A 57,328-nucleotide genomic window follows, 5' to 3' on the forward strand; every position below is an offset into this window, starting at 1 on the left:
CTCGGGCAAGTCGACGCTGCTGTCGATCGCCGGCGGCCTGCAGCGCCCGACGACGGGCGAGGTGATCGTCGAGGGCACCTACCTGTCCACGGCATCCGCACGCGAACTCGCGCGGCTGCGACGGCAGTCGCTCGGCTTCGTCTTCCAGGACTTCAATCTGATCCCGACCCTCACCGCCATGGAGAACGTCACGCTGCCGCTCGAGCTTGATGGCTTCCGGGCCCGGGTGGCACGCCGGGCCGGCAAGGATGCGCTGCAGTCGGTGGGCCTGGACGACAAGCTCGATGCCTACCCCGACGACCTCTCCGGTGGGCAGCAGCAGCGCGTCGCCATCGCCCGCGCCGTGGTCGGCGGACGCCGGCTGATCCTCGCCGACGAGCCCACCGGCGCCCTGGATTCGGTGACGGGCGAGGCGGTGATGCGGATGCTGCGCACACGAGTGGATGCCGGTGCCGTCGGCATCCTCGTCACGCACGAGCCCCGCCACGCGGCGTGGGCCGACCGCATCGTGTTCCTGCGCGATGGCCGGGTCGTCGACGAATCGCGCCGCACCGGCGCCGAGTCGCTGCTGAGTGACGCGCGATGACCGTCACCGCCCCGGCCCCCGATCTCGCGGGGCCGCCGTCCGACGATCCCACCGATCGTCCGCCCGCCGAGCGCCGCTCGATCTGGCCCCGCCTGCGCGCCGACCTGCGACTCGCCTCGCGCCAGGTGCGTCGCGGCTGGGCGTCGAGCCTGCTCGTGGTGACCCTTGTCGCCCTGCCGATGACGCTCGTGGCCGGCGGCATCGTGTTCGCCGTGAGCCATGTGCCCACGACCGAGGAGACGCTCACCGCGGAGCTGGGCCAGGCCGACAGCTGGGTCGCCGTCGTGTATGGTCCCGACCCATCGCTGCGGCAGTACCTCGACGACCCGTCGTGGTGGGAGATCGACCGCGACGACATGACCGGCATCCCGGCGAACGCGGAGCAGCCGATGCCGGAGAGCGCCGCGCCGCTGCTGCCGGCGGGGCTCGACCTGATGGAGATCGGCTTCGCCGCCGTCACCGCTGAGACCGCGGGCGGCACCGGCTCGCTCGCCGCCGTCATCGGCGAGGCCTGGGACCCCGCGCTCGACGGGCGCTTCGAACTGCACGACGGCCGCGCGCCGCGGGGCTCTGGCGAGGCGATGGTCTCGCCCGGTGCCCTCGAACGCCTCGGCGCGACGATCGGCGACGACCTGGTGCTCACCGAGCCCGCGGCATCTTTCACGATCACGGGAGTCATGACGCAGGCCGAGGACCCGGATGCCGCCGAGGTCGTCTTCCTGCCGGCGACCGCGTCACTCCGGGCCCTGCAGGTGGACGTGACGTCCACGCGCTGGTTCCTCCCGGAGTGGAGTCCCACCGCCGACGACATGGCAGAGCTCAACAGCGAAGGCCTCGTCGTGCTCGACCGGCAGCTGTACGCCAACCCGGGGGCCGGTGCGGCGCCGGGCTCGTCCGCCGCCTCGGTCTGGTCGATCGTGGCGATCGTGGCTGCTGCCGCAGCGTTCAGCGGCTACCTCGTGGTGCTGCTGGCGGGTGCCGCGTTCTCCGTCAGCGCCCGGCGACAGCAGCGCGCGCTCGCTGTCGCCGCGAGCGTCGGCGCCGGTCGCGGAGACGTGTTCCGTATCGTGCTGCTGCAGGGCACCGTGCTGGGTCTGGTCGGCGGCGTCATCGGCTCCGGACTCGGCATCGGGCTCGGCATCCTGTTCCTGCACCTGCTCGACGACGGTTCGGCTGCCGCGTTCTGGGGGCTGCACGTCCCGTGGCCGGCGCTCGTCGGTGTCGTCGCGTTCGCCGCGATCGTCGGCACGCTCGCCGCGCTGATGCCGGCGCGCGCCGCCACCCGCGGCGAGGTCATCGCTGCGCTGCGCGGCGCGCGGCGCCCGGTGCGCGTGCGCACCGACCGGCCGCTGTGGGGCTCGCTGCTGCTGGCGATCGGCATCGGCGTCACCGCGGCATCGGGGACCGTGCTCGCCACGGTCGAACCGATCGAAGGGGGCTCCCCGCATCCGCTGTGGGTCGCCGGCATCATCGGGATCATCGCCGGCCCGCTGCTGCTGCAGGTGGGCGTCATCCTCGCCGGTCACTGGCTGCTGACATTGCTTGCCCTCGTGTTGTCGCGGCTGGGCCTGGCCCCGCGCATTGCGGCCCGCGACGCCGCGGCCAATCCGGGCCGCATCGTTCCGGCCTTCGCCGCCATCGCCGCCGTTGCGTTCCTGTCGTCGGCTGCGCTCGGTGGGGTCGCTGTGGGCTTCGGTGCCGCGGAGCGTGGCTGGTTCTACCAGGCGCCGCTGGGCAGCGTCGCCCTCATGGCATCGCTCGGGGAGGCGGACGACCGGGGAGCGCAGCTCACGGCCGGCGAGGAGCGAGCGCGGGCGTTGCTCGCCCGCACCGACCCCGCCGCGGTGGCGCTCGTGCGTACCCAAGGCTGGCCCGGAACCTACGACGAGTCCGGGCTGCTGCGCAATCCCGACGTCACCGTGATCTCCCCGGCGCTGCAGGACTACGTCGACTGCGCGGATGCAGCGGTGGGAAACGCGAACTGCGTCCCCGCCGGCGCTGCGGCCGCCGGATACCACCACGCCCTTGCCGTGGTCGACGACGCCGACCTCGCTGCCGCGCTCGGGGTCGCCGTGCCCAGCTCCGCCCGCGCCGCCTTCCGCGACGGGGCGGCCATCGTCACCGACACCCGGTTCCTCACCGACGACGGGCTCGTGGAGGTGGCCACCGTGACCGCCGAGCAGGTAGACGGGTCTTGGGACGCGGCCACGGTACAGACGCGCGGCGACCGTTCGCTCGAGGTCGTCGATCTGCAGACGCCCGTGGCCTTGCCCTGGGGCGTGATCGTCTCGCCGCAGACAGCAGAGCGCCTCGGCGTAGGCTACGGCGGCTTCACCCTCGTCGCCGCCTACGACCAGCCGCTGTCCGTCACCGCACTGGACCGGCTGCGCGCCGAGGCCGAGGCCGCGTCGCGAATGAACCCCGACGTCTACATATGGCCCCAGCTCGAGAGCGGCCCGTCGGCCCCGGCCGGCTGGCTGTGGCTCATCCTCGGCGCGACGAGTGTCCTCGTGGTCGCCGCCAGCGCCGTCGCGCTCGGCCTGGCGCGGGTCGAGCGCCGTCCCGACGACGCGACGCTCGCCGCCGTGGGTGGCAGCAGGCGCCTGCGCCGCGGCATCGCGCTGTGGCAGGCGCTGGTGATCACCGGGCTGGGCACCGTGACGGGCGCCGTCGCCGGCATCCTGCCGGTGTGGGGCGTCGTGCTCGCCAGCGGGAACAGCTACAACCCGCCGCAGCTCACCGACCTGCCGTGGGCCTGGCTCGCACTGCTGGCCGTCGGCCTGCCGCTGGCGATCGCGATCGTGTCGTGGCTCGTGCCCCCGCGGCATCCGGATCTCACGCGCCGCACCGCCATCGCCTGATCAGTCGCGTCGCCGGGTCGACTCCCGCACGACCAGATGGGTCGGCAGCGGGGTCGACTCGGTGACGGCGTCGGGCTCCTCGACCGCCAGCAGCACCTTCTGCGCGCGGAGGGGCTTGCGGCCCTCGCTGTTAACGGTAACACTGTGCGCAAGGTCGCGACCGGCGGCCGATGAGAGATACGAAGGGGTATCTGATCATGGATCAATCGCGACCTTCCGCCGTGCCTCACCGACGGCGCCTGGCCGGTCTGCTCACCGTCGCCGCCCTGTGTCTCGGCGGCGCCGTGGCGACGCCCGCGCTCGCGGCAGCGCCCGAGGGCGACATCACCGACGGGCTCGTGCACCGCTTCGTGCTGGATGAGACGTCGGGCACCGTGCTCGCCAACACCGGGTCGGCGGGAGCGGCCGCGAACGCCACGCTCGTGAACCCCGAACGCGTGGCGCTCACCGGCTCGGGCGTGCGGTTCAACCCCGACGACTACGCCTACTCCCTCGAGGGCGGCTACGCGCAGCTGCCGGCTGATCTCACCGCCGGCATGTCCTCGGTCACCGTCGACTACGACATCTGGATCGACCCTGCCAACGTGGGCGAGCATCAGATCTGGGGCATCGGCGCGAAGGCGTCGTGCGACGACGCCGCGGGCCAGCAGGGCCAGCTCTTGTCCTCCAACACCCAGCGGCTGCGGGTGGCTGTCGGCACGGTCAACGTGCAGCAGAACCGCGTGCGCCTGGCCGAAGGAGTCTGGAAGCACGTCACCTACACGCAGGCACAGAATCCCGACGGCACCACGTGGACGGGCACGCTCTACGTCGACGGAGTGCAGCACGCGCAGGCCGCCGACATCACCACCTCCCCGGCGGTGAACGCTGCGGGGACGAACTGCAACTACCTCGCCCGGTCGCAGAACCCGGGTCACTACGCATTCCGCGGAACCCTGTCGGACTTCCGTGTCTACGATCGGGCGCTCAGCGCCGACGAGGCCGCCACGCGGGCGCACGCCGGAAACGAGGACGGCGTCGCGGCCGATGCCGACGCGATCGATCTCGGCCTGACGTCCGCGGTCGTGACCGACCTCGAGCTCCCGCACCTCGGCGACGTCGCGGGGTCGACGATCTCCTGGGAATCCTCCGACGACACCGTCATCGACGTCGTCACCCCGCCCGCGGTCAACAGCGCGCGCAAGGTCCCGATCCGCGGGGTGATCACCCGTCCGCCGCTCGGCGCTTCCGACGCGCAGGCGGTGCTCACGGCGACTGTGCGCAAGGGGCCCGACTCCGTCACGCAGCGGGAGATCCCCATCACGGTCAAGGCCGAGTTCGACAGCGCCCAGTCCGTCGAGCGGGACACCCTCGAGCTCGAGCTGTACGCGACCGATGACGTCCGTGGCCACATCGATCTGCCTGCCGAGGGCGACTGGGGTTCCGTCATCACCTGGGAGTCCAGCGACGCGGCGATCTCCCCCACCGGCGAGGTGACGCGGCCCGCCTACGGTCAACCGGAGCATCGGGCGACCCTGATCGCCACCGTCTCGGGGGACGGTGTCTCCCAGCAGAAGAGCTTCGACGTCGTCGTGAAGCCCCTGCCCCGAGACGAGGAGTACGAGCGGTACTTCCTCGGGTACTTCAAGGGCGAAGGTCAGGCCGACGGGGAGCAGATCATGTTCGCCACCTCGAACGGCAACACCGCCCTCGACTGGACGGGGCTGACCGGGGGGATGCCGTCGCTCGTGTCCCAGCTGGGCGATCAGGGACTGCGCGACCCGCACATCGTGCGCTCGCCCGACGGCGACACGTTCTACATGATCGCGACCGACCTAAACTGGTACGACCAGGGCGGCTATGCGATCAACGACACGCAGTACATCGAGGTGTTCGAGTCGAACGACCTCGTCAACTGGACGCCGCAGCGCCACGTGAAGGTCGCCCCGGACGATGCGGGCAATGCCTTCGCACCGGAGTCGCTGTGGGTGGACGAGATCGGCGCCTACGCGGTCTTCTGGGCCCAGTCCCTGTGGAGCGACCCCGTCAACCGCACCGGACAGGGGAACGCGCAGATGTGGTACAACACCACCCGCGACTTCCAGACCTTCTCGGAGCCGCAGGTCTGGCAGAACCCCGCTCCCCAGTCGCGTATCGACACGACCGCCATCAAGGTCGATGACACCTACTATCGGGTGACCAAGAACGAGGCGGGCAACGCCGGGTCGGACATCTTCTCGGAGAAGAACGCGGACTTCCTCGACAGCGACATCTCCGCGTGGGAGCTGGTGGCCCCCGCGCTGGGACGCACGACCTGGCAGCCGGACGCCGGCTACGAGGGTCCGGTGATCTTCGAGGCGAACCCCGGTGACACGGCGTGCCCCGGCCAGTTCTACCTGTGGGGTGACCGCTACACCAACGGCGGCGGATACCAGGCGGCGTGCGAGGCGGACATCGAGGCGCAGACCTGGAACCCCAAGACCATCACGATGACCAACGCGGGCGTGCCGCGGCCGCGGCACGGGACGGTCATCCCGCTGACGCTGCGCGAGTGGAACAACATCCGAGGCATCGCGAACGAAGACGTCGACACGACGACGGAACTGGTCGTGGCGGATGCCGTCGAGGGGGAGGCCGCGGTCGCCACCGCGACGGTCACCGCGTCGGACGGCTTCCAGACCGGAGGTCAGGTGCGGTTCTCGGTGGGCGACTGGTCCGCAGAGGCGTACCTCGAGGACGGCAGCGCGTCGGTGACGCTCCCGGCCGACCTCGCCGCCGGCGCCTCCGAGGTGACGGCGCAGTTCCTCGGCCATGAGATCCTGCGTGCGTCACAGGCGCAGGTGGACTTCGAGGTCACTCCGGCGGTGCCGGCGGCGGTGACCGTCAGCGAGCGCTGCGCGGCGGGGAAGCTGCTGCTCACCGTTCGCGTCGAGAACGCCGGGGAGCAGGAGATGTCGGCGCGTGTCGAATCCGACTTCGGCGCGAAGACCTTCGCGTCGGTGGCGGCAGGCGCGGGCGCGACGCACGCCTTCACCACGCGGCAGGCTGCGGTGCCGGCGGGCGCGGTCACGGTGACCGTCACCGCGGAGACCTCGGGCGGGCCGCGGGAGTCGGTGTACGAGACCGAATACGGGGCACTGTCCTGCGGGCGGTGATGCCCACGGGTGGGGGCTGTCCTCCGGCCCCCACCCGCTCGGCCCGTCCGACCGGACGAGCCCCCCGAACGTCTCGCGGTGATCGACCGCTCGACACGGCGAAGGAGCCGACATGTCCCACGACGCAGCCGCCGATGCGCGCGGCGCAGCCTCCCGGCGCACGGGGGTCCGCAACGGGAGGACCGCTCTCACGGCGCTGCTCACGGTGTGCGCCGTGATCGGCGTGGTCCTCGCTCCGTCGGGGGAGAAGGCCCAGGCCGCCCCCGAGTGGGAGCCGGATCCCTCCTACACCTCCACGGACGACGGCGACGGCACCTACCGCGTGCCCCTGCTCAACTCCGACGTCCCCGACGTGTCGGTCGAGCGCCTCCCCGCCGATCAGAACGCGGAGGGGCGTGACATCTACTACATGATCAGCACCACGATGCACCTGAGCCCCGGCGCACCCATCATGAAGTCGTACGACCTGGTGAACTGGGAGATCGTCAACTACGTCTTCGACCGCGCCGACATCAGCGACTCCTTCTCGCTGCGCAACGGCGAGACCTCGTACGGCCAGGGTCAGTGGGCGTCGTCGCTGCGCCACCACGACGGCAAATGGTACGTCGCGTTCAACACGAACAACCTCGGCGGGTCGTATCTCTACGTCACCGAGGACATCGACGCGGGGCGGTGGGAGCGCATTCCGCTCGGCCGCTCGTACCACGACCCGTCGCTGTTCTTCGATGTGGACGGCACGCCGTACATCTTCTACGGCTCGGGGTCGACCAGCGCGGTCAAGCTCAGCGCGGACTTCTCCGAGGTGCTCGGCGAGTATCCGCAGATCATCCGGCCCGGCGACTACCCCGGTGCCCCCGTCGGCGGGCTGTTCGAAGGGGCGCAGGTCACCTTCATCGACGGGCAGTACTACATCGTGATCATCACCTGGCCGCCCGGGCAGGGCCGGCAGGTGGTGCTGTTCCGCTCCGACGAGCTGCTGGGCCGCTACGCGACCGAGGACGGCAGCAACCCGTACGAGGCGCGCGGCGTCCTCAACTCCAACGGCTTCGCGCAGGGCAGCCTCGTCCCCATCGAGCAGGACGGCGACCTGACCTACTGGGGCATGTTCTTCCGTGACACCTTCCCCATCGGCCGCATCCCGGCGCTCATCCCGGCCACCTGGGGTGCGGACGGATGGCCGACCTTCGGCAACGCCGGCAGCGTCCCGGTGAACGGGTCGTTCGCCAAGCCCATCCGGTTGAGCGAGGCGGAGGAGCGGCTGGAGCGGCAGAAGAGCATCGTGGCATCCGACGACTTCGCCAACGACGCCCCGCACCGCGCATACATGGACGAGGAATGGGCCATCCCGCCCGAGGCGGACTCCGCGCCCGATCGCGAGTATCCGCACCCGGACGAGGTCGCACCGAACGGGTCGCGACTGGCGATGCAGTGGCAGTGGAACCACGCCCCCGACAACCGGTACTGGTCGCTCACCGAACGCGAGGGCTGGCTCACGCTCACCAACGGCCGAGTCGTCACGGGGGAGTTCCGGCACACCAAGCTCGCCGCAGACGACGAGCTGGCCTGGCTCGAGGAGGCGCGCAACACCCTGACCCAGCGCACGTTCGGACCGAGCCAGTCGGCCGAGACGAAGCTCGACATCTCCGGGATGAAGGACGGCGACGTGGCGGGTCTCGCCGCCTTCGGCCGCAACTTCTCCTACGTGGGCGTCAAGCGTGAAAGCGGCGCGACCACGGTCGGAGTGGTCAACCGCGTCGCCCCTTTCACCGCCGACATCGACCAGCGCGCGGTGGAGGAGTTCCTGCCCGGTACCACGGTGGACCTCGGCGACGCCACGGAGATCCACCTCAAGGCGGACCTCGACTTCGCCGCCCCCGCCGGTCAGCTCTGGACGAGCTTCCTCTACAGCTTCGACGGCGTGGAGTGGAACGAGCTCGGCGGTCGCGTCGGCCCCCAGACGCTCGACGGAACGCTCACGCACTTCATGGGTCACCGGATCGGCCTGTTCACCTACGCGACGCAGCAAGCGGGCGGCCGGGTCGACGTCGACCACTTCCTGCTCAGCGACGTGCGGACCGCCCAGAACCTCCCCCTCGACACCGGCCAGCTCGACGCGGCGATCAGCCACGCGCGCACGCTCTCCGAGGCGGCCTACCCCGCGGATGCCTGGACTGCCATGCAGGCGGCGCTGGCATCGGCCGAAGCCGCTCGAGCTGGGAGCCTCGGCACCCAGAACCAGATCGACGCCCCCGCTCGCGCACTCGGTCTCGAGCTTGCGCGGCTGGGTGTGATCGAGGCCGGGCAGCCGCAACTCGCCGTCACGGTCTCGGCGTCGTGGCGGTGCCTGGCAGGAAAGGCCCTGCTGACGGTGCGCGTCGACAACCGCGAGGACGTCCCCGTGACCGTCGCGCTGTCGTCGGACTACGCGGACAAGACGCTCACCGTGGCACCCGGCGGCTCCGCCGCGCACGCCTTCTCGACGCGTGAGGCATCGCCCCCGGCGGGCTCCCTCATCGCGAACACGACCGCGATCGTCGACGGAGAGGAGGTGTCGACGCGGGCCGTCACACCCTACGCCGGCCATTCGTGCCGGTGAGCAGCCCGCCGCGCGGGCATCGGATCAACACGACAGACAAAGGAGAGGTCTTTGCGTACACGCAGTGACAGGCGATCACCGATGAGGGTGATCGCGATGACAGCGGCCGGAGTGCTGCTGGCAGCCGGACTCGCCGTCGGCAGCCCGGTGCACGCCGCCGACGAGGAGCTCATCGTCAACGGTGGCTTCGAGGACGGTCTGCAGGGGTGGTTCGCGAACAACGGCAATGCCGCCGACGGGGCCACGCTCACCCTCACCGACGATGCATCCACCGGCGCACAGGCCGTTCGGGTCACCGACAGGACGACGACGGGCTCGGGTCCCATGCAGGATCTGTCCGGCAAGCTGCAGGCCGGGGAGACCTACACCGTCACGGCGCGGGTGAAGTACGACGATCCCGCCAGCCCCGCGACGAAGCAGTTCTTCATCACGATGCACTACGGCGGCGGCAGCTACACCAACCTCGGCACCACCACCCCCGCACGGGGCGAGTGGGGCTCGATCAACGCCACCTTCACGATCCCCGCAGATCAGAACGCCTCGACGGCACGGATCTTCGTGGAGACCCCCTGGACGCAGGACCCGCAGTCGGCGCCCGATGTGCACCTCATGGACTTCACCGTCGACGACGTCTCGCTGGTCGGCAGCGCGCCGCCCCCGCCGGCATCCAAGACGATCGAGGTCGTCGGCAAGCTTCCCGGCGACCACAACCCGCTGATCGGCCACAAGTTCGGCGCCGACGGCTACGGGTTCGCCCACGACGGGCGTGTGTACATGTACATGACCAACGACACGCAGGGGTACGCCCCCGACCCCGTGACGGGGGTGTCGCGTCAGATCAACTACGGCGACATCAACCAGATCACGCTGATCTCGACCACCGACATGGTCAACTGGGTCGACCACGGTGAGATCCCCGTCGCCGGCCCCAACGGCGTGGCGCCCTATACGGGCAACTCCTGGGCTCCCGGCATGGCGAGCAACGTCGTCGACGGCGAGGAGAAGTTCTTCCTTTACTACGCCAACGGCGGCGGGTCGAGCAACGTGATCGTGGGCGACTCGCCTTTCGGCCCGTGGTCCAACGAGCGCACGAGCCCGCTGATCACCTCGGCGACGCCGGGTGCGGCCGGCGTGAGCTGGCTCTTCGACCCGGCTCCGCTGGTGGACGACGACGGGCGATCGTATCTGTACTTCGGCGGCGGCCCGGCTTCGACGGCCTTCCCGCCCGCAGAGCGGTACAACAACCCGAAGAACCTGCGCGTCATCGAGCTGGGCGACGACATGGTCTCCACCCAGGGCACCGCCGCAGTGGTGGATGCCCCGGTGGCGTTCGAGGCTGCCCAGGTGTTCAAGCGCGGGGACACCTACTACCTGTCCTACTCGTCGCACTTCGGCGGCAACGACTTCGGCGGCAACCAGACGCCGCTCCCGGGCTACCCGGGTGGCGGACAGATCGGCTACATGATGTCGGACGACCCGATGTCGTGGCCGAAGGAGACGTACGCCGGGGTCATGTTCCCGAACCAGTCCCAGTTCTTCGGCGCCGGCACCGGTGGCAACAACCACCAGTCGGTCTTCGAATACGAGGGCAAGTTCTACTTCACCTATCACGCGCCGACCCTCAACAAGCGGATCACCGGCGACACCACCCAGGGCTACCGCAGCCCTCACATCCAGGAGCTCACCTTCCGTGAGGACGGCACCGTGAACCAGGTCGTCGGCACCTATGCCGGCGCCGAGCAGGTGCGCGACTTCGATCCGTACCGCACGTTCGAGGCCGAGACGCTGGGGTGGAGCAAGGGCATCGCCACCGCGAAGATCGCGGACGGATCGAGCGAGTTCGGCGAGACGGCCCCCAACCTGGCCGTCACCGACATCGACGACGGTGACTGGACGGCGCTGTCTTCGGTGGCGTTCGGTGACGAGGGAGCCCGGTCGGTCACGGTCGGCGTCAAGCCGCTGCAGGACGGCGGCCGGATCGACGTGCGCGCCGGCGGTGCGGACGGCGAGATCCTCGGCACCATCCCGGTCGACGGGCCTCTGGGCGAGTGGACGCAGCTGACCGCGGAGCTCGACGCGGCGGTGGGAACGCATGACGTGTTCTTCACGTATGCCGGCCCCGAGGGTGACCTGTTCGAACTGGACTCCTGGTCGTTCGAACAGGCAGGGGCTGCCCCCGCGCTCGACGTGACGGCCGTCGCCTCGGTCCGCTGCGTCGCCGGCAAGGCCGCGGTGACGGTGCAGGTGGTGAACGAAGACGAGGTCCCGGTGGCCGTGCGTCTGGACTCGGACTTCGCGTCGAAGTCCTTCGCTGCGGTCGCCCCGGGCGCCTCGGTGGCCCACACGTTCACCACCCGCCAGGGTTCGGTGCCCGACGGGGAGGTGACCGCCGCCGCCACGGCGACGGTCGATGGGGAGGCGGTGGCCGCCGACCTCCGCGTGCCTTACTCCGCTCGCTCCTGCCAGTGAGCACGTGGCCCCCGGGGAGCGCTTCCCCGGGGGCCCGCCGACTCCGGAATCTTCCTTGTCAGCGATCTGCGTCATCGGTAACGTCGCAACGCATCCACCGCGAGGATTCCGAAGTCTCTGAGAACGACAACCGGAACGCCCGGGTGTTTTTGGGGCCGGCCGACGTGGACGTCGACCGGAGAATGGAGAAAGCAATGAAGTTTTCCACAGGAATGACCGCGCGGCTCGCGGTCGCCGCCGTCGGTGGCCTCGTGCTCGCCGGCACCGCCGGCGCCGCGTTCGCGGTCGACGCGTACGGTGATGAAGAGGTCGAGGTCAGTGTCTCGATCGCGCCCGCGACGGGATCGGGCTCACTCAGCCTGTCGGTGGCCGGCACGTCGTCCTCCCTCACCGAAGTGGCCTCGGGTGAGCCGGAGGTGCGTCGGTTCGACGGCGGGCTGCCAGAAGTCACCGTCACGGACACGCGCGAGGCGGCGGAGATCGGAGCCGATCGCTGGTGGTACGTCGTCGGTCAAGCCACCGACTTCGCCGGCGACAGCGGCCAGCCCGCCATCAGCGCCGGCAACCTCGGCTGGGCACCCGACGTCATCGACGAGGGAGACGGCCTGGTCATGGAGGGCGACCAGGTGGACACGATCGTCGATGACGGGCCGGATGCGGTGGGGCTGGTCGGCCAGGAGCTGCTGTACGCAGCCTTCGATTCGGCCACCCTGGCCGAGTCGGGGGAGACGTCGTGGTCCGCCACGGCCGCGCTCTTCCTGAAGACCGGCGCGGACGTCGCCCCGGGCGACTACTCGTCCACGGTGACGCTGTCGCTGTTCGAGGACGTGCTCTGACGAGGAGGGTCCGCCGTCGCCTCGGATGAGGCGTATCCGGATCGAAGGCGCCATCGGGGGAATCGGGGCTGTCCTGGCCACGATTCCCCCGATGATCGCGCGAAGGGGGAGGGTCATGAGCACCAGTGTGAAGACCGGCGCCGGGTTGCTGGGACGGGCGGCGCTTGTCCTCGGCGTCGTCGCGGCGCTGTGCGTGGCGGCTCCCGTCGCGCATGCCGACGACGGGACGATCACGTGGGCGGTGACCCCGGCCACCGAGTCCGGCCCCGACGGCCGCGGCATCATCGAGCAGGAACTCGATCCGGGCGCTTCTACCCAGGATCACTTCGCGGTGCGAAACCTCAGCACCGTCACCGTCACGTTCCGACTGACCGCGGCGGACGGCTACTACACCGCGAACGGTCGCTTCGACATGCTGCCCTCCTCGGAGGAGTCGGTGGATGCCGGCACCTGGATCGACCTGCCCCCGAGCGTGACGGTCGAACCGAACGCGACGGCAGTTGTGCCGTTCACCACGACCGTTCCCGATGACGCGATGCCGGGAGATCACGCCGCGGGCATCGCGGCCTCGGTGCTCTCCGCCGGCACGGATGCCGCGGGATCCGAGGTCGGCGTGGAGAGCCGCATCGGGTTCCGGCTCATGACCCGCGTCACGGGAGAGATCACGCCGGCCGTCGAGATCACCGAAGCCGGGGGCGCGTACGACCTCTCCTGGAATCCGTTCCGGCCGGGGTCCGCCACGGTCGACTTCACGGTGCGCAACACCGGGAACACGAGCGTGGCGCTGGCCGGGGCGGTGACCGCCGGCACCGGCTCGACCGCGTTCCCCGCGGCCGGCCAGCCGCAGTACCCGCTGCTCCCCGGCGCCGAGCGCTCCTTCTCGCTGCCCGTGAGCGACGTCTGGCCGCTGCTGCTGGTGCCCACGGCCATCTCGCTCACCCCCTCCGCCTACGACTTCGGCGGCGACTCCGTCCCGATCTCCGCGGTGACCGCCGACCTCGCGCTCTGGGCGATCCCCGCACCCCAGCTCGGCCTCGTCATCGGCGTCGCGCTGATCCTCACGGCTCTGTTCTGGGGGAGGCGCCGGTCCGCCCGCAATCTGGCCTCGGCCCTGGCGGCCGCGCGGGAAGAGGGCCGTGCCGCCGCGGCCGGGCAGGCGGCATCCGCTGATCGGCCCCGTTCAGACGGTCTCCCCACGCCCTGAGGGGCGAGCCGTCGATGAGATCGCCCGGTCGCACCGCCGCCGACGACGCCGAGGCGGTGGTCGCACGGGAACTCGGGTCGGCCGCGAAGTGGCGGTCGACTCCAGCACCCACCATGCTTGTGCTGCTGGAGGCATAAGTGAACGACCCGAATCGCGGCTGGCAGCGGCCGAGCATCTACGACGTGGCCAAGCAGGCAGGCGTCTCGCACATGACCGTCTCGCGCGTCCTGAACGGCCACCCCAACATCCGCGAGTCGACGCGCCTGCGCGTGCTGCAGGCCATCGATGAGATGAACTACACGCGCAGCTCGATCGCGCGGGCGCTGGCCACCCGCCGTGCGATGCGCATCGGCGTGCTCGTGGACGGACCGCTGCAGTACGGGCCGAATAGCACGCTGCGGGCGCTCGAGAGTGCCGCGCGACGCGTCGGGTACGCCATCAGCGCCTTCTCCATCTCCGAAGACGAGCAGTCCCAGATCAACGACGGCGTCGTCGAATTGGTCACGCAGGGCGTGGATGCGCTGTGCGTCATCGCCCCGCGCGCGTCGTCGCTGGACATCCTCCGGCAGCAGAGCACCGGGCTTCCCACCATCGTGGTGAAGGCCGAGCAGGACGACGTCTGGCACTCGGTGGCCGTGGATCAGCGCGGGGGCGCAACGCTGGCCGTGACCCACCTCATCGAGCGGGGTCATCGCTCGATCCTCCATCTGTCCGGACCGCTGGACTGGTATGACGCCCGCGAACGCGACGGCGGGTGGCGAGATGCGCTCGCGCTCGCCGGGTTGCCGATCCCGAAGTCGATCTCGGGTGACTGGACCTCCGATTTCGGCTACGCGATCGGGCGCGACTTCGAGCCCGACGGCGTGACCGCCGTCTTCGCGGCCAACGACCAGATGGCGCTGGGCTTCGTGCACGGCCTGTGGGAGCAGGGATTGCGCGTTCCGCACGACATCAGCGTCGTGGGGTTCGACGACCTGCCGGACGCTCGTCATTTCCTGCCGCCCCTGACGACGGTGCGACAGGATTTCGCCGCGCTCGGCGAGCTGGCGCTGCAGCAGATCATCGCCGCCATCGGCGGAGAGGCCCGCGTGCAGCACGACATGATCGAGCCGAAGCTGATCGTGCGGGGCTCGACGGGGCGTCCGCCTGCGTGAGACCGACCCGGGCGGGCGCCTCGGGGCAGCGGTAACGAGAGGGTAACGAATCGGAATCGCACGCTTGCCATTTGGGATGTTAGCGCGCACAGTTGACTCGCACATACCCGAGCGTGCTGGCAAGCACGCCTTTCACTTCGACGAATGAACGCCGAAGTTCTCAAGGAGGAGAAATGGCACAGAAGAAGCGGATGCGCGGCCTGCTGGGGTTCATCGGGGCGGGAGCCCTCGCCCTGGGGTTGGCCGGCTGCGCGAGCGGCGGCGGCGGCGGGGGAGACTCCGACGCCGGCGGTGACGGCGACCTGATCACCGTCGGCTTCGTGGCGGTCGGCCCCGAGGGTGCCTGGCGTGAAGCCAACGAGAAGAACATCCAGTCGACCTTCACCGAGGACGCCGGGTACGAGCTCAAGTACGCACCGGCGACGAACCTCGACCAGAAGTCCCAGATCGACGCGTTCACGTCGTTCGTGGATGAAGGCGTCGACGTCATTCTGCTCTCGGCAACGGAGGCATCAGGCTGGGAGGACTCGCTCAAGCGCGCTCAGGAGGCCGAGATCCCGGTCGTGCTGCTGGACCGGGGCATCGAGCCCGACGACACGAGCCTGTACGTGACCCGCATCGCCCCGGACAACATCGTCGTCGCAGAGGCGGTCGGCGACTGGGCGGTGTCGCAGTTCCCCGACGGCGGCAACTACATCGTGCTGGAAGGCCCGGCCGGCGTCGGCGTCGTCAACGAGCGCAACGAGGGCTGGGATGCCGCCGTCGACGGCTCCGCGCTCGTGAAGGTCGCGGCGCAGACCGCCAACTGGTCGGCTGAGGAGGGCAAGAGCGTCACCGAGACCCTTCTGAAGGCCAACGGCAACGACATCCAGCTGATCTTCGCCCAGAACGACGAGATGGGACTCGGTGCGGCGCAGGCCGTCGAAGAGGCCGGCCTGACGCCGGGTGTCGACGTGAAGATCGCCACCATCGACGGCACGCGCGCAGCGATGGAAGCGCTCGCCGAAGGCCAGTTGAGCTTCGTGCACGAGTACAACCCGCTGTTCGGCGAGACCGCGATGGAGGTCGTCGAGAAGGCGCTCAACGGTGACGAGGTGGAGTCGTACATCATCGTCCCCAGCACCGCCTTCGACTCGCCTGAGGCAGCCGACAGCGTCCTCGCCGACCGCCAGTACTGAGGGTCGGGCGCTCCGGCGCCCGCCTCGGAGTCATCGACCAGCGGTGCGGGGTCCGACGCGGCCCCGCACCGCGGTCGACAGCCTGGTCGTCACTGCGGCCGATCACAGGATGCGAAGCAATGAGCGAAGAACTGCCGGTCGTGCAGATGCGCGACATCTCCATCGCGTTCCCTGGCGTGAAAGCGCTGGACGGGGTGGACTTCCGCCTCTTCCCCGGTGAAGTCCACGCGCTGATGGGGGAGAACGGCGCCGGGAAGTCGACCCTCATCAAGGCGCTGACGGGCGTCTACCGGATCGACTCGGGGTCGATCATGGTCAGCGGGCAGGAACGACAGCTCCACGGCACCAGCGATGCTCAGGCGGCCGGCATCTCCACGGTCTACCAGGAGGTCAATCTCGTGACCAACCTGTCGATCGGGGAGAACGTGATGCTGGGGCACGAAGTGCGCGGGCCGTTCGGAATCAACTGGCGGGCCACGCACCGTGCGGCGACCGAGGCGCTGGAGAAGCTCGGACTGGGTGACCTCGACACGCACCGGCCGCTGTCCACCCTCTCCATCGCGGTGCAGCAGCTCGTCGCCATCAGCCGGGCCATGGCCATCAAGGCGAAGGTCCTCATCCTGGACGAACCGACGTCGAGCCTGGATGCCGCGGAGGTCGAGAGCCTGTTCCGGGTGATCCGGGCGCTGCGGGACCAGGGCGTGGCCATCCTGTTCGTCTCCCACTTCCTCGACCAGGTCTACGCGATCAGCGACCGCATGACGATCCTGCGCAACGGGCGGTACGAGGGGGAGTACGCGACCCGCGAACTCGATCGCCGCTCACTGATCTCGAAGATGATCGGCAAAGACCTCGACACGCTCAACTCCCTCGGCGGAAACCGGCGCGTCGAACTGCGCGATCACGCCGCGGAGGAGCCGGTGCTGACCGCGCGAGGCCTCGGCAGGCGCGGGGCGATCGAGCCGACCGACCTGACCGTCCATCGCGGCGAGGTCGTCGGTTTCGCCGGCCTGCTCGGCTCGGGCCGCACGGAGCTCGCACGACTGCTCTTCGGGGCCGACCGAGCCGATCAGGGCGAGATCACCGTGCATGGTCGCCGCGTCGACCTGAAGAACCCGGCGGACGGACTGGCCAACCGCATCGCCTTCTCCACCGAGAACCGTCGCGACGAGGGCATCATCGCCGAACTCACCGTGCGGGAGAACATCATCCTGGCGGTGCAGGCGGAGCGGGGGTGGGCTCGACCCCTCTCGCGACGCGAGAAGGACGAGATCGTCCAGAAGTACATAACCGCCCTGAACGTGCGGCCGGCCGACCCGAACCGGCTCATCAGGAATCTGTCGGGCGGCAACCAGCAGAAGGTGCTGCTGGGCCGCTGGCTGGCCACGAACCCCGAGGTGCTGATCCTCGACGAGCCCACACGCGGCATCGACGTCGGCGCGAAGGCGGAGATCCAGGAGGCGGTGGCCGAGCTCGCCGAAAGCGGGGTCTCGGTGGTGTTCATCTCCTCCGAGCTCGAAGAAGTCGTGCGTCTGAGCGAGAGGATCGTGGTGCTCAAGGACCATCAGAAGATCGGCGAGATCGCCAACGGACCGGAGGTGACCGCCGAACGCGTCGTGGACGTCATCGCCGCACACGGCGTCGCAGCGGCCGCCGATCGTGGCCTGGTCGACGCCGAGCCGGGGCTCGACGCCGTGAATCCGGGCGATGCGTCCGAGCCGGGGGTCCGGTCATGACCGCCGCCGTCCGCTCCGCGGCGCTCCGCGACACCCTGCGCAAGCCCTTCGTCTGGGGCATCGTCGCCATCCTCGCCCTGCTGCTGCTGAACGTTCTGAAGGACCCGGGCTACCTCGCCCTGTCGATCAACCCCACCAACGGCAACCTGGTGGGCAACCTCATCGACATCCTGCGCTCCGCAGCGCCGATCCTCATGATCGCCGTCGGGATGTCCCTCGTCATCGCCACCGGTGGCATCGACCTCTCCGTCGGCTCGGTCATGGCCGTCGCGGGCGCCGTGTCGATGGAGTTCATGAAGGCGGCGGACGACTCGGGATCGGTCGGCGTCGCCCTGGCGGCGGTCGGTCTGGCGCTCCTGGTGAGCGCCGTGCTCGGAGCCGTGAACGGGGTGCTCGTGGCCTACGTGGGCCTGCAGCCGTTCATCAGCACCCTCATCCTCATGCTCGCGGGCCGAGGGCTGGCGAAGGTGATCACGTCGGGGCAGAACACATCGGCATCCAGCGCGCCCTTCCGGTGGATCGCCAACGGCTACCTCATCGGGCTCCCCGTCGTCTTCTTCCTCGCGGTCGCCCTCGTCGTCATCGTCGCCCTCATCGTTCGGCGCAGTGCACTCGGACTCATGATCGAGGCGATCGGCATCAACCCGAGGGCGAGCCGGATGGCGGGGATCAAGCCCAGAGGGCTGCTGCTCACGGTCTACGTCTCCAGCGGCGTGCTGGCGGGAATCGCCGGCGTCATGTCCGTGGGAACGGTCATGACGGTGGACGTCAGCCGCACCGGCTATCAGCTGGAGCTCGATGCCATCCTCGCGGTCGTCATCGGCGGCACCTCGCTGGCGGGGGGCAAGTTCTCGATCGGCGGCGCCGCGGTGGGCGCGCTGCTGATCGCGACACTGGACAAGACCGTGCTGTTCCTCGGGATCTCGTCCTCGGCGACGCCGGCGTTCAAGGCGATCGTGATCGTGGTGCTCTGCCTCCTGCAGTCCGAGCGCGTGCGCGGCTGGTTCGTGCAGCGCAGACGCCCGCCCACGGCTGCCTCGCCGAGCGCGGCGCGCACCGAGCAGGAGGTGGCGGCATGACCGCCCTGGACACCCGCCCGGCCGGCACGCCGCCCGGATCCTCGGGCGTCGCCCGGTTCGCCGCAGCGGTCCGCCGCGTCGTCACCTCGAACCCCTCGGTGCTGCCGACCGTGGCCGCGATCACGATCTTCCTCGGCATGGTCGTCTTCGGAGAGCTCTCCTACGGACGCATCGTGCAGTACAGCACGCTGTCGAACCTGCTGATCAACAACGCCCACCTGATCATCATCGCCGTGGGCATGACGTTCGTGATCCTCACCGGAGGCATCGACCTGTCGGTCGGCGCCGTCATCGCGCTGTCCAGCGTGGCCGGCGTGATGCTGTCCAATGCGGGATGGAACCCCGCGATGGTCATCCTGCTGATGGTGCTCATCGGCACGCTGTCGGGCCTCGTCAGCGGCACCCTGGTGCAGTACTTCAACGTGCAGCCGTTCATCGCGACGCTCGCGATGATGTTCCTCGGCCGCGGCCTCGCGTCGCTGCTGAGCACCGTTCCCGAGCGACTCGCCGACGATTCGCCCATCCGCGCACTCGGAACCCAGATCAAGGTGATCGACGGACCCAAGGTCAACGACCTCGTCATCTCCCCCGGAGTGATCGTCGCGCTCGTCGTCGTGCTCGCCGCCTTCTTCGTGCTGCACCGCACCCGCACCGGACGCACCGTCTACGCGATCGGAGGATCCGAGAACTCTTCGACCCTCATGGGCCTGCCCGTGCCCAGGACCAAGCTGCTCGTGTACGTCATCAGCGGCTCGCTGTCGGGGGTGGCGGCCGTGGTGTACACGTCGCGCCTCGGCATCGCGCAGAACATCACCGGCATCGGCTGGGAGCTCGACGCGATCGCGGCCACCGTGATCGGCGGCACCCTGCTGACGGGCGGCTTCGGCTATGTCCTCGGTTCGGTGGTGGGCGCACTCGTCCTGGGGCTCATGAACGTGCTGATCACCCGCGACGGCAGCATCCGGCCCGAGATGACGACCATCATCACCGGCGGCATCCTGCTCGTCTTCGTGCTGCTGCAGCGGGCGGTGAGCAAGAAGCGCGAGTAGGCCCCACCCGGTTGCGCGGGCGTCGCAGCGGCGCCTTTACCGGTAACATCGCGGCGGGGGATTGTCCGTAGAAGAGGGTGGAGACCAGACGCTCATGAGCGAGCCGACCATCGCCGACGCCATCCGCGCCGGCCGAACGTCCCTGGGGATCGAGCTCGGCTCGACACGCATCAAGGCCTGCCTCGTCGGGGAGAATCCGGCCGACGTGCTCGCGGTCGGCAGTCACGACTGGGAGAACCGCTTCGAGGGGCGGCTGTGGACATACTCCCTGGACGACGTCTGGTCGGGGCTGCAGGCGGCCTACGCCGACCTCGTCGCCGACGTGAAGATGCGCTACGGCGTCGTGCCCGACACCTTCGGTGCGATCGGCGTCTCGGCGATGATGCACGGCTACCTGGCCTTCGACGCCGCCGGTGAGCTGCTGGTGCCGTTCCGCACCTGGCGCAACACGAACACCGGCCCGGCCGTGGCAGCGCTGACCGAGCTGTTCGAGGTCAACATCCCGCACCGCTGGTCGATCGCGCATCTCTACCAGGCTGTGCTCGACGACGAGCCCCACGTGCCGCGCATCGACTTCTTCACGACGCTGGCCGGCTACGTGCACTGGCGTCTCACCGGCCGCCGCGTGCTGGGCGTCGGCGATGCCTCGGGCATGTTCCCCATCGCCGCGGCGACGCGCGGATACGACCCCGAGCTGCTCGCACGCTTCGCCGGTCTCGGCACCGGCCTCGACCTGGCGGCGCTCCTTCCCGAGGTGCTCATGGCGGGCACGCCCGCCGGGGACCTCACCGCCGAGGGGGCGGCCCTGCTCGATCCCACGGGTGCCCTGCGTCCCGGCATCCCCCTCTGCCCGCCCGAGGGCGACGCCGGCACCGGGATGGTCGCCACCAACGCCGTCGCGCCGCGCACCGGCAACGTCAGCGCCGGCACGAGCATCTTCGCGATGGTCGTGCTCGAGCGGCCGCTGGCGCGCGCGCACCACGAGCTGGACCTCGTCACGACGCCCGCCGGCGACCCCGTCGCCATGGTGCACTGCAACAACGGCGCGAGCGAGCTGGCGGCGTGGGCGGCGATGTTCGCCCGCTTCGCCGAAGCGTCAGGCACGCCGCTCGACGCGGATGCCGTGTACGAGACGCTCTTCCGCGAGGCGCTGACCGGCGACCCGGATGCCGGTGGCCTCCTGGCCTACAACCACCTCGCGGGCGAGCCGATCGCGGGGCTCGACGAGGGCCGCCCGCTGTTCGTCCGCACCCCCGACAGCACGTTCACCCTCGCCAACGCGATGCGGGCCCAGCTCTACGGCGTCTTCGGCACGCTGGCCCTCGGCATGCGGGTGCTCGACGAGGAGGGCGTGGCGCTGGATCGCATGTTCGCCCACGGGGGCATGTTCCGCACCGCCGGGGTCGCCCAGCGCTTCCTCGCCGGCGCCCTGGGCGCGCCCGTCGCCGTCGGCGACACGGCGGCCGAAGGCGGCGCGTGGGGCATCGCCGTGCTGGCGTCGTACCTCTCCCACGCCGCCGACACCGACCTCTCCGCCTACCTCGACCGCGCGGTCTTCGCCGGCGCCGACGTCACCGTCGCCGACCCCGACCCCGCCGATGTCGCGGGTTTCGCCGCCTACCTCGATCGTTACCGCGCGGGCCTCGCCATCGAAGCCGCCGCCGTCGCCGCCCTCTGACCCGACACCGAAGGAACACCATGGCCCTCTCCACCTCCCTCGACGCCTACGAGGTCTGGTTCGTCACCGGCAGCCAGAACCTGTACGGCGAAGAGACGCTCCGCCAGGTCGCCGACCAGTCGCAGGCCGTCGTCGCCGGACTCTCGGATCTCCCGGTCCGCGTGGTCTGGAAGCCCGTGCTGAAGGACTCCGACAGCATCCGCCGCCTGGCCCTCGAGGTCAACGGACGCGACGACGTCATCGGCGTCATCGCGTGGATGCACACCTTCAGCCCCGCCAAGATGTGGATCGCCGGCCTCGATGCCCTGCAGAAGCCGCTGCTGCACCTGCACACGCAGGCCAACGTCGAGCTGCCGTGGGCCGACATCGACTTCGACTTCATGAACCTCAACCAGGCCGCCCACGGCGACCGCGAGTTCGGGTACATCCAGACGCGGCTGAACGTCGCGCGCAAGACGGTCGTCGGGCACGTGTCGAACCCCGTCGTGCGCGAGCAGATCGAGCAGTGGCAGCGCGCCGCCGCCGGCTGGCAGGCCGCCCGCACCCTCAAGCTCGCCCGCTTCGGCGACAACATGCGCTACGTCGCGGTCACCGAAGGGGACAAGACCGAGGCGGAGCTGCGCTTCGGCGTTCAGGTGAACACGTGGGGCGTGAACGAACTGTCGGATGCCGTCGCCGCGGCATCCGACGAGCAGGTCGACGCCCTCGTGGCCGAGTACCTCGAGCTCTACGACGTCGCCGACGAGCTGCGGCCCGGCGCCGAGCGTCACCAGTCGCTGCGCGACGGCGCGGCCATCGAGGTCGGGTTGCGGACGTTCCTCGAGGCGGGGGGCTTCGGCGCGTTCACCACGTCGTTCGAGGACCTGGGCGCGCTGAAGCAGCTCCCCGGTCTCGCCGTGCAGCGCCTCATGGCCGAGGGCTACGGCTTCGGCGCCGAGGGCGACTGGAAGACGGCCATCCTGGTGCGGGTCGCCAACGTGATGGGTGCGGGCCTGCCCGGCGGGGCGAGCCTGATGGAGGACTACACCTACGACCTCGTGGCGGGCGACGAGAAGATCCTCGGCGCGCACATGCTCGAGGTCTCGCCGTCGCTGACGAGCGCCAAGCCGCGGCTCGAGGTGCACGCGCTCGGCATCGGCGGCAAGGACGACCCGGTGCGCCTGGTCTTCACCGCCGACCCCGGTCCTGCCGTGGTCGTGGCGATGAGTGACATGCGTGACCGGTTCCGCCTGGTGGCGAACGTGGTCGAGAACGTGGAGGCGCCCGACCTGCCGAACCTCCCCGTGGGACGCGCGGTCTGGAAGCCGGCGCCCGACTTCGCCACGAGCGCGGGCTGCTGGCTGGCCGCGGGCGCCGCCCACCACACCGTGATGAGCACGGCCGTGGGCATCGAGGTGTTCCGCGACTTCGCCGAGATCGCCGGCACCGAGCTGCTGGTCATCGACGAGGACACCACGGTGCGCGGCTTCCAGAAGGAGCTGCGCTGGAACGCGGCGTACTACCGCCTGGCGCAGGGGATCTGATCATGGCGCACCTTCCCGCCAGTGGCACGCAGCACACCCTCCGCCGCGGCGCGTGCGAGGTCGTCGTCGCGAGCGTCGGCGCCTCGCTGCGCTCGTTCACGCACAGCGGCCGCGACCTCGTGGTCCCCTTCGACGCCGACGAGGTGCGCCCGGCGTACCGCGGGGCCACCCTCGCCCCCTGGCCGAACCGCGTCGTCGACGGCCGGTACGCGTTCGGCGGCACCGAGCAGCAGCTGCCCCTCACCGAGCCGGAGCGCGGGCACGCGCTGCACGGCCTGGCGGCCTGGCTCGACTTCGAGCCGGTCGACAAGGGACCCGATCACGTCACCCTCGCCGCGACCGTCGAGCCGCAGACGGGGTACCCCTGGCGCGTGCGCGTGCAGACCACCTTCGCCCTCGGCGACGACGGCCTGACGCAGACGGTGCGCGCGCAGAACCTCTCGGCCGGACCCGTCCCGTTCGGCACGGGTCCGCACCCCTACCTCGTCGCGGGGGAGGGCACGGTCGACGACTGGACCCTCGAGCTGCCGGCATCCGAGGTGCTCTCGGTCACGCCCGACCGGCTGGTGCCCACGACCCTCGGTCCCGTCGATGAGGCCTTCGACTTCCGTGCGCCGCGGGCGATCGGCGCGACCGAGATCGACCACGCCTTCACCGGACTCGCCCCCGGTGACGACGGTGTCACGACCGTGCGCGTCACGGCCGCCGACGGCCGCGGCGCGGGGATCGCGTGGGATGCCGCCTGCTCCTGGGTGCAGGTGCACACCGCCGATCGGCCCGATGGCGCGGCCGATCCCAGTCACCGCATCGGGCTGGCGGTCGAGCCGATGACCTGCGCCCCCGACGCGTTCAACGCGCCGCGCTACGGCTTCGACACCGGCCTGCTCGTCATCGAGCCGGGCGCGACAGCCGAGGCGAGCTGGCGGATCTTCGCCATCTGACCTCGGTTCCGCCGTCGGACAGGCGGAAGGCCCCCGGCATCGCTTCCGGGGGCCTTCCGCTGAGGTTGCTCAGCCTGTCGCTCAGTCGTCGCCGCGGAGCTTCTCCTTGACCTCGTTGCGCGTCTGCACGGAGTCGCGCTCCGCTTCGGCCTTGTTCACGTCGGATTCGGCCTTGCGCTCGTCGACCTTGTCCTTGATGCGGTCGGCGGTGTCTTCGAACGCTTCCTTGGCCTTGCGGCCTGCCGTCTCAGCGGCGTTCTTCGCGTCGTCCAGAAAACCCATCTCTCGCTCCTCTCCTGAGGCGGGCCGGGGTCACCCGTCGGTCCGTCGTGGCCCCGACCCTAGCCCTGCAACGACGCCCTTGCGAGAGGTTGAGCCGGCGCGACGGGAGTGATATCCCGGCGGGGCACCGCGTCGTCAGGGGCGGGTTCCGCCCGGCCCCACCATCCCGTCGCCGGGGCCGCCCATGCCGCCCGCACGCTGCTGACCCGCGACAGCGGTCGACAGCGTCCGGCCATCGGAGGTCAGGGTGTAGGTCTCGCCGTTGACGAGTTCGGGCGCGGAGAAGACGACGTTCTGCACCTGCTTGGCAGAGATGACCGTGCCCAGCTGCTCGCCCTCGGCAGAGACCACGGTCAGCTCGGTGCCCTCGGGAACTCCGGTGACGGTGAACTGCACGCTGGCCTGCGCGGAGTCGGCCGAGGGGGCCTGGGCCATGCCGGCGGAGCCCAGCGCGAACAGCGTGCCCGCCTCGATGGTGATGCCGGCGTCCGCGTCGAGCGCGCCCTCGCCGCCGCTGGTCGGCCCCTGCACGATCGTCGACCCGCCCGTGATCACGATCGACCCGTTGGCGTCCAATCCGTCGCCGTCGGCGTCGACGCGCAGGTCGCCTCCCGAGATGACGAGGGTGAGCTCGGCGGTGCCGGCATCCGGCTCCGAGACATTGATGCCGTCATCGCCGGCGGTGATCTCGATCGACCCGTCGGTGATGGTGATCTGGCCGGCCTCGAGGCCTTCGACCGAGCGGGGGACGGTGACCTCGCCCCCCGACACGACCAGCTGAAGCTCGGCGTGCGCGCCGTCGTCGCCCGAGGCGAGGGTCGCGACGGTGCCCGCAAGGTGCACGTACGCGTCGGTGTCGACGGCGTCGTCGGCTGCATCGATCGTCAGTGTGCCGCCCTCGAGCACGGCGATCGTGCCGGCGACCACCCCCTTGGCGCCCGACTCGGGGTCGCCGGCCGCTCCGCCTCCGGCGGTGATGTCGACGCTCCCGCCGGTGAGCACCACATCGGTGGACGCGTCGATGCCGTCGTCGCCCGACGACACCGTGACGGTGCCGCCGGCGATGTCGACGTACCCGCGCTCGGCGTGCTCCTCGTCGTCGGACGTGAGCCCGTCGTCCCCGGCGGTGATGTCGAGCACCCCGTCGCGGACGACGAGGTGGTCGGTCCCGCGGATGCCGTCGCCCACGGCGTCGACCGTGATCTCGCCGGAGCGGATGACCAGGCCGCCGGCCGAGGCGATGCCGTCGCCGCCGTTCCCCGCGACGGCGAGGGAACCCTCGCCCGTGATCGTGAGGTCGGCCGCGCTGTGCAGGGCGGCGTGCGCGTCGGCGTCGTCCGGATAGGTGCGCGCATCGCTCAGCACGTTCGAGGATCCGCCCGCGAGCACGACGGCCGCCTGGCCGGCCGAGCGGATGTCGATGGCCGCGCCGTCGGAGTTGGCCACGTCGACGTCGTCGAGCACGAGGGTCACCGCGGCGTCTTCCGCGGCGGCCACGACGATCTGCCCGTCGAGCTCGCCGGAGAGGCGGTAGGTGCCTGCGGCGGAGATCGTCACGGTGGAGCCGTCGATCGTGACGGCGCCGGACGGCGAGGCGGTCGCCGTCGAGCCGGCGAGGTCGATGGTGACGGCATCCGCGAGGGCCACGTCCGCCGAGTCGGCGGAGTCGTCGGGCTGCTCGTTGCCGGCGCGCACATCGGCGGCGGTGGAGAAGCCGTCGAGGGTGGCGTCCACGGCGGGCGCGGACGACTCAGGCTGAGGCGTCGCGGCGCCGGCGCCGGTGCCGGCCGTCGAAGCATCGGTGGCGCACCCGGCGAGGGTCAGCGCCAGGGCGGTGGGGGCGGCCACCAGCCAGCGCCGGCGGCGGGAGGGGCGGGCGTCGTCGCGCGGTGTCATGGATGCTCCTTTCCAGCGGAGAAGTGGCGCACCCGGGCACGGTGCGACACCATCCATTGAGCTCCTCACTGCTATGGGGAACCTATGGCGCTCCCATGTCCTGGGTGCGAATCCGGGGTGCCACTCGTGGTGGGCGGAGTCGTCGTGTCGACGGCGTCGCGCAGCGGCCGGCGCATGACGCTCCAGTAGTGGGCCGGGGTGGCGCGGGTCAGCAGGTCGACGACCCGGGCCTGGCCGCCGATGAAGGTGCGGGCACGGCGCTGCACGGTGGCGGCCACAATCCGCCGGGCGGCATCCTCAGGCTCGGTCCGGTACATGGCCGCCTGCGCGGCGGCGGCGCGCCGGGCGACGGCGGGATCCAGTGCTGCGGCATACCGGCCGCGCAGCACGATCCCCGTCTTCACCCCCGCCGGGTACACCGCCCCGACCGTGACGGGGGAGCCGGCGAGCTCATGGCGCAGAGCCTCGCTGAACCCGCGCACGGCGAACTTGCTCATGGCATAGGGGACGCGCCCGGCGGGGGCGGCGAGGGCGTAGACCGAGGCGAGGTGGGTGATGTGGGCGGCGGGGGCGCGCCGCAGCGCCGGGAGCAGCGCCTGGGTGATGTTCACCGTGCCCCACAGGTTCACGTCCATGAGCCACCGCATCTCGGCCATCGTGAGCTGCTCGATCGAGCCGAGCATGGATGACCCGGCGCACGTGATGAGCGTCTGCAGCTGCGGGTGGGATGCCGCGATCGCCGCGGCCGCCGCGGTGACGGCATCGTCGTCGGTGAGGTCCACGACGTGGACGGTGTGACCCGTGCCGGGAAGCGACGCCCGCACGGCATCCATCCCCACCTCGTCGCGGTCGACCAGGGCGATGCGGGCGCCGGCCGCGGCCAGCTGCCTGGCCGTCTCCGCGCCCATCCCGGCCGCTGCCCCCGTGATGACGCTCGTGGCTCCGTGCACCCGCAGTGGTCGCATCGCCCGCCCCCTTCGCCGCCGGCTCCCGTGGGTTCGATTCTGGCGCACCCCCCGCCGTAGGATCGATCAAGGGGGGATGCCGTGACCCAGCGCAAGAAGCCGAAGCAGGACGACATCGTCGCCGAGGGGCTCTACATCGCGTCCGCCGCGACCCGGCTGACGCTGAAGAACCGCATTCTGGTGGACCTCCTCACCGGCGCCGAGGGGTTCGAGGTCGCCCGGTTCCTCCCCGATGCCCGCGAGACGCTGCTGAACCTCGCGGCCGAGGCGCAGGCCGACGCGGAGCGCGCCGAGCGGGACCGCAAGGCCGCCCGAGGCCGCCACACCGACTCCGACGGCACGCACGACTACCGCAGTCGCGACGTGCGCAACCTCCGCAAACGCCGCAAGCAGTCGGAGAAGATCGCGAAGGAACTGCGCGAGCGCGCGGAGGATCCCGAGGAGCTCACCAGGCTCGTCGACGACGCCCGCGACGCGGCGTGGGCGGAAGTGGCCAAGAACATCGACCGCAACCTGCGCATCGAGGCAGCCCGCCCCGACCTGGACCCGGATTACCAGACCATGCGTCAGGCGCGCATGCAGGCGCTGCGCATGGTGGACCTGCCCAGGCTGCGCGCCCACCGCCGCGCGGTGGACCAGGCGGCGGCGGAGCGCGCGGACGCCGCCGAGACCCGCTGACACGCCCGGCTCGCGCAGCCCGATTCGCGCACTGCGCCCGCGTCGGGTAGGCTTTACGACGGCCCGCACGACAGTTCGGACCATGCGCCCGTAGCTCAATGGATAGAGCATCTGACTACGGATCAGAAGGTTAGGGGTTCGAGTCCCTTCGGGCGCACACTGTGTTGAGACAGTAACGAAAGGCCCCGGTTCGCCGGGGCCTTTCGTGTTTCTCAGGCGCCCCGCCACGGCAGGCCGGCGCCGCTCCTGCGCACCCCTTGCAGTCTCCGCGACGAGTGCTAGTCTATTCGCGCAGTTGAGTCGAGACGACTCAACTTTTGAGACTGCACAAGGATGCCGGGCGTCCGGCACTGCTCAAGAGGAGACGAGAATGGCGAACTACGACCCGCTCCGTGACCTGGAGCGTTTCGCGAACACCCTGATGGACCCCGCCCGCCGCGGCCCGCGGCAGATGCCGATGGACCTCTACCGGGAGGGTGACCACTACGTGCTCGAGGCCGATCTGCCCGGCATCGACCCGGGGTCGGTCGACATCGACGTCGACGGTCAGCTTCTGACCATCCGCGCGGAGCGCACGATCAACGTGGGTGAGGGCGTGAAGTGGATCACCCGCGAGCGCGAAGCCGGCAGTTTCCTGCGCCAGCTGAGCCTCGGGCAGGGCCTCGACACCGAGCGCATCGCCGCGACCTACCGCAACGGTGTGCTGAGTGTGAAGATCCCCGTCAGCGAGAAGGCCAAGCCCCGCAAGGTCGAGGTGACGACCGAGGACTCGAACCCTTCGATGCAGGTGAGCGAGTCGCCGCAGGCGTGACCATCGCCTGATCGGCGGAAGCCCCGGACCGGCCAGGTCCGGGGCTTCTGTCGTAGGCTCGAGGTGTGAGCGCGTACGTTTCGGCGTTCGAGCTGTTCTCCATCGGCGTTGGACCCTCGAGCTCCCATACCGTCGGTCCCATGCGGGCCGGCCGTGACTTCGCCGACCGCCTGCGCGCGTCGGGGCGGCTCTCCCACGTCGCCCGCGTCACCTGCGCGCTCTACGGATCGCTCGGCGCGACCGGCATCGGCCACGGCACGCCCGACGCCGTCGTGGCGGGGCTGCAGGGCGCCGCCCCCGAGACGGTCGACCCCGAGGACGTCCGCCACGCCTGGACCCACTGGCCCGAGGGCGCGCCGCTGCAGCTCGCCGGCACCCACCCCGTTCCCTTCGCCAAGGCCGACGTGGTCTTCGCTCCGCGTACCCGGCTGCCCGGCCACCCCAACGCCATGACGGTGACGGCGACGGATGCCGACGGCGCCACGGTCGCCGAGGAGACGTACTACTCCGTCGGGGGCGGGTTCATCCGCCGCGACGGCGAACCCGCGCGGGTCGCCGCCCACCCCTTCCCGCTCGCCTATGAGAGCGCCGACCAGCTGCTGGCGCTGTGTGACGAGCGCGGCATCACCATCGCCGAGGCGGCCCGCCTCAACGAGCAGGCGCTACGCAGCGAGGAGGAGGTCGCCGCCGGGCTCGACGCGATCTGGGACGCGATGGCCGCCTGCGTCGAGGCAGGGCTCGCCGCCGACGGCGTGCTGCCGGGCATGCTGAAGGTCAAGCGCCGCGCCGGGGTGATCCGCGGCCAGCTCGAGGAGGCCGAGGCCGACGGCCGGCGCGAGCTGCCGGGCGAGTGGCTCGGCGCCTTCGCCCTCGCCGTGAACGAGGAGAACGCCTCCGGCGGCCGGGTCGTGACGGCTCCCACGAACGGGGCGGCCGGCATCCTCCCCGCCGTCGGCATGTACTGGTGGCGCTTCCTCGCCGACTCCGGGCTCGGGTCGGGCAATGCCGTCACCCCGTACGGCGAGCTCGTCGGCAGTGCGCTGCTCGGGTTCCATCCGGCGTCTCCGGCCCTCGGCGGAGAGGCCGACGCTCCCGACCCCGACGCCCCGGCGCTCGCCGACGCGAACCGCCGCCGCGGCATCCGCCGTTTCCTGCTGACCGCGACGGCCCTCGGGTCGCTGTTCAAGGCGAACGCGTCGATCTCCGGCGCCGAAGGCGGATGCCAGGCCGAGGTCGGCTCGGCGTGCGCCATGGCCGCCGCCGGGCTCACCGCGGTGATGGGCGGCACCAACCGGCAGATCGAGAATGCCGCCGAGATCGCGATGGAGCACCACCTCGGGCTCACGTGCGACCCGGTCGGCGGGCTCGTGCAGATCCCCTGCATCGAGCGCAACGCGATCGCGGCCTCCACGGCGGTGACCGCGTCACGTCTCGCACTGCGGGGGGACGGCACGCACTACGTGTCGCTCGACGCGGTCGTCGAGACGATGCGGCAGACCGGCATCGACATGTCGACGAAGTACAAGGAGACCAGCGAGGGCGGGCTCGCCGTCAACGTCATCGAGTGCTGACCTCGCGCCGCTCTGCCGAGTAGGATCGAGCCACCCGAATCCCGGTCCGTCAGCAAGGATGCCGATGTCCGCCACTCCTGCCACCGCTCCCACCCGCGCCCGCCTGCCGCGCGTCGCCGGACGCACGTGGTGGGTCGTCGTGCTCGTCGGCTTCGTGGGGCAGCTGGCGTGGACCGTCGAGAACATGTACCTCAACGTGTTCGTCTACGACACGATCACCACCGACCCCACCGTCATCGCGGTTCTGGTGGCCGCATCCGCCGTCGCGGCGACGCTGTCGACCATGGTCGTGGGCGCCTGGTCCGACCGGGTGCGCCGGCGTCGGCCGTTCATCGCGATCGGCTACATCCTGTGGGGACTGACCACGGCGACCTTCGGCTTCGTGCAGCCGTCGGCCGGCGCCCAGGCCGCTCAGGTCGTGGGCACCGCCGTGGTCGCCATCATCCTGCTGGACTGCGTGATGTCGGTGTTCGGCTCGGGGGCGAATGACGCCGCGTTCAACGCGTGGGTGACCGACGCCACGAAGCCCGCCGACCGTGGCCGGGTGGACTCGGTGCTCTCGGTGCTGCCGCTGATGTCGATGCTGCTGGTGTTCGGCCTGCTCGACGGGCTCACCCAGGCGGGCGAATGGAAGCTGTTCTTCGGCATCATCGGCCTCGCCACGGCGGCGGTGGGCGTGCTGGCCTGGTTCCTGGTGCGCGATGCCCCCGGCATCCGCGCGACGCCGGACGGCTACCGCCGCGCCGTCGTGCACGGCCTGCGGCTCGCGACGATGCGCGCCCATCCGCGGCTCTACACGCTGCTGGTGGCCTGGGCGATCATCGGCATCAGCTCGCAGGTGTTCTTCCCGTACCTCATCATCTACATCCAGCGGTATCTGCGGATCGACGGCTACCCGATCGTGCTGGCGAGCGTGCTGACCCTCGCCGCCGTCATCAGCGTGGTGGGCGGGCGGCTGGTGGACCGCGTCGGCAAGACCCGGGCGATCCTGCCGGCCGTGCTGTTCATGATCGTCGGGCTCGTCGGCATGTTCGTGGTGCGGGACATGCTCAGTGTGATCGTCTTCGGCACCGTCATGATGGGCGGGTTCCTGCTGTCCACCGCGTCGCTGTCGGCGAGCGTGCGCGACGCGACGCCGTCCGACCGCATCGGCATGGTGCAGGGGCTGCGCATGATCTTCGTCGTGCTCATCCCCATGGTCATCGGCCCCTTCATCGGGTCGGCGGTCATCATCGGGGCGAATGAGACCTACGTCGACCTGGGCGTGGTCAAGCAGGTCCCCACGCCGTGGATCTTCCCCGCCGCCGCCGTCGTGGCCCTCTTCGTCGTGGTGCCGCTCATGGCGCTGCGCCGCCTGCCGCAGCCGGTGGATGCCGCATGAGTGCTCCCATGCTGACCCCCTGGGGGGAAGGGCTCGACCGCGAAGCCCCGCTGCCGGAGTACCCGCGCCCGCAGTTGGTGCGGGAGGGCTGGACCAATCTCAACGGCGTCTGGGCCTATGCCATCACCCCGTTCGCGGCGTCCGACGCGGCTGCGGCATCCGACCCGCTCGCGGTCGCCGACCCGCTGGCGGCACCGGCCGCCTGGGACGGCGAGATCGTGGTTCCCTTCTCGCCCGAGACCCCGCTGTCGGGCGTCGGCCGAGCGGTCGGGGCGGGCGAGACCCTCTGGTACCGGCGCACCTTCACGCTGCCCAGGGCGGTGCACGCCGATGAGCGCGTGCTGCTGCACTTCGGCGCGGTCGACCAGTCGTGCCGCGTCGCGGTGGACGGCGTCGAGGTGGGCGGCCACACCGGCGGCTACCTGCCCTTCACGCTCGACGTGACCGGTGCCCTGGGCGACGGCGCCGCGCACGAGGTCACGGTGTCGGTGCGCGATGTGACGGATGCCGCGTGGCTCGCCCGCGGCAAGCAATCCAGTCGGCGCGGGGGCATCTGGTACACGCCGCAGTCGGGCATCTGGCAGACGGTGTGGCTCGAGATCGTGCCGCGCAGGGCGGTGGACCGGCTGGTGCTGACCCCCGACCTCGCCGGTGCCGCGGTCGAGGTCACGGTCGAGAGCAGCCACGGCGCGGGCGCCGAGGCCGACGTCGAGATCCGCGCGGCCGGCCAGGTGGTGGCCGCCGCCACCGTGCCCGTGGGCGAGGCCACGCGCATCGACCTCCCCGCCCCGGTGCGGCCCTGGTCGCCCGAGGATCCCTTTCTCTACGACGTGACCGTCGCCCTGGGCGAGGACCGCGTCGACAGCTACGTCGGGATGCGCTCGTTCGGCGTCGGTGTGGACGACCGCGGCCACGCGCGACTGCTGCTCAACGGAAAGCCGCATCTGCCGGTGGGACTCCTCGACCAGGGGTACTGGCCCGACGGCGGGTACACCGCCCCGAGCGACGCCGCGCTGCGGTACGACATCCGCCTCGCGAAGCGCCTCGGCTACACGATGCTGCGCAAGCACATCAAGGTCGAGCCGCTGCGCTGGTACCACCACTGCGACCGGCTCGGCATGCTGGTGTGGCAGGACGCCGTGAACGGCGGCGGGCGCTACCGCCCCGCCGTGATCACCGCTCCCGTCCTCGGCGCACCCGCCCTCGACGACACCCGCTACGGCCGGTTCGCCCGGTCGGATGCCACAGGCCGGGAGCGCTTCGAGGCGGAGCTGGTGGAGATGATCGAGCACCTGCGCAGCGTCGTCTCGCTGTCGCTGTGGGTGCCGTTCAACGAGGGGTGGGGCCAGTTCGACGCGGCGCGGATCGCGGGTGCCGTCGCCGCCCTCGATCCCACCCGTCCCGTTGACCACGCCAGCGGGTGGCACGACCAGGGGGCCGGCGACCTGCGCAGCAGGCACGTCTACTTCCGGCCGGTGCGCCTGCCGCGGCGACGTGATGCGCACGGTCGCGTGGAGGCGGTGACCGAGTACGGCGGCTACAGCCTGGCGGTGCCGCAGCACACCTGGGCTGCAGAGGTCTTCGGGTACCGGCGCTACCGCTCGCGGGCGACGCTGCAACGGGCCCTGGAGCGGCTGCACGACCGCGAGATCGTCCCGGCCATCGAGCGCGGCCTCGCGGCGACCGTCTACACCCAACTGTCCGATGTCGAAGACGAGGTCAACGGCATGGTGACCTACGACCGGCGCTTCGTGAAGGTGGACGAAGTCGCCGTGCGAGAGATGAATGAACGGCTGCAGCAGGCGGCATCCCGCCTGGGCGGCCCTCGAGAGGAGCATGCGTGACGCTGCGCGAACTGACAGAGAACATCTCCCTCACCGCCGGCGACGGCCGGGTGCTCAACGCCGACGCCGTCGGCTGGGCGCGGCAGCCCGTGGTTGACGCGTCGCGCGTGCACTCCCGTTCGTGGGGCCGCAACAAGCGCTGGGAGTACTGGAACGTCATCACGCCCTCGCACATCCTGGCGCTGACGGTGTCGTCCATCGACTACGCCGCGGTGCTGGGCGTCTGGATCTTCGACAGGGCGACCGAGCGCACGTGGCAGGCCGACGCGACGGTGATCCCGCCGCGCGGGGTGGAGCTCGCCTCGCGGCTGGAACACGGCTCGTCCCGGGCTCGGGCGAAGGGGCTCGAGATCGATATCGACGAGGTCGCCGAGGGGACGCGCCTGCGGGCACGGATCGCCGATGCCTCGTTCGACGTGGTGGCGCAGCTGCCACCGGGGCATGAGCGGCTCGCCGTCGTCGTCCCGTGGAGCCCGCACCTGTTCCAGTACACCGTCAAGGACGTCGCGCGGCCGGCGGTCGGCAGCGTCACCGTCGACGGCGTGCGGTCGGACGTCACCCCGGGCGAGTCATGGGCGGTGCTCGACCACGGCCGGGGCCGGTGGCCGTACGACGTGCAGTGGAACTGGGGCGCCGGATCGGGGCGGGATGCCGCCGGGCGGGTGTTCGGCATCCAGGTCGGCGCCCGGTGGACCGACGGCACCGGGTCGACCGAGAACGCGATGCTCGTCGACGGGCGGCTGCACAAGATCCACGAGGAGCTCGCCTGGGATTACGACATCGCGATGTGGCGGCGACCGTGGCGGGTCACCGGCGGTGGGCTGGATGCCACCTTCGCCCCGTTCTACGACAAGGTGAGCCGCACGAACCTCGGCGTGCTCTCCTCCCGCACCGACCAGTGCTTCGGCCATTGGTCGGGCACGTTCACCACCGAGGACGGGGAGCGGGTCGAGTTCCGCGACATCCTGGGCTTCGCCGAAGAGGTGCACAACCGCTGGTGACGAGGCCCGGCGTCAGTTCTGGCGCAGCTTGCCCGCGAGATCGCGCAGCAGGCGCAGCTCGTCGTCGTCGAGCACCGACATGCGGCGGGCGATCGACTGCCCGTGGCGACCGGCGAGGCGGCGGAACACCTCCGCCCCCTCGGTGGTGGCCTGCAGGATCGAGCCGCGACCGTCGGAAGGGTCGGCGCACTTCGTGAGCAGTCCGCGGGTGACCATGCGGTCGACCAGGCGCGACACGCTCGGCTGACTGATCAGCATGTTGGCGGTCACGTCGCGCAGGCGTGCGGTGTGGTCGGGCAAGCGGGTGACCGTCAGCAGCACGTCGTACTCGGCCTGGGTCAGCTCGGCCCCGTCGAAGTCGCCGCGGATCTCCTCGAACACCTCGTGCTGTGCCCGGAACAGCGCCTCCCAGGCATCCACGGCGAGGCGGCGGTCGGTCATGGGGACAACTGTAGACCCGGGGCGGCCACGGCCGGGCAGCGCCGGACAGCGCGGGGGGCGTGCACGCCCCTAGGCTGAGCGCATGGTGCAGGTGCTCAGAAGGATCGCTCTGACGTTCGCCCTGATGCTTCTCGGACTCGCCGCGTCCGCGGGCGCGCTCGGCCCGGTCGCGACCGATGTGGACGACTTCACGTTCGACAGCCTCGACGCCGACTACACCCTCACGCGCGCCGAGGACGGCACGAGCCGGCTGCGCGTGGTCGAGACGTTCGTTGCGGTCTTCCCCGACGCCGACCAGAACCGCGGCATCCGCCGGCTGCTGCCGACGTCGTACAACGGGCAGCCCCTGCACCCGCAGCTGGTGTCGGTCACCGATGAGAACGGCGCCGCGCGTCCGGTGGAGACCGAGGACGACGGCGACGCGTTCTCGATCACCTCGCGGTCGGACTCGTACCTGCGGGGGGAACAGACCTTCGTGATCACCTACGACCTCGAGAACGTCACCTGGACGTTCGAGGGCGGCGGGCAGGAGTTCTACTGGGACGTCAACGGCGTCGACTGGGCGCAGCCCTTCGGCGAGGTGACGGCGCGGGTGCACATCGACGCCGCGCTCGCCGCCGACCTCACGGGGCGGCAGGCCTGCTACGCCGGGGAGCAGGACACGACCGACCCCTGCCCGATCACCGCGACCGAGGAGCCCGACGGCGCGGTGACCGTGGCGGCGGAGGCAGTGGGCCTCGGGCCGCACGAGACGATGACGATCGCCGTCGGGTTCGCGCCCGACACGTTCGTGCTGTTCGACTCGTCGTACCTGGCGTCGGGATGGGGCTGGGCGCAGTCGGCGTCGGCTCTCGTGCTGGCAGGGGCCGTGGGCGGCGCGGTGTGGACGCGGCGCCGGTTCCTGCGCGACGCCCCCGGCCGGTCGACGATCATCGCGGAGTACACGCCGCCGCCGGGGGTGGATGCGCTCGAGAGCGCAGTCATGCTCGGCAAGACCTCGAAGGCGATCCCGGCGGAGGTGCTCGAGCAGGCCATCGTGGGGTCGATCCGCATTGTGGAGGGATCGAAGCGGGTCTTCGGCGGCACACGGCTGCAGGTGGAACTGATCGACCCGTCGCGGGCCGACCGCGATGGCCGCATGCTGCTCGACGGGCTCTTCGGCAAGGGCGCGCAACCGGGGGCGATCTACGAGTTCGGCAAGCAGGACACACGGCTGTCGCGCGTGGCGTCGAAGATCCTCAAGGAGGCCGGCGAGGAGCTCGAGAGCCGCGGCGTGCGCCGCTCGGTTCCGGCGCGCGTGCGCACCTGGCCAGCGGTCGCTCTATTCGTCGCGACCGTGCTGGTGATCGTGTTCGGTGGCCTGGCCCTGTCGGCATCCGTCAACGAGGCGGTGCCGCTGGTGCTGATGGTGGCGTCGGGCATCGCGCTGGCCGTCGGCCTCGGGATGGTGTTCCACCGGCCGCTGACGGATGCCGGCGCTGAACTGCGCGACCACCTGGCGGGGCTGAAGGTCTTCATCGACTGGGCGGAGAAGGACCGCATCCGCATGCTGCAGTCGCCGCAGGGCGCCGAGCGGCGGCCGGTGGACGTGAACGACCCGCGGCAGATGATCCACCTGTACGAGACGCTGCTGCCGTACGCGGTCGTCTTCGGCCAGGAGAAGAAGTGGGCCGACGAGCTCATGGTCTACTACGGCGACGCGGGGTACACCCCGAGCTGGTACTACGGCGCCGCCGCGTTCAACGCCGCCGCGTTCTCCTCGAGCATCGCGTCGCTGTCGAGCGCGGCGATGTCGTCGTCGTCGACCACCGGCGGATCCACGGGTGGCGGATCCGCCGGCGGTGGCGGCGGTGGCGGAGGCGGCGGCGGGGTCTGACGCTCACCGCGGCCGCGGTGGGCGTGTGGCAGTCAGCTGCTGCGGCGCATCGCGCGGATGCCGACGGCGAGCCCGACCGCCGCGAGCGCCAGGGCGGCGACCCACCCCCACATCACCGGGGTGCTGCCGATGTCACCCGCGAGCAGTGCCCGCTCGGCCTGCACGACCCCGCTGATCGGGTTCACGGCGGCGACGGCGCGCATCCATCCCGGCGCTGCCTCGAGGGGCAGCAGCATGCCCGACAGGATCAGCAGCGGGAAGATGAGCGTCTGCTGCACGCCCCAGAAGAGCCATTCGCGGTCGCGCGTCGCGAGCGCCAGCGCATACGACAGCGACCCCAGCCCGACGCCGAACACCGCGAGCAGCGCGAGCCCGACCATGAGCCCGAGCGGGTGGATCGAGAAGCCGAACGGCCAGGCGATCAGCACGATGAGAAGGGCCTGCACGAGGATCGGCACGACCTCTTTGAGGGCGCGGCCGACGAGCAGCGACGAGCGCACCAGCGGGGCGACGAGCGTGCGCTCGTGCGAGCCGGTCATCATCTCGTACTGCAGGTTCGAGCCCGTGGCGCCCGTGCCGAACAGCACGATCATCACCAGCACCCCGGGCACGAACCACTGGAGCGTCTCGGATGCCGGCGCGCCGGACGTGCCGATCAGCAGCGGCGCGAACAGCCCGAGGAAGACCAGCGGCTGCACGAGGCTGAAGATGAGGGTGAACGGGTCGCGCACCACAGGGCGCATTTCGCGCGTGAGCACGTGCCAGGTGTCGCGCGCGGCGTGAGGGCGCACGGACGTGTCGCGGCGGGCGACGTCGGGGCGGGCGGTGGCGGTCATCGGGCGACTCCTGTCGGCTGGGCAGCGGCGGGTGCCGCGTCGGTCGTGTCGATCTCGGCTGCTGCCGCGCCCTCGCCGGCGTCGCGCAGGGTGCGTCCGGTCAGCGCCAGGAACACGTCGTCGAGGGTGGGCGGCACGCCGGTGGCACGGGTGACGGCGATGCCGGCCTCGTCCAGCGCGCGGATCGCGGCCGGCAGCAGCCGGTCGCCGTCGGGCACGGTGAGGGTGAGGGATGCCGCGTCCTCGCGCCGGACATCGCTCTCGGTGAGGCGGCGGACCACGGGAAGTGCGGCATCCGCGTCTGCCGGATGATCGAAGCCGAGCGTGAGCAGGTCGCCGGCGAGTTCCGCTTTCATGCGGGCGGCGGTGTCGTCGGCGATCACGCGGCCGCGGTCCATCACCATCACCCGCTCGGCGTACCGATCGGCTTCCTCGAGGTAGTGCGTGGTGAGGAACACCGTCGTGCCGTGCGTGGCACGCAGATCGAGGATGTGCTGCCACAGGTTCGCCCGGCTCTGGGGGTCGAGGCCGGTGGAGGGTTCGTCGAGGAACAGCAGCGGCGGTGCGTGCATGAGGCCGAGCGCGATGTCGAGGCGCCGCTTCTGGCCGCCCGACAGCTGCTGGACCGCCCGTGTCGCGAACGGCGCGAGGTCGAGCGATTCGATGAGCTCGTCGGCGCGCGTGACGGAGGCGGCGCGCGAGAGCCCGTAGAAGGCGCCCTGGCTCAGCAGCTCGTCGCGCACACGCTGCGAGAAGCTGCCGCTGGTGAGCTGCCCGACGTAGCCGATGCGGGCGCGCACGCCCGCAGGGTCGCGCAGCACGTCGTGCCCGACGACGCGCGCCGTGCCGTCGGTGGGAGGCAGCAGAGTCGTGAGCATGCGCAGGCTCGTGGACTTGCCGGCGCCGTTGGGACCGAGGAAGGCGACCAGCTCGCCGGCGGCGACCTGGAAGGTGAGATCGGTGACCGCTTCGACGGTCTTCTTCTTGACGGTGAAGCGCTTGGTGAGTCCCCGCGCTTCGAGGATGGGTTCGTTCGACATGCGCCGACCGTACGCACTATCGCGGACACATCAGGTCCGCATCGTGCGGCAGACTCTCGATCATGTCCGACACCACCTCTCGTGCTCTGACACTGCTGAACCTGCTCCAGACCCATCGGCACTGGCCCGGGTCGGAACTCGCCCAGCGCCTCGGCGTGACCGAGCGGACGGTGCGCCGCGATGTCGAGCGGCTGCGGGAGCTCGGCTACCGCATCGAGTCGTCGCCGGGCGCGGCCGGCGGATACCGGCTCGAGGCGGGGAGCGCGGTGCCGCCGCTGCTGCTCAACGATGACGAGGCCGTCGCGATGGCGATCGGCCTGCGCATCGCCGCGACGCAGCGCTTGATCGGTGGTGCCGAGACGGCGCTGACAGCGCTGGCCAAGCTCGAGCAGGTGCTCCCTGCGGCGCTGCGGCGGCGGGTCATGGCGCTCGCGGACACCGTGCATCCCGTCCGCGTCGGCGGGGGAGAGGCGGCCTCGACGGCGGTGCTCGGTGAGCTCGCGCTCGCGTGCCGCGACTCCGAGCGGGTGCGCTTCAGCTACACGTCGGCGGCGGGGGAGATGACGCGCCGTCGGGTCGAGCCGCACTACCTGGCTCCCGCCGACCGGCACTGGTACCTGCTGTGCTGGGATCTGGAGCGCGACGACTGGCGCACCTTCCGTGTGGACCGGCTGTCGGATGTGGAGCACACGCGCGTGCTGTTCGAGCCGCGCCCGCTCACCCCGGAGGAGGTCGACGAGTTCATCACGGTCGCCCGATCGTGGGTGCGTCAGCCGGTGGAGACGGACGTCGTGATGGACCTGCCGCTGGACACCATGCGCGCGTCGTTCGGGCAGTGGGGTCAGGGGGCGACCGCGGAGGATGCCGACCGCACGCGGTGGCCCGTCGGCGGCGCGGACTGGCGCGAGACGATGTATGGCATGTCGTGGATCCCCGACGGCGTGCCGTTCACCACAGATCTCGCCGAACCCCACCGCGCCGAGATGCGTGAGGCCCTCGTACGGATGCTGGCTGCCCTCGACGCCCCACCGCCGCCGCGCGCCTGACCGGCGTCATCGCGGGTTGGTCGTCGGGCCGAGCGAGGAGGGGTCACGGTTCAGAACGGTGGCGGTGCGCCGCTCTGCGTCGCGGCGTGGAACTCAAGAGCGCGCTGCGGGACGTCCGAATACACGCGGCCCGTCGGACTGGTCCACATGAGAACCCCATCGGGCCTCTGGCGCACGGACCACGCGGTGTGGTGCTTGAGGGTGTGATGCCGTTTGCAGAGATGGGCGAGGTTGCACGCCTGGGTGGGTCCGCCGTGGGCGAAGTCGATCGTGTGATCGATGTCGCAGACCCACACGGCCGCACGGCACCCGGGGAAGCGGCAGTGCTCGTCGCGGCCGCGCAGCAGCCGCCGCTGGGCGCGGGACGGCCGGTACCGGTCGGCATCCTGAACATTGCCGGTCGCGGGGTCGATGAACAGCCGGTCCCACCCCGCAGCGGTGGAGGCATAGTGTCGGGCGGAACGTGCGTCGATGGGGCCATGGCTCTGGAGGGCCGCGGGGGCATCCGCTCCGGTGAGGGCCGCAACCGGTACGGTCACCTGGATGCGTGCCACGATCGCGTCGGTCTCGCAGATCGCGCCGTCGGATTCCGCGGCACTGGCGTGGCCGGTCAGCAGCAGGTCGCTGAAGGCGTCTGCGCGACGCTGGTCCATCGTGCGGGCCGGCAGCGCGCCCGAGTCATGCTCGTCGGCGTCGCCGTCGCCGTCGCCGACGTTCGACTGATCGACGAGAATGCGCGCGTACTGCGTGAGGCGATCCCGGATGCCGTGCGCCAGCGGCGCCGGGAGCAGCGCCACCACTTCTGCCATGCCGTCCTCGAGGTCCCGCACCCAGACGCGCCGTCCGGCGGCCGCCGTCGCGTGGCGCTCAGTGGAGGGAACGGGGTCGATGCGATGGGCGAGCATCGTGATGATCGGCTTGGCGCGCCCGGCGGTCTCCCGCTCTGCGACCGCGAGCGCCGCCTGCTCAAAGAGCGCTCGTGCGTCCGGGTCGGCGATGCGAGTTCCCACGTCACCGATCACCCGCAGATGCGCGATGTCGATGCGGCCATCCTGCAGCGACTGCACGGTGCTCGGGAACTGCCGCAGCATGGTGGTCGCCTCGTGGATGCGGTTCTGCATGCCGCGGTCCGATCGCCGCAGCGCCGCAGCGAGCTCCGCGGCGATCGATCGCAAGGGCATCTCCCGCTCGCGCTGAGCGCTGATCGGGATGCGGGCGGTCTGCTCGGCCGCGATCGCGCCGGCTCGTCCGAGCAGCGACAGCTGTCGGGCCTGCAAAGCCGCGATCTGCCGGTCGGTGTCGAGCATCTCCGCCACGACGTCGGACGCCGCGAGCGCGGCATCCGATGCGACGGGGGAGGTGTTCATGCCGCTATTCTCGCGCCAACCTCCGACATTGATCCCGGGGAAAGCCCAGGTCACACAAGGTTGTGAAAAGTCGGCATCCGCTCTCGTTGGGGAGGAGACGCATCGCCGTGGGCAAAAGTAAGGGCCGATCGGAGAGGCGTCCGACCGGCCCTTGTCCCTTTGCACCAAGAGTGTCCTGCAATCACATGCCGGTAGCTGCCACAGCAAAACAACTACCGTGCGAGCACTCTATAACGGAAAGATAACGAGGCACAAGCGTTTTCCGTTACCTTTTCGTGACCGCCTTTGGGGGCCGTTTTTCGACGGCCGGTCGCAACGTCGCCGGCTCGGATCAGGCTCGTCCGACCGGGGGCAGCGTCTCGCGCCGGGATGCGGCATGCTCGACGGATGGCAGGCGCACCGAACGGCTTCGAGTTCACGGTGAGGGGCGACCGTGTGGAGATCCGCCACCATGGACGGCTGGCGGCGACGCTGCGCAAGGCCTCTGCGATGAAGTTCCTCGACGATGTCGAGCGGGACGATCCGCAGCAGGTGATGGCGCGCATCACGGGGAACTACAAGCGCGGGAACGAACGGGCCGGCACGCACCGGCCGTGACGCCCGGTGGCGAGCGGAAGAGGGCGTGGACTGAGCCCTGAGTTCTGCGAGGTGTTCGACGACGGGCAACTCAGGCGGCAACGCGTTGCGTTGATCCGGTGAGCGCCGCGAAAAACCCCGGCTGGGTGCGAAAGTGGGCCGGCAGAGCCGATGGCGTCGCACGTCGTGCGTCGATTCTGCGAGATGCATTGCGCACAACTCAATCCCGTGCGATGCTTCCCCGATGACCGAGCCGCAGCACACGGACGAGCGCGCCATCGACGGGATGCTGTGCTTCTCGCTGTATGCCGCCAGCCGTGCGACGACGCAGGTGTACCGCCGGCTGCTGAAGCCGTCGGGGCTGACCTACCCGCAGTACCTCGTGCTGCTCGAGCTCTGGGAGCATGAGCCGCTCACCGTCAGCGACCTCGGTCGCGACCTGGCGCTGGATTCCGGCACGCTGTCGCCGCTGCTGTCCCGCCTCGAGAACCTCGGCCACGTCGCCCGCACCCGGTCGACGGCCGATGCGCGGGTGGTCACGATCGCCCTCACCGCATCCGGCCGCGCGCTGCGCGCAGAGCTCGCCCACGTGCCGGGCGAGGTCTTCCGCTGCATGGCGGTGTCGCCGGCCACCGCGCGGGCCATGCTCGCAAACCTCCGTGCCTATACCGACGCCGTGGAGGCGTCGAACATCGCGGCATCCGTCTGACCGACCCCATTTCCGCCACCGGAACACACACCCAGGAAGGTTCACCATGGAAACCATCTACACCGCCGAGGCCCTCGCCACGGGAGAAGGCCGCAACGGCCACGTGGTCACGGCCGACGGGATGCTCGACGTCGACGTGCGCGTGCCGAAGGAGATGGGCGGCGCGGGAGGCGCCCTCAACCCGGAGCTGCTGTTCGCCGCGGGCTACGCGGCGTGCTTCCACAGTGCCCTGCTGAGCGTCGCCCGCCGCGAGAAGGTCGCCCTGCACGACACGAGCGTCGGTGCGCGCGTGGGTATCGGCTCGAACGGCGAGGGTGGCTTCGGTCTGGCCGTCGAGCTCGAGGTCGTCATCCCCGACCTGCCCGCCGAGCAGGCTCAGGCGCTGGCGGATGCCGCGCATCTGGTCTGCCCCTACTCCAACGCCACGCGGGGGAACATCGACGTCGTCGTGCGGGTCGTCGAGGACTGAGCCGGCGGTTCTCTCGGTCGTGACCGGCCCTGTCGGGGCGGAAAGGTAGTCCCTGATGCGCCCGAGGGGCAAGGGGAACCACGGTATTGGTCACGAAAGCTCAGGTGCCGCTTAGCTGTACCGGTCACTACAGGCGCCGCGCACACCGGCCGGCGCCCTCCCGACGAAAGAGAGAAAACCCATGCTCTGGACCATCCTCGGACTCCTGCTCGTCGGCCTCATCGCCGGCTTCATCGCTCGCGCCATCATCCCCGGCAAGCAGAGCATGAGCATCGTGATGACCATCGTCCTCGGTGTCGTGGGCTCCTTCGTGGGAGGCTTCCTCGGCTTCCTGCTCTTCGGAGCCGACCCCGAAGGCGGCTTCCTGCAGCCCGCCGGCATCATCGGCTCCATCCTCGGCGCGATCCTCGTGCTCGCGATCTACGTCTTCGCCACGCGCCGCAGCGGCGTTCGCACCCGCTGATCGGCTGAGGGCTGCGGAGAGTCGTACTCGACCGCTGAGACTGCCCGACGGGGGCTGCGCGACATGGCGCAGCCCCCGTCGTCGTTCTCGCCGCCCGGCCGGTGAGCCCGCGCCCCGCCGTCGCCGCGCAACCGTTCCGGTGCGTGTGTACTCTCGGAGCGTGCGCCGCGGTCACCCGAACCGCCGCGCTTTCTGCTCCCCGTGAAAGGCCCATCGGCACGCCGTGTACTCCCTGCTCCTCACGATCATCTACGTCGCCTTCGTCAGCCTCGGCCTGCCCGACTCGCTCATCGGCGCCGGCTGGCCGGTGATGCACCGGGACCTCGGTGTGCCGCTGTCCCTCGCCGGCATCATCACGATGGTGATCGCGGGCGGCACGATCCTGTCGAGCCTGGCCTCCGAGCGGGTCACGCGACGCTTCGGCGCCGGACTCGTCACGGCCGTCAGCGTGGGGATGACCGCCGCCGCCCTCGTCGGCTTCTCCTTCTCGGACTCGTTCTGGATGCTGTGCCTCTGGGCCATCCCCTACGGGCTCGGCGCCGGTGCGGTGGATGCAGCGCTCAACAACTACGTGGCGCTGCACTACGCGGCGCGGCACATGAACTGGCTGCACAGCTTCTGGGGCCTCGGCGCCTCGATCAGCCCGTTCATCATGAGCTTCGCGCTCACCTCGGGCATGGGCTGGTCCAGCGCCTATCTCATCGTCGGCCTCATCCAGGTGGCGCTCACCTTCGTACTGCTGGTGAGCCTGCCGCTGTGGGGCAGGGTGAACGCGGTCGTGCCGCCGGGGAGCAGCACCGAACGCGACGACGTTCACCCGGATGCCGTTGACGCGCCCGGCCACGGACGCACCCACGTCCCGCTCGCCCAGGCCCTGCGCATCCCCGGCGTCGCGCTGATCCTGACGGCGTTCTTCGCCTACTGCGCGCTGGAGTCGACCGCGCTCCTGTGGGCGTCCACGTGGCTCGTCACCGACCGCGACGTCCCCGAGGCCACCGCCGCGGCCTTCGCCTCACTGTTCCTCCTCGGCATCACCGGCGGACGCTTCCTCGCGGGATTCTTCGCCGACCGTCTGGGGGACCGGGCGCTCATCCGAGGCGGATTCGCCACGGTCGGTCTCGGCGCCGTGCTGCTCGCGCTGCCTCTCGAGACCGACGCGGTCGCCCTCGCCGGCCTCGTGCTCACCGGCCTCGGCGCCGCGCCGATCTATCCCGCCATCATCCACTCGACCCCGGTCAACTTCGGACGGCGCAACTCGCAGGCCATCATCGGCATCCAGATGGCGGCCGCCTACACCGGCTCGACCTTCGCACCGCCGCTGTTCGGCCTGCTCTCGGCGTGGTTCGGCCTGTGGCTGTTCCCGCTGTTCATCGGCATCCTCGCGATCATGGGCGTCGTCATGTCGGAGCGACTCAACCGGCTCATCGACCGACGCAGGCGCGTCGGGCGGCCCGCGGGCTGATCCCCGGTCCGTCCGCTGCGCAGGACCCGCGCCGTGCGGCGTGTGACTTCCCGTTCACCTGATCCCCGCCGTCGCACCGCGCGCACGCCCGCGACGCAGCGGCTCACTCCGCGACGCCGGCGTTCAGCCGCTCTCCGCTGTCGACGTCGAAGACGTGGATGCGCCCGGGCTTCGGGGTGGCCGAGACCGTGTCCCCGACGGCCGGGTGGACCCGGCCATCGACCCGGGCGATGATCGGGATGCGCTCGCCGTCGATGTCGGCGTGTCCGTAGAGGTATCCGTCGGCGCCGAGTTCTTCGACGAGGTCCACGGTGATGGCCAACCCTGCGTCGGAAGCGCTCCCGATGGCGATGTCCTCCGGTCGGACGCCGATGGTGACGCGAGGTCCGGCGGACGCGGCGACGTCGCGCTCGATCGGAACGGTGGCGCTGCCGAACCGCATGCCGTCCTCGGTCACGTGCGTGGAGAACAGGTTCATCGCGGGGGAGCCGATGAAGCCGGCGACGAACACGTTGACGGGGTGCTCGTACAGATCGCGCGGTGTGCCCAGCTGCTGCAGTGCACCGTCGGCCAGCACGGCGATGCGGTCGCCCATGGTCAGCGCTTCCACCTGATCGTGCGTGACATAGACGGTGGTGACGCCCAGGCGTCGCTGCAGTGAGGAGATCTGCGTACGGGTCTGCACGCGGAGCTTGGCGTCGAGGTTCGACAGCGGCTCGTCCATGAGGAAGACCTGGGGCTGGCGCACGATGGCACGACCCATCGCGACACGCTGACGCTGCCCGCCCGAGAGGGCCTTCGGCTTGCGGGTCAGGTACTCCTCGAGGTCGAGCAGCTTGGCGGCCTCGAGCACGCGGGCGGCGCGCTCTTGCGTGCCGACGCCGGCGATCTTCAGGGCGAAGCCCATGTTCTCGGCGACGGTCATGTGCGGGTACAGCGCGTAGTTCTGGAACACCATCGCGATGTCGCGGTCCTTCGGCGGGACGTCGGTGACGTCGCGGTCGCCGATCAGGATGCGGCCCGCGTTCACCTCTTCGAGGCCGGCCAGCATGCGCAGCGAGGTGGACTTGCCGGAGCCCGACGGCCCGACCAGCACCAGGAACTCGCCGTCGGCGATGTCGAGATCCAGCTTGTCGACCGCGGGGCGACGCACGCCGGAATACGCGCGCGTCGCCTGGTCGAAGGTCACTGTCGCCATTGTCTCTTTCCTTTCGCCGGCGGTACGCGCCGGTAGATCCGTGGTGAGGGAGTTGCGGGGCCGAGGTCAGGCGGCCGCGTCGGCACGTTGCGGCTGCCGCACGTCGTGGAGGGCTTCGGACCAGGCGACGAGCTGGTCGAACAGGATGCCGAGGTGGGCGGACTGCTGGGGCCCGGGGGTGAAAGTGGCGAAGTTCTCGAACTCGGTCATGAGGGAGAGGGTCAGGGTCTGGCGCACGGTGGCGACTTGGAGCTCGGCGAGCACGAGCCGCAGGTGCTCGATCGCGCGTGCTCCGCCGACCCCGCCGTATCCCACGAGCGCGGCCGCCTTGTTGTTCCACTCGCTGTACAGGTAGTCGATCGCGTTCTTGAGCACGCCGGATGTGGAGTGGTTGTACTCGGGCGTGACGAAGATGTACCCATCGAACTGGGCGATCTTCTCGGACCACCGCCGCGTGTGGTCGTTGCTGTACTGACCCGACATCGCCGACATCGGCTCATCGAGGTGGGGGAGCACGTAGTCGGCGAGGTCGACGAGCTCGAAGTCGGCGTCGTCGCGCGGGGCGGCCTGCGCGAGCACCCAGTCCGCGACCTGCTTTCCGTTGCGGCCGGGACGGGTGCTTCCGAGGATGATGGCGATCTTGGTCATTGCTGCACTGCTCCTTCTGTGTGTCGTTCGTGTTCATCGATCAGCAGACGCAGGTCCGCCGCCGGGAGATGGGCGCCGAAGGCCGGATGGCCCGGCTGCAGCACGACGCCCGCAGCGAGGGGACCGACGATGACGGGGTCGAACCCGAGGGCGTCGACGAAGTCCGCCACGCGCGCGAGGTCGGTGGCGCGGTCTCCCGCGATCGCGATCGCTTTGCGGCCCATCGCGCCGGTGGGTCGTGCCTCTTCCTCGAGGTCGTGGTAGCCCATGTGGTTCAGCGCCTTCACGACGCGCGAGTCCGCAAGGAAGCCCTGGACGATCTCGCTCGTGGAAGTGCGCGGGTCGTCCAGGTCGTCGCGGATGCCGTCGGTCTCCCACCAGTAGTTCATCGCGTCGACGACGAGCTTGCCGTCCAGTTGCGTGAGGGGGAGGCGGCGGTGCTGGCCCAGAGGCAGGGCGAGCACGACGATGTCCGCCTCGCCCGCCGCCTGTTCTGCACGCACAGCGGTCGCCCCGGGTGCGAGCACGTCGATCGTGAGAGCGATCCGCTCGCGATCCCCGGAACCGGCGACCAGGACGCGGTAGCCAGCGGCCAGGGCGAGGCGCGCGAGAACCGTGCCCACTTTGCCGGCACCGAGGATGCCGACGGTCGTCGTGCTGCGGCTGGTGATGTCCATGTGGTCGTTCTCCTTCACCGCCGGAACGCTGCACCGGTCATCGCCCGACGGCCAGGGGCCTCGGCGAGCATCTCGCGGACCATCGGGATCACCTTCGTGCCGTACAGCTCGACGGCACGGAGGCGGGCACTCGCGGCGAGGGCCCCGCCGGCGGCGTAGGTGAGATCGAACCGACCGACGTCGAGCGTCGAGATGGCATCCGCCATCTTGCGGGCGACGGTCTCGGGCGAACCGACGTACAGCGAGCCCCGCCCGACGTCGGCCTCGAACTGCGACCGCTGCACGGGCGCCCAGCCGCGCAGCGCCCCGATGCGGTCGTGCATGACCTTGTAGCCCGGGTAGAAGAGCTCCTTGGCTTCGGCATCCGTCTCGGCGATGAATCCGGGGGAGTGCATGCCCACGGGGTAGGCGGTCGTACCGAGCTGCTCCGTCGCCCGTCGATACAGGTCGACATACGGCGCGAAGCGAACGGGTGGGCCGCCGATGATGCCGAGCATGAGCCGGAATCCGTAGTGAGCCGTGCGCAGCACCGACTGAGGGGTGCCGCCGACCCCGACCCACGTGCGCAGCCGGCCGGAGTCGGTCTTCGGGAAGACGTCGGCTTCGTGCAGGGGCGCGCGCGTCGTTCCTTCCCACGTGACCGGCTTCTCGTCGAGGAGCGCATGGAAGAGGTTGATCTTCTCGTCGAACAGCACCTCGTAATCCGAGAGGTCGTAGCCGAAGAGCGGGAAGGACTCGGTGAAGGATCCGCGGCCCAGGATGACCTCGGCGCGCCCGTTCGAGAGAGCGTCGACGGTGGCGAAGCGCTGGAACACCCTCACCGGGTCATCGGAGGACAAGACGGTGACGCCGGAACCCAGTCGGATCCGTTCGGTCGCGGTGGCGATGCCCGCCAGCACGGTCTCGGGCGACGAGATCGCGTACTCGGGCCGGTGGTGCTCGCCGACGGTCATGGCATCGATGCCGATGTCGTCGGCGAGCACGGCCTCGGCCAGGGTGGCGCGGATCGCTTCCGCGTAGGAGACGACGGCACCACGGTCGTTGCGTGGCAGATCGCCGAAGGTGTCGATGCCGAACTCCAGCTCGGTCGTCATGGTCCCATCCCTCCCGTCGCCGGTCCCTCCGGATTGACGTGTCAACGCCCCAACCGTAGGATTGACGTATCAATTCCCGGGGAGGCGGAATGGGCGAGAAGCACCGGTCGATGCCCACACCGGAGCAGCTGCGCATATGGCGGGAGTACATCGAGACGGCAGAGGCGCTGCGCACGCGCCTCGCGAACCGACTGCAGACCGACTCGGGCCTGTCAGCGGGCGACTACCAGGTGCTGATCGCTCTCACGGAGGCCCCGGAACACACGCTCCGCTCGTCGGAGCTCGCGACGGTGATCGGGTGGGAGCGCAGTCGCCTGTCGCATCATCTGGGACGGATGGAGAAGCGGCAGCTCATCGGCAGGGCGCCCTGCGCCGACGACGTGCACGGGGTGGACGTGACGGCGACGACGCACGGCCGCGAGGCGTTCCGCGCGGCATCCGTCCCGCACCTTCGCGCCGTGCGGGAGCTGTTCCTCGACGCGCTCACCCCCGAGATGCTCGCCCATGTCGACGAGATCGCCACCGCTCTGAGCCGGCACCTCGCGCCGGGTGCGGTGTCAGGGGTTCCCGTGGCGAGCCGATGATCCCCCTCATCAGAGGGTGATGAGCAGCCCGCCGAGCGCGTCGCGGTCAGCCGATCTCGCCGCCGGCGACCGTTTCGGCGAGCGCGTGCACGCGGGGGAGGTGGTGGGCGCCGTAGAAGTCCGCCGACGTCAGGCGAGCGGCATCCGCTTCGGACGGGACCCCGCGCCCGAGCACCGCGACGGCGGCGAGGGCGTGCATCCAGCCGCCCGAAAGCGTGCCCAGCAGCATCAGGTAGGGCACGCTGACGGCGTACGCGTCGCGCGGCGACCCGGCGAACCCGAGCAGGTCGTCGGTCGCGCGGCGGGATGCCGCGAGAGCCCGTTCGAGCCGGTCGGCGGTGCGGGCGGCGACGGGGTGGTCGAAGCCGCGCAGGCGTGCCACGGTCTCGTCGATCCGGCCGAACAGCTCCGACACGGTCGCGCCGCCGTCGCGCAGCACCTTGCGGCCGACGAGGTCGTTGGACTGGATCGCCGTGGTGCCCTCGTAGATCGTGGTGATGCGCACGTCGCGGTAGTGCTGCGCCGCGCCGGTCTCCTCGATGAAGCCCATGCCGCCCTGCACCTGGATGGCATCGCTCGTGACGGTGATGGCATCCTCGGTCGTCCAGCCCTTGAGGATCGGCACGAAGAACTCGGCCAGCTTCACCAGGGAGCCGTCGGTGTCGGCACGATCGAGCAGGTCGCCGACATAGACGCCGAGCGCGCGCATCGCGAAGATCTTGCTCGACATCGACAGCAGCAGGCGGCGCACATCGGGGTGCTCGGCGATCGGCGTGCCGGCCGGGCGCTCCAGCACGCCGCCCTGCAGGCGGTCCGCCGCATACGCCGCGGCCTGCTGATAGGCACGGTCGGCGATGCCCGTCGCCTGGAAGCCCATGCCCGCGCGGGCGGAGTTCATCATGACGAACATGCCCGCCAGGCCCCCGCCGACCTCGCCGACGAGGTAGCCGGTGGCGTCCTCATAGGCGAGCACGCAGGTCGGGCTGCCGTGGATGCCGAGCTTGTGCTCGATCGCGACGGTGGTGATGGTGTTGCGGTCGCCGAGCGACCCGTCGTCGTTCACGAGCACCTTGGGGGCGACGAACAGCGAGAGTCCCTTCGCGCCGTCGGGGGCGCCGGGGGTGCGGGCGAGCACCAGGTGCACGATGTTCTCCGCGACGTCGTGGTCGCCCCAGGTGATGAAGATCTTCTGGCCGCGGATCGCCCAGCTGCCGTCGCCCTGCGGCGTGGCCATCGTGCGGATCGCGCCGAGGTCCGTGCCGGCATCGGGCTCGGTGAGGTTCATCGTGCCGGTCCACTCGCCCGAGACGAGCTTCGACAGGTACGTCTCGCGGATCTCATCGGATGCCGCAGCGTCGAGGGCGTGCACCTGGCCTGCCGTCAGCAGCCAGCAGAGGGCGAACGCCGCGTTCGAGGCGTTCCAGATCTCGCCGAGTCCTGCGCGCACGGCGCCGGGGAGGCCGTCGCCGCCGGCGGAGACGGGAGCCTCGGCCGTGACCCAGCCCGCCTCGACGAACGCGCGGTACGCCGCGGCGAACCCGTCGGGCAGACGCACCTGGCCGTCTTCGAGGCGCGCGCCGACGCGGTCGCCGATGGCCTCGAGCGGCGCGATGACCGAGGCGGCGAACTCGCCTGCGCCCGCGATGATGTCCGTCGCGTCTTCCGCGGTGAGCTCACCGGCTGTGGCGCGCGCGACGAGGTCCTGACCGAAGGCGTCGGTGAAGAGGAACGCATAGTCCTCGACGGGCGGCGTGTATGCGGACGCGTCAGCCATGACGTACTCCTGTGCTCGAGAAAGTGGTACTGAGGCTCAGTCTACGCGGGACCCGGTGCCACGAGGCGTGCGGCGAAGCGGGCCCACGGGCGCGGCGGCGGGCGTCACGGCCCGCCCATCCAGTGCTCGATGCGATGGGTGTCGGGGGTGAATCCATGGCGCACGCCCCACAGCACCGCCTGGGTGCGGCTGGACGCGCCGATCTTCCGGTAGACCGATCGGATGTAGGACTTCACCGTGTTCGGGCTGAGGTAGGTGAGACGGGCGACCTCGGCGTTGCTCTTGCCCTGGGTGATGAGGGCGAGGATCTCCGACTCCCGATCGGTGATGCCCTCCAGCCGGCCCGGCCACTCGAGACCCGGCGCGCTCGGGGCCCGGCGACCCTGCTCGCTGATCACGACCTCACCGGAGTGGACCGCCTCGATCGCGTCGACCAGCTGGGCCGCGGTCAAGGTCTTCGAGAGATACCCGTGCACCCCTTGCCGTCGAGCCGACGCGATGAGCTCCGGGTGGAAGTTCCACGTGTACATCACCACGCGCCGGGCACGCGGGTTCTTGATGAGCTCGGAGATCTCCTGGTGGTCGGACTCAGGCTGCGCGAAGGAGTCGTACAGCACGACGTCCACCTGGTCGCTCACGCCCTGGTTCGCGTCGATCTCCGCGATCACGACGCGGTCGCGGTGGTCGTCGAACAGATGCGCCAGCCCCTTCAGCACCACGTCGTAATCGTCGACGAGGGCGACCGTGATGGGGGACGGGTTCGAGCGCGAGGACACGTCCTGAGCTTTTCACCCCCAGGGGTGTGCCGCCACACCCTGAGGGGTGGTCGACTGAACGTGTTGTCGCGCACTGCGGCATCCCGAGCACCGAACGGTGCCCGACCCGACACGTCTCCGGGCGTTTCAACAAGAGGAGCAATCATGCTCGGTCTCATCATCAGCATCATCGTGATCGGCCTCATCGCCGGTTTCATCGCCCGCGCCGTCGTGCCGGGCAAGCAGGACATGAGCCTGCTCATGACCATCGTCCTCGGGATCGTCGGCTCGTTCGTCGGCGGCTTCCTCGGCTTCCTGCTCTTCGGGCAGGACGCGGCCGACGGCTTCTTCCAGCCGGCCGGCATCATCGGCTCCATCCTCGGTGCGATCGTCGCGCTGCTCGTGTACGTGATGGTCACGGGCCGCAGCACCACGCGCCGTCGCTCCTGACGTGACGCCCGCGCGTGCAGGTCGCCCGTGAACCGCGTGAAGCGCCCCGAGTCCCTGAGGACGCGGGGCGCTTCGGCGTTCGGCCGTGTCAGGGTGGGGGCATGAGCCGTCATCGCGACCCCCGCAGCTACGACCTCGACCGCTTGCGCGCGGAGATGCTGGATCACGACGGCGGAGAGGTGAATGACAGCATCCCGCAGCTCGCCTCGGCCGACCCGACCTTCTGCGCCATCGCCATGGCGCTGCCGGACGGCACGGTGCGCTCCACCGCGCAGGCCGATGTGGCCTTCAGTGTGCAGTCCGCCGTCAAGCCGTTCCTCTTCGCGCTGGCGCTGCTCGACACCGACGGGCAGGCGCTGGAGCGGATCGGCATCGAGCCCACCGGCGAGGCGTTCGACGCGATCAAGCTCGAAAGCGACACCGGCCGGCCCCCGAACCCGATGGTCAACGCGGGGGCGCTGCTGACGGCGAGCATCGTCGACGGCGATGATGTGGCGGCACGCGACGCCCGCATCCTCACCGGCCTGTCGGCCTTCGCCGGGCGCCCGCTCGAGGTCGACGAGGAGGTGGCCCGCGACGAGCATCTGCTGGGCGACAGGAACCACGCCCTCGCCCATCTGATGCGCGCAGAGGGCACGCTGCGGGTGAGCGCCGACGACGCCGTCGCCGTGTACGCGCGCGCCTGCGCCGTGCTGGTGGATGCCGAGGTGCTCGCGGTGATGGGAGCGACGCTCGCCTTCGGCGGGCGCAACCCCCTCACCGGCGAGCAGGTCGTGCCGCCGGAGGTGGCCAGGGACGTCGTGTCGGTGATGGCCACCTGCGGCGTCTACGACGGCTCCGGTCGCTGGATGCGCTCGGTGGGCGTGCCCGCGAAGTCGAGCGTGTCGGGCGCGATCGTGATGTCCGCGCCGCAGCGGCTCGGCGCGGCGGTGATCAGCCCTCCGCTGGATGAGTACGGCACGAGTGTGCGGGGGCATGCGGCGAGCAAGCGGCTGAGCGACGAACTGGGGCTGCACGTCTTCGGCTCGGCCCCCGGCGTCGACTGAACGGGGTCGCGAGCGGCGGACGGAAGCCGTCCCGCGCTACACCAGCGTGATCAGCAGCCCGCCCACCGCGCCCACGAGGACGACCGCCCACGGCGGCATCCGCCAGGCGACGAGCAGCACGAAGCAGACCGCAGCCAGCGCGAACGACGGCGCATCGACGACCGCCGTGACGAACACCGGGTCGTAGAGCGCGGCGGCGAGGATGCCGAGGACCGCCGCGTTCGCGCCGCGCAGGAGGGCGCGGGCAGCGGGTCGGGTGCGCACGGCGCTCCAGAACGGCAGCACCCCCACCATCACCAGCATGCCGGGGAGGAAGACGGCCACGAGGGCGACGGCCGCGCCGAGCAGCCCTGCGGCGCCCGGTGCCGACAGGGCGCCGAGATACGCCGCGAACGTGAACAGCGGACCCGGCACGGCCTGCGCGGCGCCGTACCCGGCGAGGAACTGCTCAGGGCTGACCCAGCCGGCGGCGACCACTTCGGCCTGCAGCAGGGGCAGCATCACGTGGCCGCCGCCGAAGACGAGCGCACCGGCGCGGTAGAACCCGTCGGCGATGTCCGCCAGGCGCGTGCCGGCGGCCGCAGCGACCATCGGCAGGATCATCAGCAGCGCGGCGAACGTCCCCAGCGCGATGGCGCCCGCGCGCCGGGACACCGCCACGACCAGCGCGTCACCCCCGCCGCCGACGGCAGCGCCGCCGAGGTCGCCGGCATCCGGTTCGCGGCACAGCAGCAGCCCGGCCAGCGCGCCGAGCGCGATGGCGGCGACCTGCCCGAGCGAGCCGGCGGCGAGCAGTGCGACGACCACGGCGACGACCGCGATCGAGCCGCGCCGGGCATCGGGCGCCAGCGTGCGCGCCATGCCCCACACGGCCTGGGCGACGATGGCGACGGCGACGATCTTGAGCCCGGTCACGATGCCGTCGCCGACGGGGCTGTCCAGCGCTGCGGCGGCGTAGGCGAACCCCACCAGGAGCATCGCTGACGGCAGCGTGAACGCGAGCCAGGCGACGACGGCGCCCAGGGGGCCCGCCCGCAGCAGTCCCAGCGCGAACCCCACCTGGCTCGACGCCGGCCCGGGCAGGAACTGTGCGAGCGCGACCAGCTCGCCGTACCGGCTGTCGTCCAGCCACCGCCGGCGGGTCACGAGCTCGTCGCGGAAGTAGCCCAGGTGGGCGGTCGGCCCGCCGAACGACGTGAGCCCCAGACGCAGGAATGCCAGGAACACCTCGCCGACGCTCCCGCGTGCGGGCGCCGCGGCCGGTGCCGGCTCTCGGGTCACGTTCGCCTCCCGGAGACCATTCAAGCGGATGCCGCGGGCAGGGTGCGCCCTGTCGTGCCGGGCATGCGTGCGCCCCCGGGTCCGCCTTCCTAGGATGGGCGGTCAGCGGAGGGAGCGGCGATGGCCGGGCGGGTGCGGGTGGGGATCTCAGGGTGGCGCTACCCGAGCTGGCGCGGCGACTTCTACCCGCGCGGTCTCGCTCAGGCGCGGGAGCTGCAGTACGTCGGCGAGACCATGTCGACATTGGAGCTGAACGGGTCGTTCTACTCGCTCCAGCGCCCGAGCAGCTACCGCAGATGGCGTGAGGCCGTCCCCGCCGGATTCGTGTTCGCGGTCAAGGGCTCCCGCTACATCACCCACATGCTGCGGCTGCGCGGGATCGAGGTGGCGCTGGCGAACTTCTTCGCCTCGGGCGTGCTGGCACTCGGCGCTCAGCTGGGGCCGGTGCTGTGGCAGCTGCCGGAGCGGGAGGAGTTCGACCCCGACGTGCTCGAGGCGTTCCTGGCATCGCTGCCGCGCACGACCGGCGCAGCCCTCGAGATCGCCCGCCGCCACGACGCGCGCCTGGACGGGCGGGCCTGGCTCGAGATCGAGCGCGACGCCCCGATCCGGTACGCGCTGGAGCCCCGGTCGGCCACCTTCGAACATGCCGCCCTCGCGCCGCTGCTGCGCGCCCACGACGTCGCGCTCGTGGTGGCGGACACGGCGGGACGTTTCCCCGCGTTCGGCGAGGCGACGGCGTCGTTCGTCTACGTGCGCCTGCACGGCGCGGAGGACCTCTACACCAGCGGCTACACCGACACCCAGCTGGATGCCTGGGCCGCCCGCGTCCGCGACTGGCGCGACGGCACGACCTCCGGCGGCGACGGCAAGCCGCGCGACGTCTACGTCTACTTCGACAACGACGCCCGGGGTCACGCCCCGCACGACGCGGTCGCGCTCGCCCGCCGTCTCGGCGACGGCCCGGCGTCGTAGGCCCGTCGCCTCCCGGCATCCGCCTCAGCCCACGTCGCGCGCGCCGATCGGCCGCACGAGAACCCGGCGCCGGTCGCGCACCCACCGCACGCGGTCGCGGCGGAACTCCGCATGGGTGGCGAAGCGGTAGCGGTAGGACACCACACGCACCCAGCGGGGGCGGTCGCCCGCGAACGGGTCCACGCGCAGCAGCGCAAGCGTCGCGGCATCCGCCTCGAGCAGCCGCCCCAGCAGCGCCGCGAACCAGCCCTCGAGCGACCGCCCCAGCGGCAGGAACCACATGAGCCAGTCCAGCCGCAGGTGGTAGGGCGCCCACTGCCGGGGGATGCGGCGCACATCGCCGGGCTTTCCGCGGAACCCGTACTCCCGCCATGTCGCCGTTTCGGGGTCGGGGTCGGTCGTGCCCTCGATGATGTACTCGACGCGCTCGCGGGTGACCGTGCCGAACGCGCCGTAGGCGTTGGCCAGCTGCCAGCGGTTGAAGCTGGCGTTCATCAGCTGCCGCCGCGCGGCGAGGTTGCGCAGCGCCGGCCAGCTGATCACGACGTACAGCAGCCCCACACCGCTCGTGATCACGAGCCAGTACAGTGGCAGGCCGTCGACGACCCACGGCGGGTCGGATGCCGGCGGGGCGCCGGAGCCGGGCACCGACACCGCCGCGAAGCCCAGCACGATCGTCGCCCAGTTCAGCCAGGCGAAGTTGCCCGTGAGCACGAGCCACAGCTGGGTGACGATGACGATGCCACCGGCGACCGTGCCGACGATCGACGGGACGGGGCCGGGCACCCAGAGGCCGAGCAGGGGTGCGAACAGGAACCACGGCACCACGAGCTGCGAGAAGTGGTTGCCCACCACTTCCAGACGGTGGAACCATCGCGGCAGCAGGTGTGCCTGCCGGCTGAGCGGCCCCGGCATCGGCTGCGTCTCGTGGTGGAACATCAGTGCCGTGAGGTCGCGCCACTCCCGCCCGCCGCGGATCTTGATCATGCCGGCGCCGAACTCCAGCCGGAACAGCAGCCACCACAGCAGCACGATCACCACGGTGGGCGGCGGCTGATCGTCCGACCCGAGGAAGGCCGCCACGAAGCCCGCCTCCAGCAGCAGCATCTCCCACCCGAACCCGTAGAAGGTCTGCCCGATGCTGACCACCGACATGTAGCCGAGCCACAGCAGCAGAAAGCACACCATCGGCACCCACGGCGGCCCGAGCTGGGGGGTGCCCGCGACGAGCGCCGCGCCCACGGTCATCCCCGCCACGCAGAGGGCGCGCAGGCGCCGGTCGCTGTAGCGCACGCGGCGGAAGAGCGTCGGCCCCACCATCCGCGCCCGGCGCGGTGAGGCCGTGGCCCACGCCAGCAGCTCCGGCGCGGGCAGCAGCCCCCGCTCGCCCAGCAGGGCGCGGAACTGGTGGAACGTCGACAGGAACGCCACGATGTACAGCGCCGCGATCCCGCGCTGCAGCACCTGCCGCGCCGCCTCGAAATCCACCGCCGCGAAGCCGTCCATGACGGAACGCTAGAGCCGCGCGGCGCCGAAGCGAAGGGGGTGGCGTGATCGGCGCGCGGGCCGACCGCGACTCAGAGCAGTTCGCCCACGAGCTGCTCGATGCGCGCGCGGATGTCGTCGCGGATGGGGCGGACGGCATCGATGCCCTGACCGGCGGGGTCGTCGAGCGTCCAATCCTCGTAGCGCTTGCCGGGGAAGATGGGGCACGCGTCGCCGCATCCCATCGTGATGACCACGTCGGATGCCTGCACGGCCTCGGTCGTGAGCACCTTGGGCTGCTCTGCGGTGATGTCGATGCCGATCTCGGCCATGGCGTCGACGGCGACGGGGTTGATCCGCTCCGCCGGCAGGGAGCCGGCCGAGCGCACCTCGATGCGGTCGCCGGCGATGTCGCGCAGGAATCCGGCGGCCATCTGGGAGCGGCCGGCATTGTGCACGCAGACGAACAGGACGGAGGGCTTGGCGGGGGTCATGGTGTCTCCGGTCGGGTGGCAGGGGGATCGGTGCGGAACCACGCGCGTGCCGCCCACAGCGACACGTAGACGAGACCGACGAGCACGGGCACCTCGATGAGCGGCCCGACCACGCCGGCCAGGGCTTGC

49 protein-coding genes and 1 tRNA gene (2 of these 50 running past the window's edge) are annotated in these 57,328 nt (G+C 70.8%); 33 read left to right on the plus strand and 17 right to left on the minus strand.

What is annotated here, in order from left to right:
• The 15 genes from QNO26_RS02280 to QNO26_RS02350 form a co-directional block, all read left to right on the plus strand.
• Positions 1 to 586, plus strand: partial view of an ABC transporter ATP-binding protein gene (locus tag QNO26_RS02280; RefSeq protein WP_257526237.1) — the 3' portion only. Its footprint begins 146 nt before the window's first position; 586 of the gene's 732 nt are visible here — the last part of the coding sequence; its start codon lies beyond the left edge, outside the window; its stop codon occupies positions 584 to 586.
• On the plus strand, positions 583 to 3,447 hold the full coding sequence (locus QNO26_RS02285; RefSeq protein WP_257526236.1) for an FtsX-like permease family protein: 2,865 nt from the start codon (positions 583 to 585) through the stop codon (positions 3,445 to 3,447). Before QNO26_RS02280 ends, QNO26_RS02285 begins: the two co-directional genes overlap by 4 nt.
• A 197-nt stretch (positions 3,448 to 3,644) precedes the next feature.
• Positions 3,645 to 6,581: an immunoglobulin-like domain-containing protein gene (locus tag QNO26_RS02290; RefSeq protein WP_257526235.1), complete on the plus strand. Its 2,937-nt coding sequence runs from the start codon at positions 3,645 to 3,647 to the stop codon at positions 6,579 to 6,581.
• 112 nt (positions 6,582 to 6,693) lie between these two features.
• The gene (locus QNO26_RS02295) at positions 6,694 to 9,177 is read left to right on the plus strand and encodes a glycoside hydrolase family 43 protein (protein WP_257526234.1); all 2,484 of its coding nucleotides are present in this window, start codon (positions 6,694 to 6,696) and stop codon (positions 9,175 to 9,177) included.
• A gap of 96 nt (positions 9,178 to 9,273) precedes the next feature.
• The gene (locus QNO26_RS02300) at positions 9,274 to 11,646 is read left to right on the plus strand and encodes a family 43 glycosylhydrolase (protein WP_257526233.1); all 2,373 of its coding nucleotides are present in this window, start codon (positions 9,274 to 9,276) and stop codon (positions 11,644 to 11,646) included.
• 194 nt (positions 11,647 to 11,840) lie between these two features.
• Positions 11,841 to 12,482 (plus strand): hypothetical protein, encoded by a 642-nt coding sequence (locus QNO26_RS02305; protein WP_257526232.1) that lies wholly within the window; start codon positions 11,841 to 11,843, stop codon positions 12,480 to 12,482.
• Positions 12,483 to 12,597: 115 nt separating this feature from the next.
• Positions 12,598 to 13,686, plus strand: a complete 1,089-nt coding sequence (locus tag QNO26_RS02310; RefSeq protein WP_257526230.1) for a DUF916 domain-containing protein — start codon at positions 12,598 to 12,600, stop codon at positions 13,684 to 13,686.
• A 137-nt stretch (positions 13,687 to 13,823) separates the two neighbouring features.
• Positions 13,824 to 14,840, plus strand: coding sequence for a LacI family DNA-binding transcriptional regulator (locus tag QNO26_RS02315; RefSeq protein WP_257526229.1), 1,017 nt, complete (start codon positions 13,824 to 13,826; stop codon positions 14,838 to 14,840).
• Between the two features lie 173 nt (positions 14,841 to 15,013).
• Entirely contained in the window at positions 15,014 to 16,018 is a 1,005-nt protein-coding gene (locus QNO26_RS02320) for an ABC transporter substrate-binding protein (protein ID WP_257526228.1), read from the plus strand.
• A gap of 119 nt (positions 16,019 to 16,137) precedes the next feature.
• Entirely contained in the window at positions 16,138 to 17,754 is a 1,617-nt protein-coding gene (locus tag QNO26_RS02325) for a sugar ABC transporter ATP-binding protein (RefSeq protein ID WP_257526227.1), read from the plus strand.
• Entirely contained in the window at positions 17,751 to 18,833 is a 1,083-nt protein-coding gene (locus QNO26_RS02330; protein ID WP_257526226.1) for an ABC transporter permease, read from the plus strand. Before QNO26_RS02325 ends, QNO26_RS02330 begins: the two co-directional genes overlap by 4 nt.
• Positions 18,830 to 19,882: an ABC transporter permease gene (locus tag QNO26_RS02335; RefSeq protein ID WP_257526225.1), complete on the plus strand. Its 1,053-nt coding sequence runs from the start codon at positions 18,830 to 18,832 to the stop codon at positions 19,880 to 19,882. The genes QNO26_RS02330 and QNO26_RS02335 overlap by 4 nt, the downstream gene beginning before the upstream one ends.
• A gap of 94 nt (positions 19,883 to 19,976) precedes the next feature.
• Entirely contained in the window at positions 19,977 to 21,560 is a 1,584-nt protein-coding gene (locus tag QNO26_RS02340; RefSeq protein WP_257526224.1) for a xylulokinase, read from the plus strand.
• Positions 21,561 to 21,580: 20 nt separating this feature from the next.
• Positions 21,581 to 23,083 carry an L-arabinose isomerase gene (gene araA, locus QNO26_RS02345; protein WP_257526223.1) on the plus strand — a complete coding sequence of 501 codons (1,503 nt, stop codon included), beginning with the start codon at positions 21,581 to 21,583 and terminating at the stop codon, positions 23,081 to 23,083.
• 2 nt (positions 23,084 to 23,085) lie between these two features.
• A complete protein-coding gene (locus tag QNO26_RS02350) occupies positions 23,086 to 24,024 on the plus strand; it encodes an aldose 1-epimerase family protein (protein WP_257526222.1) in 939 nt (312 codons plus the stop codon).
• Positions 24,025 to 24,105: 81 nt separating this feature from the next.
• Here QNO26_RS02350 and QNO26_RS02355 read toward each other — a convergent pair whose 3' ends face one another.
• From QNO26_RS02355 to QNO26_RS02365, 3 genes are all read right to left on the minus strand, one after another.
• Positions 24,106 to 24,306, minus strand: coding sequence for a hypothetical protein (locus tag QNO26_RS02355; RefSeq protein WP_257526221.1), 201 nt, complete (start codon positions 24,304 to 24,306; stop codon positions 24,106 to 24,108).
• A gap of 135 nt (positions 24,307 to 24,441) precedes the next feature.
• Positions 24,442 to 26,202, minus strand: coding sequence for a carbohydrate-binding domain-containing protein (locus QNO26_RS02360; RefSeq protein ID WP_257526220.1), 1,761 nt, complete (start codon positions 26,200 to 26,202; stop codon positions 24,442 to 24,444).
• Between the two features lie 71 nt (positions 26,203 to 26,273).
• Entirely contained in the window at positions 26,274 to 27,167 is an 894-nt protein-coding gene (locus tag QNO26_RS02365) for an SDR family NAD(P)-dependent oxidoreductase (RefSeq protein WP_257526219.1), read from the minus strand.
• 81 nt (positions 27,168 to 27,248) lie between these two features.
• Between QNO26_RS02365 and QNO26_RS02370 the strand changes: the two genes are divergently transcribed.
• The 7 genes from QNO26_RS02370 (at position 27,249) to QNO26_RS02400 (ending at position 34,453) form a co-directional block, all read left to right on the plus strand.
• Entirely contained in the window at positions 27,249 to 27,845 is a 597-nt protein-coding gene (locus QNO26_RS02370; RefSeq protein WP_257526218.1) for an asparagine synthase, read from the plus strand.
• A gap of 84 nt (positions 27,846 to 27,929) precedes the next feature.
• Positions 27,930 to 28,002: transfer RNA gene (locus tag QNO26_RS02375), tRNA-Arg, on the plus strand.
• A gap of 213 nt (positions 28,003 to 28,215) precedes the next feature.
• A complete protein-coding gene (locus tag QNO26_RS02380; RefSeq protein WP_257526217.1) occupies positions 28,216 to 28,656 on the plus strand; it encodes an Hsp20/alpha crystallin family protein in 441 nt (146 codons plus the stop codon).
• A gap of 65 nt (positions 28,657 to 28,721) precedes the next feature.
• Positions 28,722 to 30,227 (plus strand): L-serine ammonia-lyase, iron-sulfur-dependent, subunit alpha, encoded by a 1,506-nt coding sequence (locus tag QNO26_RS02385; protein WP_257526216.1) that lies wholly within the window; start codon positions 28,722 to 28,724, stop codon positions 30,225 to 30,227.
• Positions 30,228 to 30,291: 64 nt separating this feature from the next.
• On the plus strand, positions 30,292 to 31,608 hold the full coding sequence (locus QNO26_RS02390; protein WP_257526215.1) for an MFS transporter: 1,317 nt from the start codon (positions 30,292 to 30,294) through the stop codon (positions 31,606 to 31,608).
• Positions 31,605 to 33,452 (plus strand): glycoside hydrolase family 2 protein, encoded by a 1,848-nt coding sequence (locus QNO26_RS02395; protein ID WP_257526214.1) that lies wholly within the window; start codon positions 31,605 to 31,607, stop codon positions 33,450 to 33,452. Before QNO26_RS02390 ends, QNO26_RS02395 begins: the two co-directional genes overlap by 4 nt.
• Positions 33,449 to 34,453, plus strand: coding sequence for a DUF2804 domain-containing protein (locus tag QNO26_RS02400; RefSeq protein ID WP_257526213.1), 1,005 nt, complete (start codon positions 33,449 to 33,451; stop codon positions 34,451 to 34,453). Before QNO26_RS02395 ends, QNO26_RS02400 begins: the two co-directional genes overlap by 4 nt.
• A gap of 12 nt (positions 34,454 to 34,465) precedes the next feature.
• On the opposite strand, the gene QNO26_RS02405 is transcribed toward QNO26_RS02400, so the two are convergent.
• Positions 34,466 to 34,894: a MarR family winged helix-turn-helix transcriptional regulator gene (locus QNO26_RS02405; protein WP_257526212.1), complete on the minus strand. Its 429-nt coding sequence runs from the start codon at positions 34,892 to 34,894 to the stop codon at positions 34,466 to 34,468.
• An 82-nt stretch (positions 34,895 to 34,976) separates the two neighbouring features.
• Between QNO26_RS02405 and QNO26_RS02410 the strand changes: the two genes are divergently transcribed.
• The gene (locus tag QNO26_RS02410) at positions 34,977 to 36,770 is read left to right on the plus strand and encodes a DUF2207 domain-containing protein (protein ID WP_257526211.1); all 1,794 of its coding nucleotides are present in this window, start codon (positions 34,977 to 34,979) and stop codon (positions 36,768 to 36,770) included.
• A gap of 32 nt (positions 36,771 to 36,802) precedes the next feature.
• Here the strand turns inward: QNO26_RS02410 and QNO26_RS02415 are convergent, their stop codons facing one another.
• A complete protein-coding gene (locus QNO26_RS02415; protein ID WP_257526210.1) occupies positions 36,803 to 37,606 on the minus strand; it encodes an ABC transporter permease in 804 nt (267 codons plus the stop codon).
• On the minus strand, positions 37,603 to 38,646 hold the full coding sequence (locus tag QNO26_RS02420) for an ATP-binding cassette domain-containing protein (RefSeq protein WP_257526209.1): 1,044 nt from the start codon (positions 38,644 to 38,646) through the stop codon (positions 37,603 to 37,605). The genes QNO26_RS02415 and QNO26_RS02420 overlap by 4 nt, the downstream gene beginning before the upstream one ends.
• 62 nt (positions 38,647 to 38,708) lie before the next feature.
• Here QNO26_RS02420 and QNO26_RS02425 point away from each other — a divergent pair, with 62 nt between their 5' ends.
• The gene (locus tag QNO26_RS02425) at positions 38,709 to 39,692 is read left to right on the plus strand and encodes a helix-turn-helix transcriptional regulator (RefSeq protein WP_257526208.1); all 984 of its coding nucleotides are present in this window, start codon (positions 38,709 to 38,711) and stop codon (positions 39,690 to 39,692) included.
• A 50-nt stretch (positions 39,693 to 39,742) separates the two neighbouring features.
• On the opposite strand, the gene QNO26_RS02430 is transcribed toward QNO26_RS02425, so the two are convergent.
• Complete coding sequence (locus tag QNO26_RS02430) at positions 39,743 to 41,059, minus strand: HNH endonuclease signature motif containing protein (RefSeq protein WP_257526207.1); 1,317 nt, start codon at positions 41,057 to 41,059, stop codon at positions 39,743 to 39,745.
• A gap of 387 nt (positions 41,060 to 41,446) precedes the next feature.
• Here QNO26_RS02430 and QNO26_RS02435 point away from each other — a divergent pair, with 387 nt between their 5' ends.
• The 5 genes from QNO26_RS02435 (at position 41,447) to QNO26_RS02455 (ending at position 44,738) form a co-directional block, all read left to right on the plus strand.
• Positions 41,447 to 41,656, plus strand: a complete 210-nt coding sequence (locus tag QNO26_RS02435) for a hypothetical protein (RefSeq protein ID WP_257526206.1) — start codon at positions 41,447 to 41,449, stop codon at positions 41,654 to 41,656.
• Between the two features lie 223 nt (positions 41,657 to 41,879).
• Positions 41,880 to 42,344, plus strand: a complete 465-nt coding sequence (locus QNO26_RS02440; protein ID WP_285181718.1) for a MarR family winged helix-turn-helix transcriptional regulator — start codon at positions 41,880 to 41,882, stop codon at positions 42,342 to 42,344.
• Between the two features lie 46 nt (positions 42,345 to 42,390).
• Positions 42,391 to 42,813: an organic hydroperoxide resistance protein gene (locus QNO26_RS02445; protein WP_257526205.1), complete on the plus strand. Its 423-nt coding sequence runs from the start codon at positions 42,391 to 42,393 to the stop codon at positions 42,811 to 42,813.
• A 181-nt stretch (positions 42,814 to 42,994) separates the two neighbouring features.
• Positions 42,995 to 43,276 (plus strand): GlsB/YeaQ/YmgE family stress response membrane protein, encoded by a 282-nt coding sequence (locus QNO26_RS02450; RefSeq protein ID WP_257526204.1) that lies wholly within the window; start codon positions 42,995 to 42,997, stop codon positions 43,274 to 43,276.
• Between the two features lie 223 nt (positions 43,277 to 43,499).
• The gene (locus QNO26_RS02455; protein ID WP_257526203.1) at positions 43,500 to 44,738 is read left to right on the plus strand and encodes an MFS transporter; all 1,239 of its coding nucleotides are present in this window, start codon (positions 43,500 to 43,502) and stop codon (positions 44,736 to 44,738) included.
• A gap of 103 nt (positions 44,739 to 44,841) precedes the next feature.
• Here QNO26_RS02455 and QNO26_RS02460 read toward each other — a convergent pair whose 3' ends face one another.
• The 4 genes from QNO26_RS02460 to QNO26_RS02475 all read right to left on the minus strand — a co-directional run bounded on the left by QNO26_RS02460 (position 44,842) and on the right by QNO26_RS02475 (position 48,355).
• Entirely contained in the window at positions 44,842 to 45,936 is a 1,095-nt protein-coding gene (locus QNO26_RS02460; protein ID WP_257526202.1) for an ABC transporter ATP-binding protein, read from the minus strand.
• Between the two features lie 66 nt (positions 45,937 to 46,002).
• Positions 46,003 to 46,584 (minus strand): NADPH-dependent FMN reductase, encoded by a 582-nt coding sequence (locus tag QNO26_RS02465; RefSeq protein ID WP_257526201.1) that lies wholly within the window; start codon positions 46,582 to 46,584, stop codon positions 46,003 to 46,005.
• Positions 46,581 to 47,279, minus strand: coding sequence for an NADPH-dependent F420 reductase (locus QNO26_RS02470; RefSeq protein ID WP_257526200.1), 699 nt, complete (start codon positions 47,277 to 47,279; stop codon positions 46,581 to 46,583). The genes QNO26_RS02465 and QNO26_RS02470 overlap by 4 nt, the downstream gene beginning before the upstream one ends.
• Entirely contained in the window at positions 47,276 to 48,355 is a 1,080-nt protein-coding gene (locus QNO26_RS02475) for an LLM class flavin-dependent oxidoreductase (protein WP_257526199.1), read from the minus strand. Before QNO26_RS02475 ends, QNO26_RS02470 begins: the two co-directional genes overlap by 4 nt.
• A gap of 110 nt (positions 48,356 to 48,465) precedes the next feature.
• On the opposite strand from QNO26_RS02475, the gene QNO26_RS02480 reads away from it, so the two are divergent.
• Complete coding sequence (locus QNO26_RS02480; protein WP_257526198.1) at positions 48,466 to 48,939, plus strand: MarR family winged helix-turn-helix transcriptional regulator; 474 nt, start codon at positions 48,466 to 48,468, stop codon at positions 48,937 to 48,939.
• 46 nt (positions 48,940 to 48,985) lie between these two features.
• On the opposite strand, the gene QNO26_RS02485 is transcribed toward QNO26_RS02480, so the two are convergent.
• Together QNO26_RS02485 and QNO26_RS02490 are read right to left on the minus strand one after the other, a co-directional pair.
• Positions 48,986 to 50,713, minus strand: coding sequence for an acyl-CoA dehydrogenase family protein (locus QNO26_RS02485; RefSeq protein ID WP_257526196.1), 1,728 nt, complete (start codon positions 50,711 to 50,713; stop codon positions 48,986 to 48,988).
• A gap of 104 nt (positions 50,714 to 50,817) precedes the next feature.
• Positions 50,818 to 51,489, minus strand: coding sequence for a LuxR C-terminal-related transcriptional regulator (locus tag QNO26_RS02490; RefSeq protein ID WP_257526195.1), 672 nt, complete (start codon positions 51,487 to 51,489; stop codon positions 50,818 to 50,820).
• Positions 51,490 to 51,633: 144 nt separating this feature from the next.
• Here QNO26_RS02490 and QNO26_RS02495 point away from each other — a divergent pair, with 144 nt between their 5' ends.
• Positions 51,634 to 51,918 (plus strand): GlsB/YeaQ/YmgE family stress response membrane protein, encoded by a 285-nt coding sequence (locus QNO26_RS02495; RefSeq protein WP_257526194.1) that lies wholly within the window; start codon positions 51,634 to 51,636, stop codon positions 51,916 to 51,918.
• A 101-nt stretch (positions 51,919 to 52,019) separates the two neighbouring features.
• Positions 52,020 to 52,964, plus strand: coding sequence for a glutaminase A (gene glsA / locus QNO26_RS02500; protein ID WP_257526192.1), 945 nt, complete (start codon positions 52,020 to 52,022; stop codon positions 52,962 to 52,964).
• Positions 52,965 to 53,000: 36 nt separating this feature from the next.
• On the opposite strand, the gene chrA is transcribed toward glsA, so the two are convergent.
• A complete protein-coding gene (gene chrA / locus QNO26_RS02505; protein ID WP_257526191.1) occupies positions 53,001 to 54,245 on the minus strand; it encodes a chromate efflux transporter in 1,245 nt (414 codons plus the stop codon).
• A gap of 120 nt (positions 54,246 to 54,365) precedes the next feature.
• Between chrA and QNO26_RS02510 the strand changes: the two genes are divergently transcribed.
• Entirely contained in the window at positions 54,366 to 55,220 is an 855-nt protein-coding gene (locus tag QNO26_RS02510) for a DUF72 domain-containing protein (RefSeq protein WP_257526190.1), read from the plus strand.
• Between the two features lie 24 nt (positions 55,221 to 55,244).
• Here the strand turns inward: QNO26_RS02510 and QNO26_RS02515 are convergent, their stop codons facing one another.
• The 3 genes from QNO26_RS02515 to arsB all read right to left on the minus strand — a co-directional run.
• Entirely contained in the window at positions 55,245 to 56,726 is a 1,482-nt protein-coding gene (locus QNO26_RS02515) for a lipase maturation factor family protein (RefSeq protein ID WP_257526189.1), read from the minus strand.
• Between the two features lie 71 nt (positions 56,727 to 56,797).
• Entirely contained in the window at positions 56,798 to 57,199 is a 402-nt protein-coding gene (locus tag QNO26_RS02520; protein WP_257526188.1) for an arsenate reductase ArsC, read from the minus strand.
• Positions 57,196 to 57,328: the end of an ACR3 family arsenite efflux transporter gene (gene arsB, locus QNO26_RS02525; protein WP_257526187.1), read on the minus strand. It continues 968 nt past the right edge of the window; the window shows 133 of its 1,101 coding nt (coding positions 969-1,101); the start codon falls outside the window, past its right edge; the stop codon is at positions 57,196 to 57,198. The genes QNO26_RS02520 and arsB overlap by 4 nt, the downstream gene beginning before the upstream one ends.

It is taken from the genome of Microbacterium sp. zg-Y1090 (assembly GCF_030246945.1).
Classification (GTDB): Bacteria; Actinomycetota; Actinomycetes; order Actinomycetales; family Microbacteriaceae; genus Microbacterium; species Microbacterium wangruii.

Coding starts and splice junctions, on each gene's coding strand:
- QNO26_RS02360 (WP_257526220.1), bottom strand. CDS start 26,202: ATGACACCGCGCGACGACGCCCGCCCCTCCCGCCGCCGGCGCTGGCTG.
- QNO26_RS02520 (WP_257526188.1), bottom strand. CDS start 57,199: ATGACCCCCGCCAAGCCCTCCGTCCTGTTCGTCTGCGTGCACAATGCC.
- QNO26_RS02510 (WP_257526190.1), top strand. CDS start 54,366: ATGGCCGGGCGGGTGCGGGTGGGGATCTCAGGGTGGCGCTACCCGAGC.
- QNO26_RS02295 (WP_257526234.1), top strand. CDS start 6,694: ATGTCCCACGACGCAGCCGCCGATGCGCGCGGCGCAGCCTCCCGGCGC.
- QNO26_RS02515 (WP_257526189.1), bottom strand. CDS start 56,726: ATGGACGGCTTCGCGGCGGTGGATTTCGAGGCGGCGCGGCAGGTGCTG.
- QNO26_RS02340 (WP_257526224.1), top strand. CDS start 19,977: ATGAGCGAGCCGACCATCGCCGACGCCATCCGCGCCGGCCGAACGTCC.
- QNO26_RS02380 (WP_257526217.1), top strand. CDS start 28,216: ATGGCGAACTACGACCCGCTCCGTGACCTGGAGCGTTTCGCGAACACC.
- glsA (WP_257526192.1), top strand. CDS start 52,020: ATGAGCCGTCATCGCGACCCCCGCAGCTACGACCTCGACCGCTTGCGC.
- QNO26_RS02415 (WP_257526210.1), bottom strand. CDS start 37,606: ATGACCGCCACCGCCCGCCCCGACGTCGCCCGCCGCGACACGTCCGTG.
- QNO26_RS02325 (WP_257526227.1), top strand. CDS start 16,138: ATGAGCGAAGAACTGCCGGTCGTGCAGATGCGCGACATCTCCATCGCG.
- QNO26_RS02310 (WP_257526230.1), top strand. CDS start 12,598: ATGAGCACCAGTGTGAAGACCGGCGCCGGGTTGCTGGGACGGGCGGCG.
- QNO26_RS02450 (WP_257526204.1), top strand. CDS start 42,995: ATGCTCTGGACCATCCTCGGACTCCTGCTCGTCGGCCTCATCGCCGGC.
- QNO26_RS02320 (WP_257526228.1), top strand. CDS start 15,014: ATGGCACAGAAGAAGCGGATGCGCGGCCTGCTGGGGTTCATCGGGGCG.
- QNO26_RS02420 (WP_257526209.1), bottom strand. CDS start 38,646: ATGTCGAACGAACCCATCCTCGAAGCGCGGGGACTCACCAAGCGCTTC.
- QNO26_RS02445 (WP_257526205.1), top strand. CDS start 42,391: ATGGAAACCATCTACACCGCCGAGGCCCTCGCCACGGGAGAAGGCCGC.
- QNO26_RS02390 (WP_257526215.1), top strand. CDS start 30,292: ATGTCCGCCACTCCTGCCACCGCTCCCACCCGCGCCCGCCTGCCGCGC.
- QNO26_RS02480 (WP_257526198.1), top strand. CDS start 48,466: ATGCCCACACCGGAGCAGCTGCGCATATGGCGGGAGTACATCGAGACG.
- QNO26_RS02465 (WP_257526201.1), bottom strand. CDS start 46,584: ATGACCAAGATCGCCATCATCCTCGGAAGCACCCGTCCCGGCCGCAAC.
- QNO26_RS02355 (WP_257526221.1), bottom strand. CDS start 24,306: ATGGGTTTTCTGGACGACGCGAAGAACGCCGCTGAGACGGCAGGCCGC.
- QNO26_RS02430 (WP_257526207.1), bottom strand. CDS start 41,059: ATGAACACCTCCCCCGTCGCATCGGATGCCGCGCTCGCGGCGTCCGAC.
- QNO26_RS02475 (WP_257526199.1), bottom strand. CDS start 48,355: ATGACGACCGAGCTGGAGTTCGGCATCGACACCTTCGGCGATCTGCCA.
- QNO26_RS02405 (WP_257526212.1), bottom strand. CDS start 34,894: ATGACCGACCGCCGCCTCGCCGTGGATGCCTGGGAGGCGCTGTTCCGG.
- QNO26_RS02335 (WP_257526225.1), top strand. CDS start 18,830: ATGACCGCCCTGGACACCCGCCCGGCCGGCACGCCGCCCGGATCCTCG.
- QNO26_RS02495 (WP_257526194.1), top strand. CDS start 51,634: ATGCTCGGTCTCATCATCAGCATCATCGTGATCGGCCTCATCGCCGGT.
- QNO26_RS02290 (WP_257526235.1), top strand. CDS start 3,645: ATGGATCAATCGCGACCTTCCGCCGTGCCTCACCGACGGCGCCTGGCC.
- QNO26_RS02485 (WP_257526196.1), bottom strand. CDS start 50,713: ATGGCTGACGCGTCCGCATACACGCCGCCCGTCGAGGACTATGCGTTC.
- araA (WP_257526223.1), top strand. CDS start 21,581: ATGGCCCTCTCCACCTCCCTCGACGCCTACGAGGTCTGGTTCGTCACC.
- QNO26_RS02300 (WP_257526233.1), top strand. CDS start 9,274: ATGACAGCGGCCGGAGTGCTGCTGGCAGCCGGACTCGCCGTCGGCAGC.
- QNO26_RS02395 (WP_257526214.1), top strand. CDS start 31,605: ATGAGTGCTCCCATGCTGACCCCCTGGGGGGAAGGGCTCGACCGCGAA.
- QNO26_RS02330 (WP_257526226.1), top strand. CDS start 17,751: ATGACCGCCGCCGTCCGCTCCGCGGCGCTCCGCGACACCCTGCGCAAG.
- QNO26_RS02285 (WP_257526236.1), top strand. CDS start 583: ATGACCGTCACCGCCCCGGCCCCCGATCTCGCGGGGCCGCCGTCCGAC.
- QNO26_RS02460 (WP_257526202.1), bottom strand. CDS start 45,936: ATGGCGACAGTGACCTTCGACCAGGCGACGCGCGCGTATTCCGGCGTG.
- QNO26_RS02350 (WP_257526222.1), top strand. CDS start 23,086: ATGGCGCACCTTCCCGCCAGTGGCACGCAGCACACCCTCCGCCGCGGC.
- QNO26_RS02425 (WP_257526208.1), top strand. CDS start 38,709: ATGTCCGACACCACCTCTCGTGCTCTGACACTGCTGAACCTGCTCCAG.
- QNO26_RS02440 (WP_285181718.1), top strand. CDS start 41,880: ATGACCGAGCCGCAGCACACGGACGAGCGCGCCATCGACGGGATGCTG.
- QNO26_RS02305 (WP_257526232.1), top strand. CDS start 11,841: ATGAAGTTTTCCACAGGAATGACCGCGCGGCTCGCGGTCGCCGCCGTC.
- QNO26_RS02410 (WP_257526211.1), top strand. CDS start 34,977: ATGGTGCAGGTGCTCAGAAGGATCGCTCTGACGTTCGCCCTGATGCTT.
- QNO26_RS02435 (WP_257526206.1), top strand. CDS start 41,447: ATGGCAGGCGCACCGAACGGCTTCGAGTTCACGGTGAGGGGCGACCGT.
- QNO26_RS02365 (WP_257526219.1), bottom strand. CDS start 27,167: ATGCGACCACTGCGGGTGCACGGAGCCACGAGCGTCATCACGGGGGCA.